We start from the raw sequence: 57,671 nt of genomic DNA, 5'->3' as shown, positions 1-57,671 counted from the left end.
TCGATTATGACGGGAAAGAACATCATCGAACCGTGGGGTTTCTTAAAGCGGATGAATTTATGGCCTCCATGCTGCTGGGGATTGCCAAAATAGATTTTGACCACGATCAATTCAATGGGGCCCTTGAAAATCTGAAAAATCTTCTATCAGATTTCCCGTCCACCCGGTCAGCCCCTGAAGGCATATACCTTCAGGGAGTAACCCTGTATAAACAATCCAATGACGCTGGGTTTCTCAAAAAAGCCTACGAGCAGTTAACGGATGAATTTCCTAACGATGAATGGACCCAACGCGCATATCCCTATCGACTTTTGTAACCCAGAAAACTTTATCAGCTCATACAATCTCTTATGACTTAAACCCTAAAACTGGCGACGCATGACTCTCAAAAGAAAGGTATGCTATGACAACAACTCGTAAATTCAAACCCATTATTTTTTGTGTCATAATGATCTTTGCTGTTCACTTATCCCCGGCGTACGGCGGGGTGGGCAGCTTTTTTGACAGCATCAAAAAGCAGGTCATCGGAACCCGGGCGCTTCCGGAAAGTGATATCATTAACGGTTTGAAGGAAGCACTCAGCCTTGGCACCTCCAACGCGGTCAGCACAGTTTCGCAGGCTGATGGTTTTTTTAAAAATCCCGACATCAAAATTCCCCTGCCGGATACGATCAATAGCATATCGCCTCTCATCAAAAGCGCCGGCTTCGGTTCATATATTGACGAGTTTGAACTGAGTATGAACCGTGCGGCCGAAGAAGCGGCTCCTGAAGCGGGTGCATTATTTATGGACGCCATACAGAAAATGACATTTACAGATGCAAAAAAGATTTTGGACGGCCCGGATACAGCCGCTACCGATTATTTTAAGGACAAAACCTCTGAACCGCTGGCCAAAATCTTCAAACCCATCATAAACAAGTCCATGTCGGCGACAGGAGCCACACGCGCCTATCAGGATCTGAATTCCAAAATACAAACCATACCCTTTGCCGAATCCCAGGTCCTCGATATTGACCAGTATGCCACGGACCGGGCCATCGACGGTCTCTTTCACATGATATCTTTAGAAGAGCAGAAAATTCGTCTCGATCCGGCCGCCCGAACGACCGACCTGCTAAAAAAAGTATTTAATAAATAGTGAGTGATACCGGATGTATGCTGATTTTTAAAACATTTCAATGGGTTGCAAGAGCAGCTGTATCTCGTGGCAGATACCATCAGAAACAATTTACTTTTCTTGAATATCAATCACTTTTTTCTACTTGTCTTTATTTAAAATCCAACTTATGATATTTTTTTGAAATTAATCACGCCGATACATAATAAAGACTTGCTCAGGCAAACAAAGCCGTCAACCCGTCCGTTTGAATATATTTGCATAACCTGTTGTTTTATAAACACAAAGGAATGTTGATGAAATCTCATTTAACAAAAGAACAACTGGAACAGCAAATCAGTGAATTAACCAGCTCCATAGAAACAATACGCAGAAGTGAATACAGATACCAGAAACTGGTTCAGGATACCACCAGTATCATCATAGAATCTGATCCGGATAGAACCATCACCCTGGTCAATCATTCGGCCCAGGAGGTTCTGGGATATTCGGAAGATAAAATCCTCGGGAAAAAGCTGTCTGAGATCATCCCCCGGTTACCGGATTATACGGAATTAACCGGTATGGACATTGACCATTCTGACAGATTCATCACGAATGAAAACAAATTTATACGAAAAGATGGAAAAACTTACTGGATCGAATTAAAGCATAAGGCGGTTCGAAACGATGAGGGAACCATTACCGGTTTTCTCACAGTCGGCAATGATATCACCCAGCGCAGACAGGCGCAGGATCGGCTTAACGTATCTGAAAAATGGCTCTCCGACATCATCAATTTTTTGCCGGACGCCACGTTTGTCATCGACAATACGGGCAAAGTGGTCATCTGGAACAATGCCATGAAAAAAATGACCGGGGTTAATGCCGAAGATATTCTGGGTAAGGGAAATTACGAGTACAGCCTGCCCTTTTACGGTAAAAGAAGACCGATTCTGATCGATCAGATTTTTAAATCCGATCCGAATCTGAAAATGGCCTATCCCATCAACCAAAAAAAAGATCATACGATCATAGCCGAAACCCCGGTGTCGTTATCAAACGGCAGGTCCCTGTATTTATGGGGAATGGCAGGTCCAATATACGATGATCAGGGCAATATTGTCGGTGCCATCGAATCGCTTCGCGATATGACCAGCCAGCGCGAGACGGAATTCGCCATACGCGACAGCGAACAAAGATACCGCAGTCTGGTGGATACCATGACCGACGGTTTGATCGTGCGGGATAAAACCGGGTTAATTACCTTTGTCAATGACCGATTGTGTCAAATATGGGGAGCGTCCCGAGATGACATCATCAATAATTTAATGTCCAACTTTCTGGATGATGAAAACCGCCCCATTTTTATGGATCAAATGGCCAAACGGGAACAGGGAATTTATGAGCCTTACGAAATTACCTGGACCCGGCCGGATGGTCAAAAAGTAGCCACCATTTTATCACCGACATCGCTATTTGATCACGAGGGGAACTTTACAGGCAGTTTTGCCATTGTCACCGATATCTCGAAGCGCAAACTGGCTGAACAGGCGCTGGCAAAACAGGCTTTGGAACTGGCACGGTCCAATGCCGAACTGGAACAGTTCGCCTATGTTGCCTCTCACGATCTGCAGGAACCGCTTCGTAAAATCCAGGCGTTTGGTGAACGTCTCAAGACTAAATGCGGTGACAACCTCAGTGACCAGGGGCTGGATTATCTGATCCGTATTCAGAACGCCTCCAAACGGATGCAGAATTTAATTATTGATCTGCTGAATTTTTCCAGAGTTTCAACTCGTGCCCTTCCCTATACCCCGGTCAATTTAAATCAAACACTGACCCAAACGTTAACCAATCTGGCAATCCTGATAGAAGAGACCCACGGACGAGTTGAAGCAGGCGATCTGCCTGAAATTGAAGCCGATCGGACGCAGATGGGCCAACTACTGCAGAACCTGATCGGAAACGGGTTGAAGTTTCACAGGGAGGGGGTTCCACCGGTGGTTAAGATCAGCGGACAGATCATATCCGATCGGGAGGAGAAAATTTCCGAAAAATTTTTCGCAGGAAAAGTCTGTCAACTTTGTATCGAAGATAATGGCATCGGATTTGATGAAAAATATGCCGATCGGATTTTCGGGGTGTTTCAGCGACTCCACAGTCGTGATATGTTCAAGGGAACCGGCATCGGACTGTCCATCTGTAAAAAAATAGTGGACCGCCACAGCGGGAGCATAAAAGCAAAAAGCGTGCCCGGGAAAGGTTCGACGTTTATCGTCACATTGCCGGTCAAACAGGTTACCACGCAGTTTTGAGTACTACGACAGTCGGCGGTCATATGTCCTCTGGCCCCTGATTATTTTATTCTCACACAAAGTCGCAAAAAAAATTGGCTGCCTCCACCAGATGAGACCTGTCGCTAAGGATGAGGCAGTCAACTTTTTTGTGATGGAGGGCTTTTAAACGGAAAATGGGGCTACACGGGGACACGATAAAGGCACTGCATCATGACGGACTTTTTCATTATTCTTCCCAATGAATACAACCTACCGGACATGAAAAAATGGCATCTTCGATACATTCCTCCGCCCCTCCCTCAGGAAGAATCACTTCTGCTTTTTCCTCACTTTCATCAAATGCAAAAATATCAGGGCACATATCAATGCAAGTGCCACATCCAATACATTTTTCCGTTTCGATGATGACTTTTTCCCTCATCTGGATGATCTCCTTTCTTTAGTGAGTACAAGTACATACACTATTCAGAATTTAAAAAAAGGTCTTTACGGGTACCGATGTCCGGTAACGGTAAAAATCGTTTTACAGTCATGCGGACGAAATGTATAAAAGGTTACGATGAATAAGGGATTGGGCTCGATCATAACTTCGGCCATATTTCCGTACATATCGCTTCGGAGTCCCGCCCGTTCCCGGCATCTTTTCCCCGGATCACGCTGAAGAAGCCGGGAATGGGCGGGACGGAGGCCTCGACCACGTGGCCGAAGATATGATCGAGCCCCAGGGATTTTAAAAAATCCCTGGGACCGGCGAAAAAGTCAGGCGTTTGGGACCGGGGTGTTCCGGACAAACTATTCAGGCGACCCTCATCAAATTATTTGACGGCTTCCATCAGGTATGATAGTAGATTTATTTATTGTCTATATGGGGATGTAGCTCAGCTGGGAGAGCGCGGCGTTCGCAACGCCGAGGTCAGGGGTTCGAGCCCCCTCATCTCCACCAGATAAAATAAATGACGCTGTGGCCTTTTGAACAAATCATAGTGGGTCGATTCAGCGCAGGATCTGAATAAACTTTCCTCGCATTCGAAAGCCGATGTCTCTTTAGTTTCACTCAATGCGGCGCATTTACTTTTCCCGTACCTTGATTCGAATGGCCTTCACCTCTCAGACAGAATTTCAGAATTTTGGGATTTCGGATTGTTCGACTTCCGGTTACTGACGGATCGGATTTTTGAAACAGCCTTTTCATCTGAAACCATCGCACTCCAGAGACCTTCAAAAAACGCCCTTGCATTGGATCCGATCGACCGGGTTTTGTATCCACCTTCCTGAACCACCAGCGTCGGCAGATGCATCCGGCCGATTTTCCCGCCAATTTCCTTAAAATCAGAAGCCATAAGGCTCCAGGAGCCGGTGGGATCTCCTTTGGCGGTGTCGAGTCCGAGACACACGATCAGAAACCTGGGGGCAAACTGACGGATGCGGATCAAAGCCCTGTCCAGCACCCGGATATACTTTATTCCGTCCATCTTTTCAGGCATTGGATAGTTTACATTGTATCCGGTTCCGTTGCCCTCGCCCCGTTCATCGGCAAATCCGCTGAAATAAGGGTAAGCGATAGCCGGTCGGCCATGTATGGAGACCGTCAGCACATCGCTTCTTGCGTAAAAAATCATCTGCTGCCCGTTCCCATGGTGGTAATCGATGTCGAGCATGGCCACATTTCCGTATTCACTCAGATACTGGGCGGCAATAGCCGAGTTATTGAAATAGCAGAATCCTCCAAAGGAGCGTATTTCCGCGTGGTGACCAGGCGGCCTGACCAGGGCATATGCCAGGCGAATGCCCTCCAGAATTTTGGTGGCACCCGTCAGCGCGCAATCGACCGCCCGCCGGGCCGCCAGAAATGCGTTCCGGTTCAGCGGAGTAAAGGTGTCTATGCAGTAGTAACCTGCGCGGACAGCCAGCTCCATAGGAGGACGGGCCTTGTTTCTGATGGGAAATACGTAAGGATAAACCGATGATCCCACTGCCATTTTCTCAGTGACCCGCTTGAAATAGCGGACATAAGCCGGATCATGGACAGTTACGATATGACGATCGGGAAATTCCATGGGAGGGATAGCGGCAAAAAGCCGGGTACGCTGCAGCGCCTCGAGAATGGAACGGATGCGAACCGGAGCCTCGACGTATCCGCGCTCCTTTACATGATGGATATCATGACGGTCGTTGACCACCAGCGCAATGGTAGTCAGCCGGTTTAAAACCGGGTGGGGTTCCTGATCAGAGGCTTTGACATATCTGGGCATACGGATATGAACCGGGTCATCTCTGAAGGATTTAACCACCGCCTGAACATATTCTGGGCTGCAGACCGATTTATATTTTCTCTGAAGAATGGCCTTGACGACCTTTCGGGCGAAGTCCACGTTGAGAGGTTTCTGCTGTCCGAGATCGTCAAATACCAGATACGGTGGATTATCCCCGCCCGGGTTCACCGGAGTCTCATAGCCCGTGTTATCGATCGGGCGTGCGCCAAACATTTCATAAAATCGAAGCCTCGCCTTATTTTCCTTGAGCATCCCGGGATTCCGGCAAAGTTTCGGATCATCCGGCAGACATTCAAAAAACAGCCCCCTAGCATGCATCAGGGAAGCCTCTTCACGAACCCGTTCATAAAGCGCGGCCCCGATGCCCCGGCCGGGAGCGTTTTTGTTTGTCGCCAGAAAATCCAGGTAGCTGAACTGCATCTGCGGCTCGTTGGATAAAAGGGCAAACCCCAGCACCGTTGACACCCCTTCCGCAATATATAAAATAGACTGGAAATCATATTTGAAGGGGTTACGAAAAATATCCGGAATTCTGTCGATCTTGGCCTGACTGAGCCCGATGAACTGCGTTGACAGTATCGTACGAACCTGTTCCAGGGCATTTTGGTTTCTGTCGTGGACATCATCAAAAATTCGTCTGATGCAAAACATATATGATCACTCCTGAAGGATTTAACGCATTGGCGATTGCATAGCGGTTGCCCACTATATTTGCAAAGAGTTTTTCCAAAAAAACGGCTGATTCGCCATTATTTTTTTTATTGTATCTGATTCGGCAGAATACTTCCATGTCCATTTTACAGACAATGAAACGGCATCGAAATAAAATTCATCTGGCGTGCGCAACCTGTCAAAAAAATTAAACATTTTTTTGTGCACTTGCGCCTGGTGTGAAAAATCTATAATATTTTGTATTTTTAAAATACGTGGGGCCTGACGCCCCTGTTTTTTCCGGTCGTGACTGACCCTCACCACCCGGCTATTCTCGCCGCCGGTGAGCTTGTCGATTCGCTTTCCCGCATCGTCGCCCCGGAACAGGATCTGATCCCCGTGTTGTTTGGTGATGTTGTTCAGACAGATCATTATGCGCAGACTCCGGGGAAAAGGTTATGAACTGACACAGAAGCGGAATTACGGCAAGCGGAATGTCAGAAAAAAGGGCTTGATCATAACTGCGGCCACAATGTCACGGGGTCCGCCCCGCCCATTGTCGGCTTCTCCAGCACGATCCGGGGGATACCGTGGCCATGTCGTACGCCGGCAATGGGCGGGACTTCGAGGCTACGCACAGCAAAATATGGCCGCAGTAATGATCAAGCCCGAAAATTAAAACGTTTTTTGTAACGGCAATTCCATGTAAATTGGGTTGCGGGCACGGCCCGCGTTAGTTTTCAAACGCAGTCATATAATGTCAATCTGTTCTGTTGACAAGCTCTCAGGCATACGTCGCCAAAGGCCTCAACCGTTCATGGAGCCGTATCCAGTGATACAGATTCATACGGGCATTCAGGCACGCTGTCTGCCGGCGCTTTCTATACCGACTTTGCAGAAACCCGACGATTACAGTGCGGTTGAAGCATATAAGGCGCTACCAGGCTGTTGGCGGTGGTGGTATTCATCGAAGGAGGCACCACCTCAACAAGAGAGCCCCGAATACCCGGAAATGCAGCCGGGACAGGTTCTCCTGAGGGCGCATCCGTCTTTTTGATCTGACGTGTCAGCCAGCCGGATTTATGCGGCGTCAACAGGGCAAACGGCGTTATCCAGGTCAGACCGATCATCCAGAAGATTCCATACAGGTAGGCCAGCAGACAGTCACTGCTTCGGCGTTTTAATGCGTAGAGCACGGCTGGAAACGATGAGCCGATCACAACCCCGACCAGGATATTGACCCCAAACACCGTCGGCTGCCATACAAAACAGATCAGGGTCACCGCCAGAAGGGCCTGGGATTTTGTCAAGGAAAGCAGCTGCAAAATCAGATTGATCCGGGCACCCAGCATGGATTCTGTACGAAACCGCCGGAATATAAAACAACTCATGACAATCGATTCCCGGATATTGCTTCGGGCCCACCGCAAAAACATCCTGCACAGGTTATTGTAGCCAACCGGCACATTGGTATAGACGATCGCATTCTGCTGGAAGCGGACAAAATGCCCTTCCCGAAGAATCAGATTGGTCATCGCGCGGTCTTCACCGATGTTTGCCGGTTTTCCGAAAAACGTCTGCCCGAGCCATTCTTCCAGAACATTCATGACAATCGAACGACGATATGCGGACAGAGCCCCCGGCGTGCACATCACCGTGTCAACCATGCTCTGGCTGGCTCGCATGAAGTCAAAGCTGAATACAAAGATTATATCGAGCATTCGCGGAATGATACCCTTGTGCCGGTTAAGCACCCGGACATTTCCGGCTACCGCTCCAACGCGTTGATTTTGCACAAAGGGGCTGACCAGTTGCCTGAGCGTCTGCCTGTCGACCACCGAATCACTGTCCACCGTCACGAGAACTTCGCCGATGCTTTTCTGAAATCCCGCATAGAGCGCGTGTCGCTTGCCACGGTTTACCGGCAGTTTTATGGTGAGAATCCGGCCGGTGAGTTCCCTTTTAGCCGATTGTATCCAATGCCAGGTATCATCTGCGCTTCCATCATCAACCGCGATAATTTTCAGCTTTTCCGGAGGATAGTCGTTGGCTGCAAGACTCTTCAAGGTCGCCAGTACCTGCTGCCCCTCATTGTAAGCGGGAACCACCACCGTACATACCGGAAGCTGCGCATCCAGACAAGCCGGCGCAGGCCGGTAACGGCACACAAGGTATAATCGCCACAGAAAGGCCGCCAGGCTGACCCCCAGGAAAATCTTACCCCACAGCAGAAACCAGCTTCCCCAGGCATTCTGGTTCATGAACTCATGGGTAGATTCAATCCGATCAAAACTCATGATGGCAGAAAGGATGACCACTCCGATTGATACAAAAATTATAAATTTGATTAAAAATTCCGGTTTCGTATGAACCGGATCAGGAATTTTTTCAAAACGCCTTACCGCTGTTTTTTCCCCCTGAGCACAGCCGGTTCCGGAGAACCTGGTTACCGGCAATCGGCACTGGGGTTTAGTTATATGAGTTGTCATATGATTATCCTCGATTTAACAAAATTTAATGTTATTTCCATGTTCGATAAAGGTTTTCTCTTCCGACCTGATCATGGGACGGATTGTTTTACTGCCGCCTCAGAATAAAGTCAACAAGGAAAAATTATACCTCCTTAATTGTTTATTAAAAAAGATTTCAGTATGTTACAAGCTTATAAAAAATATCCAGACAGGTAGGGTCGCCCTTCCATGAAAAATATTCATACCGCCCGTTTCGCTCGAGGCATTGAGAACGCAAGGTAAAAAACAGTTCCGGGTTGCATGAAATTTTTTTAAAGGTCGCTTTTGAATATTGAAACGTACGCTCTGAGCTGTATCCAGAGAGTTGCTTTGAAGCGAATCAATTGAATTTCAATATGATAGTTTAGTTCAGCCCTTGAGACCGGCTCATTCAGGTTAAATGGATTTGGCTGGCTACATTTTCAACAGTGTATTTTGAAATTTATAAAGTCGCAAGGAAAAAACTCTCATTTTTTAAATTTTTCTCAATTTTCGCCACAATTCCCGATGATTTTTCAGATGAGATTTTATAAACGATTTTAATATGGAGGGGGGGGGGGCAGCACCTCATCGATACGGTTAATGGCCATGGCGCTCATATTCCCCGGCATACGAGCGTTGAGCCGCCCCTGCCACTGGTCACTGCTGCAGGTAATCATCAAATTTCCGGAGGCATTTCACCATATTCGCCCGGCCGAATCCGATGCGAAAATTCGGGCATGAGGCATCATACAATGTTCCCGGAAGCAGCAGCACCCCGGCACGGGTAACCAGATCATGACAAAATTGATCGACGGCCCCTTTCCTGAGGGATGGGAAGGCGATCGGACCGGCCTTTGGCGCTGTCCATTGAAACATATCCGGATACTTCTGAAAAAACCGGTTCAGGGCAGCCAGATTATTTTTGAGCCTGTTCAGATTCCGGCTCAAAATCCGATTTTTGTGTTTTAACGCAATCATCGAAAGAAACTCGGCAGGCGCGCTGTTGCAGATCGTGGTGTAGTCCTTGAAAGAGGCGATTTTTTCATATGCCTGCCGATTGCGCGTTGCAATCCAGCCGATCCGAAGCCCGGCAAGTCCGAAAGCCTTAGACATGACCCCTAACGCGACACCCCGGTCATCCACCTCACAGATTGACGGCAGCCGGTCCTGCGCATCATATTCAAGAAAACGGTATACCTCGTCAGAAAAGATCATGAAGCCATGTTTTTGAGACAATTCCACCAATTCGGCAAAGGCATCAGACGCCATGACATATCCGGTCGGATTGTGAGGGCAGTTGATCACCACCAGCCGGGTATTGGGCCGGATGTTTTTTTTCAGGACAGCCAGATCCAGTGCCCAGTCGCTGTGCTCGTAAGTTTTCCATAACGTCGTTTCACAGCCCAGAGACGCTGCCACCTCCATCAGGGACTGGTAGCACGGATAATGCACGATCACGTGATCGCCTTTTTGTAAAACGGCGTTCATGGTATTGAATATCGCCTCCTCGGCACCGGTGTGGACCAGTATCTGATCCGGGCTGATCCCCGGATACAGCGCGGCGATCTGTTCCCGCAGCAAAGGAGCGCCTTTGCTCTGCGTATAGCCGAGCCATAATTTTTTAAGCTCGTCTTCAGCCCCCGGCTCCATATCGAGAACATCACCTATAGACAGGGATTCACAATCCGAGCAGCATAACAGATGCGGTGCATTGAATTCATATTCCGCAAAATATCTTTCCAGTTTAAATGGCTCAATCTGCATAAATAGTCCCCCCCTGAAGAAAATCCGATATTACCGCCCTTGCGGGCGGGCTGAAGCGCATGAGGAGCACCTCGTTTGAGGCAAAAGCCAGGAAGCAAAAAGCAGGCTTGGTCATAACGTCGTGAGAACCGTTTCGGCCGTTCCCGGCTTCTCCAGCACGATACGGGGCAACGGCCGGGACTTCGAAACTACACGTAAGAGAGAATATGGCCGCAGGTATGATCAAGCCCCAAAAAACTTTTATCTGCTAACCCCCTCAAAGGAACAAAGCTTCCGCCCCTCAAACGCAACGGCCCTCCGTCTGTAACCTGCTGATAAAATATTCTTCACCTTTACGCAGGTAACGCCTGTATTTCAAAAATGAAGTTCCATGGCAGTTGCCCTGCCGGGTTTTACTCACCCCGGGATGCACACGATATCATATTGCTCTCCGGTCAGGGATTTACCCCCTTCCGGGGTTACTTCAAAGGTATTTTCAACCCCTGCCATGCCAATTCCCCGGATTCCGATCTTGGGTTCAAGTGCCAACACCATCCCTTCTTTCAGCGGGTGATCAAACCCCTTTGCCAGTACCGGAAATTCATCAATTGCCAGACCGATGCCGTGACCGACAAAATCGACCTTGTTTCCTCCCAGCGCCATGTATCCTTCGGACCAGCCGGCTTTTTTTGCCCAGGCAGAACAATGTTCCCACAGCTCTGCCGGAATGGCCCCGGGTTTCAGATTCCGGGCAAGCCAGTCCTGCACATCGATACAGAAGTCCTGTGCTTTTCTGACCATTGAAGGAATGCTGTCCTCCCGCCCCAGCCAGTATACCTGGGTTTTATCTGTCTGATACCCGTCGAGCATGAATCCGACATCGCAGACCAGCGGGGCACCCTGCTCCCAGCTTATCTGCTGTGAACCCATATGGGGGACGGCAGGGCTTACCCCCCGCAACCCGACCGGTCCATTATAGACACTGGGGTAATTCGCGCTTTCACCAACTGAGATATGGCCCAGAAAAACCTCTTCCCCGTATTTTTCCATTCTTAAAAGTCCCTGATGCTGCTCTGAGAAAAAAACTTTCCAGACGGCATGCGCTACCTGGGTTTCAGTCATGCCCTCAGACAAAAGCTCAGGAAGCAATTGCCGCAGGCACTTGTCATGTTTTGCCCCGGCCTGTCTTATTTTATCCAGTTCCCATGCGGACTTGACACTCCGGGTCATGGACAGCACCATATCGGCCCTGACAAAATGCCGGTCAGGAAGATCCTCCTTGAGTTTCATTCCCAACGTCCATGACAGAGCGTTCATTTCCACCCCAACGGTTTCTGCCAACGGGGATCCGGCATTTTTAAGGATTTCGATAATTTCCCTGTAGCTTCGAAACGGCACGATGGTTTCGACGGGTGATTCCAGACGGGCCCGTTCCAGTCCCCGCCTGCAAAGCAGCACCGGACTGCCTTCCATCGGAAGCCAGAACAGGCCATTTCCAAACGTGCCGGTCAGGTAGTAAATGTTCAATCGGGAAAATACCAGTATGCCACCGGCATCACTGAATTGCTCATGAAGCAGCGCACGGCAGCTTTGCCACCGGCATTGAAGCTCTGAAAAAGGGACCATTGTCATGAATCTTATCTCCTGTCAAACCCTTTCCGGGATATCATCTCATTCCATTATTCTAACGGGTTACTCGTTCTGTGATTGACTGGATACCACATATTGAGATGAAATTCCCCAGAATTTTTTGACAAATTCATAGTCCACGACCATTTTATCGATATGCGTATTGTGCTGCTTTTACCGTTCGATGAAGCCTTCCATCCGTTGGTGGATGTTCTCCGTTTTTTTCATTCATCAGACTGCTGTCTTTTTTTCCTGCCACGGCCAACATAATTTGCCTGCCACCTTTCCTGCGCCCCACTGCCTGCGCAATCGACAGGGTATTAAACTGAAAAAGGGCGTTCCCTCACAATTTAAAGGAACGCCCTTTTTTAATACGGTAACCGAAAGCCGGCCCGTCCCGTGCTACTCTACCTTGACATTGACTGCCGTAGGCCCCTTTTGGCCCTGCTCGACATCAAAAGTAACCCTGTCACCCTCCTTGAGAGACTTAAACCCGGTCCCTATGATTGCAGAATGGTGTACGAATACATCCGGTCCGTCTTCCTGCTCGATAAAACCAAAACCCTTGCTGTCGTTAAACCATTTCACAGTACCCTTAGCCATGAAGTGATGTTCTCCTTTCCATTAATTCTTCATGAATTCTTCATGAATTCAATTTATTAATCGCAGTTTAAGTAATTTTTCGTTCTGTTGTCTATAGGAAAAAGACCTCATTTCCATAGGAAAATCTCCTGATACCCGGTATTGCAGGAAGCCGTCAAACTGATTCCGGTTATACCGTGTTAAGAAATTGAGATTGTGGCGGTAAGAGCTACACTTCCTGCAGAAAATAGCTATATGTGTGACAATACATGCGTCTAATCTTTATCCGGTTTTATGCGAACGGCCATACCGAGCTTCTCTATTTCATAAGGTGTCTTTACGTATTCATCCGCTCCGCTTATCGACTCCGCAGCATTCTATATCGCCATTTTCCGGACCTGAATCCGGCGGTTTTCGACCCAACGGCCGCTTTTCACCAGCCAGATACCCGGTACTCCACGCGACTTGCAGATTATATCCACCCGTCGGGCCATCAATATCTAAAATTTCTCCGGCAAAATATAGATTGTCTATTATTTTTGACTTCATTGTTTTTGGATCGACTTCTTTCAAGTCAACTCCGCCTGAAGTTACAATCGCTTTTCCAAAACCGACAAGCCCTTTAACGCTAAGCTCAAATTCGGTTAAAAGTTTAATTATTTTTTTTCTTTCAATTTTTGTCACTTCATTTACTTTTTTATTTTCGTCAATTCCGGACAATTCAATAATAACAGGGATAAGTTTTTTAGGCAGCAGTTTATTTAAACTGTTTTTAAATTGTTTGTTTTTTTGTTCTTCGAAATCCTTCAGGATTCTTTTGTCTAAAATCGGGTAATCAAGGGCAGGTTTGAAATTTATTTTTATTTTTAAATCTTTTGTTTTGTTTTCACTTACTTTTTTACTCAGATCCAATACTACCGGGCCGCTTAAACCATTACCCGTAAAAGATGCTTCACCAAAACGAGAATCAAGTTTGCGTTTTTCCCATAAACTTACTTCTACATTTTTCAAACTTAAGCCTTCAAGTTTTTTGACTATTTCTTCTTTAACAATAATAGGGGTAAGGGCTGGCTTTGGCGCTACAACCGTATGCCCTATATTTTTAAGCCATTTGTATGCATCACCGGTAGAACCCGTCCCGGGGTAAGATTTCCCTCCTGTTGCAAACACAAAATTATCAGCGAAAACTTCTTCTCCATTTTTTAAAATAATTTTTTCAATTTTTTTTGCATTACAATTTTCGCTACTGATAATTATTTTTTCTACTGAACTATTGAATTTAATTTCAACATCGTTATCTTTTAAAAATTTTTTTAAACATTCTGCAACATCTTTGGCATTATCTGAGACAGGAAAGACTCTCCCGCCTCTTTCCACTTTTGTTTTAAGTCCGTGACTTTCGAAAAAAGCCACTGCATCTTTGTTTGAAAATTGATTTAAAGCAGAATATAAAAATTTTCCATTTTTCCCATAACTATCTATTATTTTTTTCAAATTCTCTTCCGCATTTGTAATATTACATCTGCCCTTCCCGGTAATTGAAAGCTTTAATCCCAGACGTTCGTTTTTATCAAGTAAAATAACACGGAAGCCGAATTCTGCTGCATGTCCTGCCGCGATCATTCCAGCTGGTCCGCCGCCAATTACTGCTAAGTTGTATTTATTGTTTTTCATAAATTAAATTCTCTTATCAAAGGCAGGTGGCCCCGGGTGGAATCGGGCTACACACAGCAAAATATGGCCGCAGTTATGATCAAGCCCCAAATTTCAGCCGTCCCGCGGTAGTGCGGGGTTAATGGCAGAGGTTTCAAACGACAAGACCAAACCGCAGCCTGGCTCAAACGAGGCATTGAATATTGTCTTTCCTGGTATGGCGTTTTGAGACTCGGTCTTTGTCATGTAGCAGGTCAACTCACGCTTGTCCAGCAGCATAATTTACCGGTCCCCGTTCTGCTGGTATGACAAATTCGCCATTAAGGAATGGGCGCCCATAAAAAAACAAAAGGCTGTAATCAATTCTGATTACAGCCTTTATTTTTTTATGGTGCCGAAGGGGAGACTCGAACTCCCACCGGAATACTCCGACTAGACCCTGAACCTAGCGCGTCTACCAGTTCCGCCACTTCGGCACAAAAAACAATTAATTGCTCAATTAACCAGAAATCTATACTTTCTTTAGCCGGAGATGTCAAGAATGAAAATTTTAAAAAATAGAAGCGTATGATCTGGAATTTCCGGATAAAACATGTTACCTCATCTGGTCCGCCGCGTCAGGCGGTGTAACGTCTGGAAAAACGGACCGGACCCAACAATCGAACCCAGTGAACTGCCGGGGAAAAATGGAACATCGCTTATTAATTGTATCGGTTTTTATCATCACCTATATCCTGATTACCGTTCAACGAATTCCGGGGCTGCGAATTGACCGGCCATCCGGAGTAACCATCGGCAGCACCCTGCTGCTGCTCACCGGGCTGGTGACTGTCCGTGAGGCCTATTCCTTTGTCGATTGGGACGTTATCACCTTTTTACTGGGGATGATGGTCATCATTGCCTATCTTGAATTTTCCGGTTTTTTTGAACATACGGCATTGTGGCTGGTCAGGATTTCCCGTTCAACGAACCAGCTGCTGGCCGCCACCATCGCCGTCTGTGCCCTGCTGTCCGCTTTTTTTGTCAATGACACGGTCTGTCTGCTTTTCACCCCGATTCTGCTCAAAGCCACATCCTATCTCAGGCTCAATCCCCTGCCCTATCTGATTGCCATTGCCACGGCCTCAAATATCGGCTCTGCACTGACCATAACGGGAAATCCGCAGAACATGTATATCGGGGTCCAGTCAGGCATGGCCTTTCTCAAATTCATCGGGGTCATGACCGTTCCGGTTGTCGTCGGACTGGTGGCCGATTATGCCGTCATCCGGTGGCTGTTCCGAAAAGATATTCATAACCGGCCGCTGACTCCGGTTGCCATCGACGAGATTCCGCCCCTGAAAAAACGCCTCATGATAAAAACGCTCATTGTACTGGGAGGCGTCCTGATACTTTTCATCTCCAGGACCGGCTATCCCCTGGCCGTACTGGCCGGTATGTCGGTTATCTTCCTGATCGGACGCGTTCCCCCGCGGGAGGTTCTCGTCAACGTGAACTGGACGATTCTTCTTTTTTTTGCCGGGCTGTTTGTGGTGATGGGCGCCTTTGAAAAAGCCGGTTACATGACATCCATCTTATCATTTACCTCGAAATATTTTATGGACAACAGTCTGGCAAGTCATCTTGGTCTGGCGTGTATCACGGCATTTCTCTCCAATATCGTCAGCAATGTACCGGCCGTCATTCTGATCCAGCCCGTGGGAAGTCATTTCGGCTACAGCGACAGCTTCTGGCTCCTGCTGGCAATGGCCTCCACCTTTGCCGGAAACCTGACCCTGATCGGTTCGGTCGCCAACCTGATTGTGGCGGAAAAAGCCAGTTCGATGCATATCGATATGGGATTTATGGATTACCTGAAAGCCGGGCTGCCCGTAACTTTGATAACACTGATATTCGGAACCTGGTGGCTGTATGTTATTCTGTAAAAGAATGCTGGCAGATATACAGGAAAAATGATTGGCTGAGCAGACACGGGGGCTGCCCCCTGCATTCGGATGTTGGAAAATTACGCATCGGTACGCCATGCTGCGTTTGACGAATCATAAAACGCATTGTCTGACGACCCGATTGTTGTTTTTCAACAATCCGTCAGGTTAAAAATGTAATATTGCAATCATTCCGGGGCGGAACCCGCTTGAAATGGTATACCGGATACCCGATCATCAGGGCACCGCAGACCCGGTGATTTTCGGGCAGCTTTATTTCCCGTGCGATCGGCGCCCAGGCATCTGCGGCATTCATGAAAAACCCTGCCCAGCAAGTGCCGAGTCCGGATGCGATTGCGGCCAGATCGAGGAGGGTCATGGCAATGGCGCAGTCGGTTTTTGGCATAAAGGCATCGCCCGGCGCGTGTGCGATGACAAGGTGCGGCGCATTGCGAAGGATAATATCCTTTCCGGCCTCCCATGCCTTGACGATCCCTGTAACCCCGATCTCCCTGAACCAGTCAACAACCATACCGGCCAGTTTATGAACCCGCTCCGGGCTCTGTATCACGGTCCAGCAGACCGCCTGGGAATTTTTGGCCGTAGGCGCCCACCGGGTCACATCGATCAGTCGCTGAAGTTCTCCGGCGGGTACGGTATCCGGTTTATAGGCGCGGATGGAGCGGCGACGGCGAACCAGCTGTTCGAAGATCTGTCTTTCGTTCGGATCAACAACTGCCGGTTTCATCTGTTCGCCCGCGACACCATCCACCGAAATGGCGGCCTCCGGACAAACAGCTGCGCAATGGCCGCAGCCCAGACAAAGCAGTTCGTATCCGTCCACCGTATGAATTTTACCCGCTTCGTCCATTCTCAGTACCCTCATGGGACAAACTTGAGAGCAGATCCCGCAGCGCCGGCATTTTTCATTATCGATGATAATCGTAGACATGGCATGTATTCCTAATACATTTCATATTTTACCAGTCTGCCGTCAAGCCCCCCTGCCTCGATCGGCTTTTTCCATAAGGGTTTCAGGCCGAGTTTTTTGATATAGTCGCGGTCTCCGAAATAAATAAAGGCGGTTGAGCCGATGCATTTGTTTTTGAGGAAATCACCGAGATTTTTGTACAGGGCATCCAGATCCTGATCTGCCCCCATCCGTATGCCGTAGGGGGGATTGATGACAATGATCTGCCCTTCAATACCGGATAAACTGTTAAAATCAGCCTGTTCGATTATTACATTCTTTCCGTAATGAAGGCCCATCAGGTTGGTCTTTGCAGCCTCTACCGCCTGTTCGGACAGGTCGCTTCCGGCAACCAGTCCTTTGGGCAGTTCCCGGATGTTTCCATTTCCTTCAGCTTTGACCTGTCTCCAGGCCAAACGGCTGAAATCCGGCAGGCATTCAAACCCGAATTTTTCCCTGAAAATCCCCGCAGGAATTCTGCTGTAGCGCATCAGCGCTTCACACAGGAGCGTCCCTGAGCCGCACATGGGATCATACAGCGGGACAGACCCGTCCCATTCTGAAAGCCGGATAATCGCCGCGGCAATGGTTTCCTGCATCGGGGCAGATACCGTCTCCTCCCGGTAGCCACGTTTGTGAAGCGGGCCGCCAGAGGTATCAAGGCTCAAATCTGCCTTGTCCTCACTGATATGAAGGTTCAGCAGAATATCCGGATCGTCCACGGATACATTCGGCCGGCTGCCGGTTTTTTCCCGGAAATAATCCGCAACCGCATCCTTGAGACGCAAAGAGGCATATTGTGAATGCGTAATGGCACTGTTGGCGACATTGGCCGATATGGCAAATGTGCTGCCATCTGAAAAAAAATCTTCCCACCGGATCTGCTTTGCCACCGAATACAAGGTTTCGGTATCCGGACAGCTGAATGAGATCAGCGGCGCAAGACACCGTGAAATCAGTCTGGACTGATAATTGATCCGGTACATCACGGATCTGTCGGCTTTAAAATACAATCCGCGATATGCAGGAAGGATACTTTCTGCCCCGAGTTCGGACAGCTCCTCTGCACCGGCCTCCTTGATGTCATCCGCAATCTGGGCAAAATACCGGCCATCTTTCTCGTACTGGTATACGGGTACCCTCGGCTTGCCTTTTCTTAGTTTTATTTCCATACGTTCCTATAGCATTATAAAGAAGATTTGAGCCAGAGCCCTTATTTGTCATTTTGTTTCTGTTCGATTTTGGCCCAGCTGTCGCGCAGGGTCACGGTCCTGTTGAACACCGGGGCATCGGGTCGGGAATCTTTCAAATCCACACAGAAATAACCCATTCGCTCAAACTGATACGGTATGCCCGGCTGCGCCTCTTTTAATCCGGGTTCCAGCTTGCAGTTCTTGAGAATTTCCAGAGAATTTGGATTCAGACTGGATGTAAAATCCATTCCCTCCTGCACATCATCCGGGTTTTCACTGGTAAACAGGCGGTCATACAGACGCACTTCAGCATCGAGCGCATGGGCCGCTGACACCCAGTGGATGGTTCCCTTGACCTTTCGACCGTCCGGAGAATACCCGCCGCGGGTTTCCGGATCATACGTACAGTGAAGCGCGATCACTTCTCCGCTGGTCTCATCCTTGATCACTTCCTCACACTTTATATAGTAGGCATATCTCAGTCTGACCTCTCTGCCGGGCGCCAGGCGGAAATACTTTCTGGGGGCATCTTCACGGAAATCATCCTGTTCGATATAGATGACCCGTGAAAAGGGAACCTTTCGGGTCCCCATGGATTCATCTTCCGGATTATTGATGGCATCGAGCTCTTCCACCTGATCTTCGGGGTAATTGACGATCACCACCTTCAGGGGCCTGAGAACCCCCATGGCACGGGCAGCGCGTTTATTCAGATCCTCCCGCAGAGTGAATTCCAGAAGGGCCATATCCACAATGCTGTCGCGTTTGGCCACGCCAATACGGCTGCAGAAATTACGGATGGCCTCGGGGGTATATCCCCGTCTCCGGATTCCGGATATAGTGGGCAGTCGGGGATCATCCCATCCGCTGACATGACCGGACTGGACGAGCTTGAGCAGTTTACGTTTACTCATGATCGTGAAGCTGAGATTCAGCCGGGCAAACTCGATCTGCTGCGGGTGGCAGAGCACGTCAAGCTGATCCAGTACCCAGTCATACAGGGGCCGGTTGATCTCAAATTCCAGAGTACAGATGGAATGGGTAATTCCCTCGATGGAATCCGACAGGCAGTGGGTAAAATCATACATGGGATAAATACACCACCGGTCACCGGTCCGGTGATGGGACACCTTCCGGATACGGTACAGGACCGGGTCTCTCATGACGAAGTTGGGAGAGGCCATATCGATCTTTGCCCTGAGCACCTGACTGCCGTCTTCGAATTCACCGTTTTTCATCCGTTCGAACAGATCCAGATTTTCCACGACCGACCGGTTCCGGTACGGGCTGTCCTTACCCGGTTCGGTGAGTGTACCCCGGTTTTCGCGGATTTCATCAGCACTTGAACTGTCGATGTACGCCTTGCCTTTTTTGATGAGTTCAATGGCAAAAGCATAGATACGGTCAAAATAATCGGATGCGAAGTACTCGTGGCCTCCCCAGTCAAACCCGAGCCATTTGACATCTTCCTTGATGGAGTCAATGTATTCGACATCTTCTCTGGCAGGATTGGTGTCATCGAATCTCAGATGGCAGATACCGCCAAATTCACTTGAAATGCCAAAATTAAGACAGATGGATTTGGCATGTCCGATATGCAGATATCCGTTTGGTTCCGGAGGAAAACGGGTGACGACCCTGCCGTCATTTTTCCCGGCTTTAACGTCTTCAGTCACGATGGTCCGAATAAAATCACTTGAGGGCTTCGCTTCGATGTCAGTCATATGAATATATTCCTTGCAGTCAAATTATTTGAAACGATATTATCAACGCAGTTGTTCACCCTGCCATTGGATCAGAGTTTAACTTCCGGGCTTTTAGCCCCTTATTCTTCCTATAGCATATTGCTGCCGAATATGCCAAGTTTGGAAACATACTTTGGTGCCCATCCGGTGAATACCGAATTTATGGATGGACATTGATATGTCATTGGGCTTGACCTTCCTTTTTTCCCCCCTGACCCATGGCCCTCAACAATACGGCCCTGGAAATATGAACGTCATATAACGCATTGTAATAACTGGTCAGGGTTCCTGACAGCAGCGTCTGGGCATCCAGAACATCGGTGGAAGTGGCGATCTGCTGCTGATATCGCTCCTGATTGATTCTGAAATTTTCCTTTGCCTGCTCGATCGCCTGTTCGGCCGTTTTGATATTCTTTTCAGATTCCCTGACCTTCAGATATGCCCTTTTAACTTCAAATGCAATATCATCCTGGAATTGCTGTTTTTGCAATCGTGCCTGTGCCAGACGGTTTGATTTTTCCCTGACACGGCTCCGGGTTCTGTTCCAGTCCCAGAAATTCCACGTGGCGGCAGCAGACACCTCCCAGGAGCCGGAATCAGTTATCCCGGATTCCCCGGTGGTATCCGGCCGGTCGCCGACCTGCCGGTAGATTCCCTGCAGATTGACCGACGGATAATAGTCTTTTTTTGCCACCTGGACCTCTTTTTGAGCGATCTGAATCTGAAGATCGGCAATTTTAAACTCAACCCGATGGGTGACCGCGCTGTCCAGACAATAATCGATGTCATGTTCAAACGACGGATACTGCAACCGATCGGATCGGATATCGGATACCTGCATCACAGAATTGAGCGGGCGTCTGAGCAGTGTATTCAGCGCCGCTGCGGCTTCTTCCAGCGCATTGGATGCCCGGGTCAACGCCTGCCCGGCATTGGCCAGCTCAACCCGGGCCTGCAGCAAATCATTCAACGGTATCATACCCACATCATAAAACTCCCGGGCAACTTGCTCATGAGCGCTGATCTGGTGAACGGTTTCCCGCGATACTGCTTCCAGCTGCCGGGACTTGAGAAAGTTGAAACAGGCTTGCCGGGCTGCGAGCACAATATTTTGCAGAAGCAGTGTTTCCCTCATTTTTGACACATCAATACCCAACGCCGATATCTCATACTGATTAATCAACGAAAATCCGGAAAACAGCGGCTGGGTCATGGACAGTGAAAATGTATATTCATCCCGGAGTGAAAGCTGGCCGAACGCAGGAATCGTTACCTCATCATCATTTCTCCGGTATCTGTAACCGGCAGAAAAAGTCGGCAGCAGTCTGGATCGCTCAATATTCTTGACATCAAATGCCGCACGGGTATCTTCCCGGGACTGTTTCAAGCCGATATTAGCCTCAATCGCCTGTTCGATGATCTGCTCAAGCGTAAACACCCCGTCTTCAACCGTTCGTGACTGCACCGGAAACACGGAACCGGTAAACATCCATACGACAATCCAGAGCAGCAGATGCGCTTTTCGCATTTTTCCGTCCCCGTTTCATCTTTCAAAGCGATGAGTCTTCCGCAAAATTAAAAGGCATTGCACGGAGGCATATTGCTTTTTGCCTCAAACGAAGTGCTCCTGCCAGCGGCAGTGCTCCTCAGTCCGGCCGCAGAGCGCTATTTTAGCCCCGAAGAAAGCGGCGTTGCCTTCCACAGGGCACAAGCACAGAGATTGTGGGAAAAAAGACCATTTACGAATGGAAACGAACTTGACCCCCGTACAGGCTTTGTGTAACGATAAATATAATCAGCGTACCTGAAACCCGATGGCTGTATGGACCGCGGTTCCCCGTTATCCGGAACGGCTGCCGCGTTTGGTGCCGCAATTTTACTCATTTTTACGCTTTTACGGGGGAATACATACTTCAACAGGGCTCCAGAAGGATTCATGACAGATTAAGTTTTAACTTTAACATAAATAATACAACACACTCAATTCATGGATAAATAATTATGCATGGCACAGGCCATTTCAAAGCAAAAAAAACGATCCTCGTTGTCGATGACGATCAGATGGTAAGACATATTGCCCGGGCAATCATCGAAAAAATCGGCTACCATGTGATCGAAGCCGAATCCGGTGAACAGGCCATAGATATCGCCAGATATTATGACGGACCGATTGCCCTGGCCATTCTCGATATCGTATTACCGGATATCGCATGCAAAGAGTTGTTTGATATACTCAGGCAGTCTCGTCCGGATATAAAAACGCTGCTCAGCAGTGGGTACAATTTTAACGAGATCATCCGGGATCTCCTGCTTGCCGGTGCAGACGGATTTATCCAAAAGCCGTATTCCTTTAAAAGCATCCAATCCAAACTGAAGGACATCCTTCAGGAATAGCCACCTGATCCGGCCACCGATATCAGGATATTACCGGCTCAATGTGATCAGTGCCACCTCCGGCGGACAGTTGAAGCGAACCGGCACCCCGGAAGCACCGGCTCCGGATGAGGTGTATCCGATCGTAGCGTCATAGGACCACATTCCCCCGGCAAACCGCCGCGGCATTTGAATATGGGTAAATACCGGACCGATAACCGGCAATCGAATCTGCCCCCCATGGGTATGGCCGCAGAGGCACAGATCAATCTTATAGCCGGCTGAGCTCTTCATTATTTCCGGCGAATGTGACATCAGGATCGAAAAGGCCCCCTGCGGCACATCCCGAAATGCCATTTTTAAATCATGGCATTTATAATAATGGGGATCATCCACCCCGACCAGCCATAGTTGCTCTCCGTTTTTCTCCAGTTTAAATGCATCATTGACCAGCATGCAGATACCACAGTCTTCAAGATCGGGTATGGTGCTGATGCAGTCATGATTGCCCAGAATACCGAATATCCCCTCCGAGGCCTGTATGTGTCTGATGATCCGGCGGAGCCTGTGCATCACTTTAAAGAACGGTCCATACATCTCCATGCGGTAATCTCCGCCCAGAAGACAGACATCCACCTGCAGCGACGAAACCAGACTGATCAGACGGTCATCGAGACCATCGAGTCCGTCTATATGCAGATCAGCGATAAACAGGATTTGAAACGGATCAAATACCGCAGGAAGCCCCGGACATGAAAAATGAAGATGTTGCAACCGGACATCCAGTGCGTTATGACGGCCCCGTTCATATATCCCGACGATTTTAAACGTATTTTTCATGAACCAGTGATAATAGATAACATTTTCAAAATTCAGGTATCTTGCCAGTGTTGAAGAGGTTGCATGGCAGGCGCGCCATACCCGCAATCTGGCTGAAGACCTTACCAGCCGGGTCAATTCCCCGGCAGGGGGAGGAATCAGCATTTTCTGTAAAAAAATGGATGCGGTTTGATCAATGGCGAAAAAAAACAAACCGCATTCAACCATCCTGACCCAGGGCATGGCATATGCCCAATGGAAAAACAGCAGCGGGAAACCGGTTTCAAAACACTGATCCAGCAGCGGTGCATGGCTCCCTTCAGAGAGGACCATGCGGCGCTTAATAAAACTGGACAGAACATCACCGATCATGCTCAACAGACCGGCCGTCAGACCGGCCAACGCAGAAACCCCTATCAGATGCGCCGCAACTCCGCCCGTAAAGATCCCCCCTGCAACCCCCCGGATCGTTTTATGGCTACCGAACAGAGCAAACCCATCCCTGAACCGTGCATTGCCATCCAGCGGCTGAGCGCCTATTTCCGGAATGACAAAACCCAGCAACGCCGGGACGGCATTGACACATAAGAGGAATATGGTGATTTCTACGGTACCTGGCATGAAGGGATGGGTTATCTGTTATGGGTTATCAGTCGTGAGTCTTGAGTCTTGAGTCTTGAGTCGTGAGTCCGTAAGTCCGTAAGTCGTGAGTAAATCGTAAGGCACCAGTTTTCCTTGCCGGCCCGCTACATAACGACCCACGCAGCCATCCGTTCTCTCTGATCTCTGACTTCTGATTGACATTGCAAGCAAATTCACCTTATAACACTCGGCACATAAAAAACACCGGTTTGCCGGGGCCCTGAGATCAGAACGAACAGACATATTAACTACAGGAATCGTATCCATGGTACTGAACAGCCTTTTTCCGATTTTTGCATTACTGGCGCTGGGGGCATTGCTGAAAGCCTTTAAAATGACTTCCAGTGAATTTCTGAACACCTCCGACAAACTGATTTATTACATCTTTTTCCCTGTCATGCTGTTCTGGAAAATCGGCAGCTCAAAAACTGGGGCGGCCGTTGACTGGGCATTCTGTGCGGCCTCCATTTGCGCGCTTCTGATACTGTACATTCTCAGCACGTGGTATATCGTCAAATACAAGATTCCGGACTTTAAAGCCGGCTCTTTTTCCCAGAGCTGCTACCGGTTCAACACCTATATCGGAATGGCTGTCATACTCAACGCAACCGGTGAGGAAGGTATCATGTATTTTGGAATCCTGATCGGGATAATCATTCCGCTGATCAACGTGCTGGCGGTATCCACCCTGATCTGGTTTTCCGGGTTTCAGTTCAGTCTCGGGCATCGAATGCAGGTGACGATCAAAGCGCTGATTTCAAATCCACTGATCATCGCCTGCATCGGCGGACTGGTGTATGCCCGGACAGTGAACCATTTTCCCGTTTATATCGATAACACCTTTCACCTGGCATCTCTGGTAACTTTGCCCCTGGCCCTGCTGTCCATCGGCGGCAGTCTGACGCTCGGCTCAATCAAAGGGTATTTTAACCTCTCGCTTATAGGATCTTTTTTCAAGCTGATCGCATTTCCGGTGTTGGGATTCTTATGCATGACGCTGTTTCGGGTTGATCCCATCCCCTTTAAAACCGGGATGATTTTTTTCGCCCTTCCCACTTCACCGGCGATTTATGTCCTGTCATCCCAGCTCAACAGCGATACACAGCTGGCCGCCGCCACGGTGGTATTGTCCACCGTATTGTCGTTTGCCTCGTTATCGGTCGTTCTGATGATGGCGTAGAAACGTAGGGCTCGCTATTCTTTCGCCGGTTCATGCAATTTTCTGAGCACGACCGCCTTTTCCTTTATGGCGGTCAGTTTTTCGGTCATCATGGCCCAGCCATACCAGTATGCATAATCGGGATTGACATGGAAAAAGGCCTGATACGTCCGCATCCGGTCTTTCAGATACATTTCCAGCAGCATCTGATCGATATGGGATGCCTGATTCAGGTTCCCGCCCCCGGTTCGCATGAAATACAGAAGATCCGGATAGGCAAAGGCATACGCATCCGGTTTTTTGAGAATGCCGTCACGATAAAGCGCTGCCACGGTTTCAATGGCTTCGGCCATGAGCCGGTCGGCTTTTTGCATGATGGCATCCCCCATTTCAAGCTGCTTTCTGGCGTATTGTTCGGAATGACAGTTGCGGCAGGTTTTTATCATTTTCGCCCGCTCTTTTTCCCAGGACTCTGCGGTCAGCCGAGCCAGGTCAAGGGTTTTAACCGCATCAAGCCGGGCAGTGGGTTCTCCGGTTTGCGGATTCAAAACGCCCAGGGCCTTAAGGATGGTCACCCGATCCGCAGCCCACTGGGGATCTTCAGGCAACGGAAGGCGTACGCCCAGAAAGCCCCAGGCGGTGTGGTTTTCATGAGACCCACCCGGCATATGGCAATCCTGGCATTTTGGCGCATTCGCAGTTTCTGGCAACATACCCGAGATCTTGGCTTTCCATCGTGTCCCGTGCTTGGAGCTGCTCCACATTTCCCATTGGGGATGATCAAATCCCATGTGGCATTGCTGACAGGCCGCCGGGTGAAGCGCTTCCTTTCTGGAAAAACTGTGGCGGGTATGACATTCATCACAGGAATTATTCTGATACCGGTAGCCGCTGTCATGAAGTTTTTTTCTCTCTTCATCGCTCTTAATTCCCATGTTATGACATCCGCCGCAACCTTTGCCGCCTTCCATCAATTCATCCGGTTCCACATGGGTAACGGGCATCGCGTTCAACGTGTCCCATCCCAGATTATGTTTTCCTTTTACAAACTGGTTAAACTTATCTTCATGGCACTCGGCACAAACCTGTTCATCCGGCAGCACCGCTTTTTCCACACTCGCCGGCCCCTTATGTGCATCCCCATGGCAGGCTGAGCAGGTAATGCCCTCTGCCGCATGTTTACTGGATTTCCAGTCCGCAACCTGCCCCGGGCTCATTCGGTTATGACAGGTAATACAGACTTCGACCTTTTCAGCCGTTTCAGCTGCAACCACCGGGCTGAAACTTCCCGTCATCATCAACAAGCCCATCATTAACGCGACACACATGGATCTTTTCATAAGGCCTCCTTCTTGGAAATATGAGTAAAAAAACACGCGGTTAATATTTTCGACCGCCTATAAACTGGAAATGCTATGAAGATTCGGGGGATTTCTATCGGACAGGAACATTTACTGAAGTATAATAAATGTCGTTCAACGTGTCAAAACCATAAAAACAAGAAGGGTCTTCAACGCCTCTGAAGGGGGGGCGTTGAAGACCTGATTTATTTCTGAAAAAATATTAATAACAATCTGCGTAATCTGTCAAAAAAAATATTTTCCGCAGATTAAAGAAAAGACAGATTGTGGTGTGTTGAATATATTTTCAGCTTAAAGCCTTCCTGTACCCATCCCATTTCGTCTGTATCTGCTGACGAAGCTGTGAAATCTGCTCTGCGGATAAAATCCGAAAACGGCGCTGTGACTTGAGATAATCTTCGACATCAGCCATTTTGCCGGTTGTCATCAGTTTTGCAGACGGGCCGGTCAGGCGGAACTGCCCGTTTTCAATTTCATACAGATCAAACAGGCCGCTTTGCACGGCCATCTGTCCCATTTTTACCGTATATTTCGGATCAAATCCCCATCCGGACGGACAAGGTGTATGGATGTGGATATACCTGGTTCCGGTAATGGTTCTGGCCTTCCGGATTTTATCATACAGATCCAGGGGATAGGCCGCCGAACACGATGCCACATAGGGTATGCCGTGAGCGGACATGATCGAAGGGACATCTTTTTTCTGCTGAAGTTTGCCTAACAACGGGGTGTTTGACGTCAGCGCCCCGTGCGGTGTGGTACCGGACCGCTGTACCCCCGTATTCATGTAGGCTTCATTGTCATAGCAGATATAAATAAAGTTTTCCTGCCGTTCTGAAGCGCCGGACAGCGCCTGGATGCCGATATCGCCGGTTCCGCCGTCACCTGCCCAGGCAGCTACGGTTGTTTTTGTTCTTCCCAGCGCCTTCAGGGCACCGAGGACACCAGTGGCGCCCGCTGCCGTGGAGGCAAACGTCACGTTGAGACACGGCAGTTTCGTGGAGGCTATGGGATAAAGTCCCTGAAGAACTGTCAGACAGCTGGGGGGAACCACCAGAATCGTATCTTTCCCAAGAGCCTTGAGCCCGATTCTATAGGCAATGCCCAGTCCGCAGCCAGAGCAGGCCCGATTACCGGGATGAATGAATTCCTCTTCAGGAAGGCTTAATATACTGGTTTTCGCTTGCATATGTTTTTACTCCTGTATCTTCAGGCCAAGGGTTCGCACAAAAATCCGTTTATAATTGTTTTTGCGCGAGCCCTAACCACTTTGTTTTGCCTGACGCACGGTCATCTTTGCACGATTGTCGAAACACATCGACCAGATCATCGGTTTTAATCTCTCTGCCGCCAAGTCCCAGGATGACCCCCTGCACATCGGGCCGCTCCGGCAAACTCGATAGATGGGCATACAGCGCCGATTTTATATCCGCGCAAAGCGGCCCTTCATAGCCGTAACTCAGCGCCTTTTCAAACACGATCACCTTTTTGGCTCCGGCCAGCAACCGGAAAACCGCCTCATCCGGAAACGGTCGATAAATGCGAATCGCCGCGACACCGGCCCTGATCCCCTCCTCGCGAAGCACATCCACCACATCCCTGAGCTGGTAGGCCAGAGACCCCAGCGCCACCGCGATACAGTCGGCATCCTCACATCGCCAGGCCTCGATGAACGGATCACCGCCGCGGCCAAACGCCTCTGAAAACGCCTGTTCAATGTCAGCTGCCGTATTCAGGGCATTTCGCATATCCTTGTGCAGCAGGGTCCTGAATTCCATATATCCGGGCGCCGGTTCACCCTGCAGGTCCGGCCGGGACTCCGGCAGTGTGACCGTATTGAAGTTGGCCGGCATATTCGGGTCCAGAAACCGTTCGGGCCGATACGATGGCAGGAATCTATCCACCTGCGTTTCATCGGGTACATCAAAGGGCATATAGGTATGAGACAGCAGATAGCCGTCATAACAGACCATTACGGGAATACTGACCGTTTCTGCCAGCCGGAAGGCTTTGATCACCGTGTCGATAATCTGCTGATGATCACAGGCATATATCTGAATCCATCCGGTATCCCTCTGTGACATGGAATCCTGATGATCATTCCAGATCGTCCACGGCGCCCCGACGCCCCGGTTTACGACACACATCACCAGCGGCAGCCGTGCGCCTGCTGCCCAGTGAATCTGCTCATTCATATACAACAGTCCATTTGCGCTCGTGGCCGTAAAGGCCCTGGCACCGGTGGTGGATGCGGCGATACACACGGCCAGCGCGCTGTGTTCACTTTCAACCGGAATATACTGGGCTTTCATTTCACCGGATTCGATCAGTTCCGAGAGCTTTTCGGTCAGCGGCGTCTGGGGAGTAATGGGGTAGGCCGCCACCACCTGTGCTTTTGACAGCTTTACGCCCCACGCCGCTGCCACATTGCCTGATTCAATGATATGCATGGTCTCAGTCCTCCTCCTTTGCAGTCAATCCGCTTTCCTCAACCATCTTAATGGCATGAACCGGGCATTGTTCGGCGCATATTCCGCACCCTTTACAGTACTGGTAATCGATCGTTGGGGGAATAGTGCGGGATACGACCCCTTCGGGGCAATACAGCCAGCACATGAAACAGGCCGGTGCCTTTTTTCTGGCAGGCGTACATTTATCCATGTCAATAACCGGCCGCAGCACCCGCCATGAACCGGTATGGCCCCCATCGCCCGGACCGGGACGACTATATGAGAACTTACAGTTAGAATCCGGGTTTGTCATCTGCACACCTCCACACGTGTCCGTTCGTAAGCAAGCCTTGCCGCCAGGGCATTTTCTTCCGGCCTGATCTTCCGAAACTCATCCTCTATAATCGGGACCAATACATTCATATCCAAAAATCCGGCGGCTTTGGCAAATGCGCCGATGATTCCGGTATTTACAATGGCTTTTGGCAGCCCGGCCTCTGCGGCAATGGAATTGATATCCGCAACCGCAATCGTAATCCACGGAAAATCCAGGGTAGCCGGTTCAACGGAGGAGTTCAGGATCATACACCCGCCCGGCTTCAACCCCGCGGTCACATCCACTTCTTCAAGAAGCATATGATCCAGCACAACGACCATGCCCGGAGTCAGGCTCGGAGAAAGGTCATATATTTTCTGCCTGGATATTTTCAAAGAGGTCATTACCGGTGCCCCCCTGCGTTCGGTACCGAATGACGGCACCATCACGACGCCCGGGTAGCCGGATTCAAAGGCGGCTTTCGCAACGATTTTGGCTGCGGTAATCGCCCCCTGCCCTCCCCTTCCGTGCCATCTGATTTCTATCATGTCTTTTTTCATGTGTATCTCGCTCGCTGTCTTTTAAGGGCCTCGGAAGGCATTAATTCCACAAAAATTGGGCAGGATTTTTATTCGTCTTCAAGGCGCATTCAAAAAGTGCATGCTTGCTGCATGTGCTCTTTGATGCAACGCAGAAGACGGACAAAAAAACAAGCAAGGCTGTGGCAATTAATTCCTTCCGAGGCCCAAAGTAAAATAATAAATCAGCAATGGCCGTGCGCTATTTCAAAATTGAATTTACAAAATCACGGCCTATGGTTATAAATAAATATATTAACCGAATTTCATACATTAATCCGTCACGGATTGGCAAGGATTAAATTTTCATGCAATCCACTCATATTATTAAATAACTATCTGTTTTATCAGTATATAATAAGAACTGCGACACGGATCAGCTGTTCCCCAATTCCCCCTTGGTAAACGAACGAGGAAATCCTGATGAACGATCAACGGACTTACGATAATCTGGTCCGGCGGATCAGACAATTCGAGTCAAAGACAACCCGCCTCTGTCATCAAAACAAAAAACTGATGGAGCACCGGGATCAGCTTGAACAGTTAGCCGAAAAACGATCCGCCCAGTTAAACAGAGCCACCACGCTCCTTCTCAAAAAAAAATCTGACTTCCGGATGATGAAACAGCAGTTACAGGAAAATGAAAAAAAGCTGAACACCATATTCAATCAGACATTTCAATTTATCGGCCTTCTGACACCCGACGGTACGATCATAACCGCCAACCAGACGGCTCTGGATGCCATCGGCGTCCGCGAATCCGATATAAAAGGAAAACTTTTATGGGAAACCCCATGGTGGAGCCATTCTCCGGATCTTCAGATCCGGCTTCAGGATGCCATAACAAAAGCGGCCGCTGGTGAATTTATCCGTTTTGAATCGATTCATCCCACCGCGGACGGGCAATGGCATCATTTTGACTTTTCACTCAAACCCGTAAAAAACCCTGCCGGCGATATTGAATATCTGATACCGGAAGGCAGGGACATTACCGACCGGGTTCAGATGGAGATAGAGCTTCAACAGGCAAAAAAGGAGGCCGAGGTCGCAACCCGGGCAAAAAGCGCTTTTATAACCAATATGAGCCATGAAATCCGAACCCCCATGAATGGGGTCATTGCAGCTGCTGAACTGGCACAGAGCGAGGCCATTTCGCCGAAAGTAAAACATTATCTGAAAATCATTCATGCCTCGGCCAGCTCCCTGCTCGGAATTATCAATGACATTCTCGATTTTTCAAAAATCGAAGCCGGCAGACTGGCTCTGAGCATCAAACCGTTCCGGCTCGATGACATACTTGACCGGGTTACCAATACGTTTGTCAGCAAAGCGGCGGTAAAACAAATCGAATTTCTCACCGATATTGATCCGGAAATGCCAAAAGCTTTGATTGGAGATGCTCTCCGGCTTCAGCAGATTTTATACAATCTGGTCGGAAACGCCTTAAAATTTACTCCGAACAACGGTATGATCCTGATCAGTGTAACCGCATCGGAGCTGTCCGCCAACCGGATCCAATTATCATTTATTGTGAAAGATACCGGAATCGGTATATCTGAAAAGCATCAGCAAATGCTGTTTAAACCATTCACACAGGAGGATATTTCCACCACACGCAAATATGAGGGGGCCGGTCTCGGCCTGAGTATCAGCAGTCAAGTGGCCAGGCTGATGAATGGAGATATTCAGGTTCAAAGCCAGCCGGGAAAAGGCAGTACATTTTCATTTACCGCAGAATTTGATTTGCAGCCGGAGGTCGAATATCCGGTGATAACGGTACCTGATGAGATGGATGGCTTTAAGGTAATGGTCGTTGATGACTGCCCGGACAGCCGGGATATCATCCGAAAGTACCTCGAATTTTTCAGATTCCATGTGACAGCCGTGTCATCCGGAATTGACGCACTGGACATGCTCAAAGGCACCCAAAGTACGGAAGTCCCCTTTTCGCTGATCATGATAGATTTCAACATGCCGGATATGAACGGAATAGAGACATCGAAAAAAATCAGACAGGATTTACAGCTGGACATTCCAATTATACTCATGTCCGTATACGGTATTGAAAATGAAAAAATGGATACCGTAAAAACGGGGATCAACGGTTTTCTGATGAAACCGATGTCACCCGCCGCCGTGTTTAACGCAATCATGGATGCATTCGGAAAACAGGTATTCCGATATCCGGTCCGACAGACATCCGTTAAGAGCCGCTCCGCTCTGAATCAACACAGACTGAAAGGATTGCGTGTATTACTTGTTGAAGACGACGAAACCAGTCGGGAAATTGCAAAGGTCCTGCTTGAAACCGCTCGTGTTACGGTACACATTGCGAAAAACGGTACTGAAGCCTTAAATGCCTTGAAACAACATGATTTCGATGCCGTATTTATGGACATTCAGCTGCCGGATATGGACGGGTACGAGGCTACCCTCACGATTCGTAACAATCCGGAATTAAAAAATCTTCCGATCATCGCCATGACGGCTGACACCACAAAAGACATTGAAAAACAATGCCTTGAAGCGGGAATGGACGCATACATTTCCAAACCCATCCGTCAGGACAGGCTGTATCAGATTCTCTGGAAAGCCATCGAACGATATAAGGCCGTTGAGCCTCCCGCAGAGGCGGACAAGCCTGCCCTTGAATTTGAGCACCCGGATGAAAAGAAACAGCGCTCTGTAGATATTTTACCCGCAACACTGCCCGGAATTGATATCCAAAGCGCTTTGTCCGCCTTGAATATTGCCCCGGATATATTCAGACGAATCCTGACCGGATTTCATCAGAGCAATCTGCAAACCGGAGAAAGAATAAAAGACTGTGTTGAAAAAAACGACTGGAAGCAGCTTCATCTGATCGCCCACAGTCTCAAAGGAAGTGCCGCCAATATTTGCGCCGAACCCCTGCGCGCTGCCGCATACGATCTTGAGAGCGCCACCGTAAACGACACTGAAGCACCGGATGCCAGCCTGATTGACCCGCTGATACAGAAGCTGAATCAGGTTCTGTCGTCTTTGCAGACACTGACCGAGAGCCCGGTTGAAAAGATTGAACCGGACGAGAGCAACGATGTCAAGCCCGAACTGCAATTGTTGACCGACGCCCTGATTCATTATGATCCAATCGGTGTCTACCGCCATTTAAAATCGGTCAGCCCGTTTTTTGACCCACCGAACCGGCAGGCTCTCGAAAGACATATTCATGATTATGAGTACGATGAAGCGCTCGAATTGCTTAAAAAAATAAGTTAAGGGGGACGGAGGGCAGAGGGCAGAGTAAGCAGTAGGGAGTAGGCAGAAATACAGACCACTTTCCCCTTTATCCCTGTACCCTAAACCTTATACTCTTTTACCCGCCCCCTATCTTTCTCTCCCTACTCCCTACTCCCTACTCCCTACTCCCTACTATCCCTTCCCCTCATACAGTCCCTTAACATATTGCCCAATCGAGTCATCCCACAGAAATCGGCAATCCGATGCCTGGCGGCATATTTTCTTCCATTTATCCGGGGCATTCAGTTTTATTTCAGCTGCTTCCCTGCCTGTCCTGATAAAATCATCCACCATCTCGATGACAGTGTTCCCATTGAAAACAAACCCATTGTATCCGTGTTGAACCGTATCTTTTAACCCCCCCACATTATGGACGAGGCAGGGCTGGCCGTCACGCATGGCCAGCATCTGGCTGATTCCGCAGGGTTCAAAACTGCTGGGCATAACAAAAAGATCCCCGTTTGCGTATAACGCCTGTGCGCAATCCTCCGAATACCCGTTTAAAAACACAAAATGACGGTACCGGGAACTCATCTGTGTCAAAAACCATTCATATTCCGGGTCACCGGCGCCAAGAAACAGATAGACGCCATGGCCTTCGATATCTCTCAGGAGTTGGTCCAGACCGGACATCTGACCCGTCATCTGAACAGATCCGGGCGCTTTCATCAAATACAGTTTCTGTTCAACGACCCGGCTGACCGTTGTCATCACCATATCCGGCTTTTGGGATAATCGCTCAAGCTGTTTGAGCCGTTCACAGGCAATAAAATGGGCTGCCGGAACCGTATGGCTTTTCCCGCACCATTGAATAACAGCGTTGGACAGCAATTTCAGCAGCGCCTGCCACTTCATCCTGGCAGGCTGGTGCGATTCCGGATAAGCACAGCCATTGAGAATACCAGACAGGCGGTGCTTGTCCCTGGCTTGCACCAGATCGGCTTCAAGTCCTTCCCCACCGTAAAACATGGGCTGCCTGCTGGGATGAAGAATTTCATCGGCATAGGCAGGAGAAACCGTGTGCACTGCATCCGCTAATCGAATAGCCGACGCCATTGGATTCACGCAATTCCGCCACCGGGGGTCGGAAAGAAGATCCGGATTGTAACCGAGCCCTGGATACCATGCTTCCAGCGATGAATCACTGTTGCGAAACGGGCGAATTCCCTGGAGAGCCAGGTTATGAATGCTGAAAACACTTCGAATCTGTTGAAGCCCTTTCATCTCCGGATGAAATGCCCTCAGGATAAGGAAAAAACCCATGTGCCAGTCATGCAGATGAATGCAGTCCAAACGGCCAAACACGCCATCTGTAACCGCTTTTGCGATTGCCATGCAGAAAAGCGCAAATTTCGTCGCATCCGATGCAAAGGGACGATCCGGCGGGTCAAAAGAATAAAACGAATGATCCCCCCGATTGTCTTGGGAAGCAAAAACGGGATGTTCAATAACCGAAAGGCGAATGTGGGAATGGTGGTTTTTCCCTTGAACCTCATACAGATCCGCTTCATGAAACCGACCGGAGAACATGAACCCGACGGTCCCGGTTTGCCTGGAATCGTTGATCCGATGCAAAAAGCCATATGAAGGCGTCACCACATGCACCATATGGCCACGTGCTGCAAGGGCCGGCGGAACATCCCTGATCACATCGCCCAGGCCACCGACCTTGCCGCCTTTGATACCGTCATTTTCCGATGCCATTATCAAAATATTCATGAAAGGTTCCTTTTAAAATAATCGTTGCCCTGGTCAGGAGAAAGGTTTTTCTTGAAAAGATATCGCAGGCTTTATATGATGATTATGTAAAATTACCTGACAACTGAACGTTTCTCGTCTCGGCATAATATCACGGCAACAGCAAGTCTTCACGTATCTTAGTAACATTCTTCATCAATCGTAATCATGAAAGGAGAGGACCATGGCCAATCCGTTTGGTGTGCTGGATTGTGCTCTGCTCGCCATCGCAACAGGTGAAAAAGCCCACACCCTGAGAGAATTACAGGACCGTTTGACAGCCAATGACGATTTCGGAATCATGTATTATCATTTCTGGGACACACTGCTGCGTCCGCGTTTTGTCGATCGGGAGTATCAGAATGATTTTGCTGCCTGGGCCTGGAATGATCTCCATGACCATCGCCTGGCCGAAAGGCTGGCCATACTGAACCCGACGGACTTTAGCCGCATGGATGATCTGCGCCGGAAAGTCATAGATGTCATCGAGGATCGAATGGATGAGGAAGACTTCAATCCCTGGATTCATGTGGATCATCCGTTTTTTCTGCTCCGTTCTCAAATCATCGTATTTGATACGTGTATTCGTATCAGCAATCCGGAAAAATTGCCCGAAACCGTCAGCAAAATGTCTTCCAGCAGTATTTTCTACCATTTTATTGACTCCCGCCGGAGAACCGTTTCAGGAGAAAATGATTTTTCAGAATGGTTGAGAGGAATCGATGGCCAATTTACAACCCTTGCCGATGATATCGCTGCTATTGATCCATATTTTAACAGCCTGACGGAATTACGCAACCAGCTTGTCACTATTTTATATGCCTATTTTAACAAAAGGGAGGCATGATGGCCAGTAAACTTGACAACTATGCAATGGTCGCCGGCACTGACGTTATCAATCATCTGAGGCAGGTGGCTGAATCGCTCAAAGGCATCAAGGTGGTCCATGTCAATTCCACCAAAGAAGGCGGGGGCGTGGCTGAGATACTGCATAATCTGATTCCCCTGAAGCAGGAACTCGGCTTGAATGCGATCTGGCACGTCATCACCGGTGAATCGGATTTTTACCAGTGCACCAAAAAAATGCACAATGGACTTCAGGGAACCCGTGAGGACATATCGCAATCGCTGCTAACCGCCTACGAGCATACGAATCAAACCAATTTTGAAAAACTCCGAAATGATCTGGAGGATGCCGATATCGTAGTTATCCATGATCCGCAACCCGCACCGCTGCTCAACCTGTGCAGCAACCGGAAAGGCAAATGGATATGGCGGTGTCATATCGATGCCAGCCGCCCTCACCGCCCCGTCTGGAAATATTTAAGACAGTACATATTAGGATATGACGCGAGCATCTGGTCCCTGCCCGATTTTGCCCGTCCCATGCCCCATCCGTTATACATCATACCGCCGAGCATCGATCCGTTAAGTGATAAAAACGCCGAGTTATGTCCCGAAGAAATCGATACAGTCTGCACCACATACGGATTGGACAGAGAACGGCCCATACTCGTTCAGGTCTCCAGATTTGATCGTTTCAAGGACCCGGTCGGCGTCATCCGTTCCTATCGGCTGGCCAAAGAGTTCAATCCGCGTCTGCAGCTGGTGCTGGCCGGCGGAGGCGCTTCGGATGACCCCGAAGGCGAAGAAGTCCTGTCCGAGGTCAAAAGCATTGCTCAGGATGATCCGGATATTCACGTGCTGCTGCTTCCGTCCGATGCCCATCGCACCATCAACGCCCTCCAGCGCATCGCCGATATATCGCTTCAAAAATCGCTCAAAGAAGGATTCGGACTGACCGTTACCGAAGCCATGTGGAAAGGCAAACCGGTTATCGGAGGGAATACCGGCGGTATTCGCCGGCAGGTGATCGACAATCATACCGGATTTCTGGTCAATACGCCGGAAGGGGCTGCACTTCGCATCCGTTATCTGCTCAACAACCGGGAGAAACTGGATGAAATGGGCGCCAAAGCCAGAACCTACGTCAGAGAAAATTTTCTCCTGACACGTCATCTTCGCGAATACCTGTCTTTAATGCTGGCAGTCATTCGTGGTACCCGGGATCGGATTGAATTGTTTTGTAAAATGGACCGGTAAAAAAACAGGATGAAAGGTATAGGGTATAGGGTATAAGGTGCAGGGTATAAGGTGCAGGGAATCGACTCTGGTCGATGGGGTTTATGGATGAATACAAAACTGGGCGCCACCTTTCTGGGACTGAACCGATGCCGGTTTATCGTGTGGGCACCTTTTGCCCGGCAGGTGAATGTCCATATCGTGTATCCTGAAAACCGGAGCGAGGCGTTAAAAAAAAATGCCGATGGCTACCATTCTGGTATTATCGATGGCACAGGTCCCGGAACCCGGTACTTTTATCAACTGGATGACGGGGGGCCGTGGCCCGATCCTGCATCTCGATACCAGCCCGAAGGCGTGCATGGCCCTTCGGAAATCATACCCTCCGTATTTTCATGGAATGACAGCCACTGGTCCGGCATCTGTCTGAGCCGGTACATTTTGTATGAGCTGCATGTCGGCACCTTTACCCCGGAAGGGACATTCGGAGCCGTTATCCCCTGGCTGGACACACTCAAAGATCTGGGAATTACCGCCATCGAACTGATGCCGGTTGCCCAGTTTCCGGGGGATCGAAACTGGGGGTATGATCCGGCCTATCCGTTTGCGATTCAGCATTCCTACGGGGGTCCGACCGGATTAAAAAATCTGGTCAACGCCTGTCATCGCAAAGGACTGGCCGTTGTTCTGGATGTCGTCTACAATCATCTCGGGCCCGAGGGGAATTATTTCAGCAAGTTTGGCCCTTATTTCACCGATGTATATTCAACCCCGTGGGGACCGGCCATGAACTTCGATGACCGGGGAAATGACCATGTCCGCCGGTTTTTTATTGAAAATGCGATCTACTGGATTCACGACTGTCATATTGACGCACTGAGAATCGATGCGGTTCATGCCATCATGGATTTTTCCGCCCGTCCGTTTCTCCTGGAGCTGTCGGAAACCGTCCACCGCCTGTCAGAAAGCCTGAACCGGCGCGTCTACACGATTGCGGAAAGCGATCTCAACGATACAAAAATAGTACGCCCGGAATATCTTGGAGGCTATGATCTGGATGCCCAGTGGAATGAAGATTTCCACCACAGCGTCCACAGCCTGGTAACCGGAGAAAAAACCGGCTACTTTCAGGATTTCGGAACATTGGATCACCTGGCCAAAGCCTGTCGGGAAGGATTTGTTTATTCCGGACAATATTCGTTCTATCGAAATCGCAGACACGGAAATTCCTCACGGCAACTGACCGCTGACCGCCTGATCGTATTTATACAGAATCATGATCAGGTGGGTAACCGGATGATGGGTGAGCGCTTATCCGCTCAGGTTTCATTTGAAGTCCTGAAACTGTCAGCGGCCCTGGCCCTGCTGTCCCCGTTTATTCCCCTGCTGTTCATGGGTGAGGAATACGGGGAGCCGGCTCCCTTTCAGTACTTTATCAGCCATTCTGATCCCGCATTGATTGAAGCTGTCCGCAAGGGACGCGAAAAGGAGTTTGCCGCTTTTCAATGGCAGGGGGTTCCTCCGGACCCTCAGGATATCTCCACCTTTTTACAGTGCAAACTCAATCATGGCCTTCGACACCAAGGCCATCACCGGGTATTGTTTGAGTTTTACCGCTATCTGATACACCTGCGGAAAACAATCCCTGCTCTGGCCTGTCTGAATAAAGATCAGATGACGGTAACCGCAAATGAAAACCGGCACACACTGACGGTTCATCGCTGGAATGGTTCCAGCCATGCCCTGCTGCTGTATCATTTTAACAGTGAACCGGCCGAATTCGAAATAAGAGGGATTCCGGGCCAATGGGATAAACGGCTGGATTCGACAGAGCTGCAATGGAATGGTCCCGGAAGCACAATTCCACCTCAAATCCTGTCAGAAGGACTGATAACGCTAACTTCAGCACCGCATGCGGTGCTTCTGTTTACCCTGGATAACGAACTGGCCAATCAGATTCACACGGGGGAAATTCAAACGGGCGAGACTCAAACAGAGGAGAGATAGACAGATGAACAAATATATCTGTATTCACGGACATTTTTACCAGCCGCCCCGTGAAAATCCATGGCTGGAAGCCGTAGAACTCCAGGACTCGGCATATCCATACCATGACTGGAATCACCGGATTACGGCTGAATGTTATGCAACCAACGCCACCTCCCGGATTTTAAACCAGAAAAATCAGATTCTGAAAATCGTGAATAACTATTCCAGAATCAGCTTTAATTTCGGACCCACATTGCTGACCTGGCTGGAACATGAAGCACCGGACGTCTATAATGCCATTTTAACAGCGGATGTTGAAAGCCGGCAATTTTTTTCAGGGCACGGTTCCGCGCTGGCTCAACCGTATAACCATATGATTCTTCCTCTGGCCAATCCCGCGGATAAATATACCCAGATATACTGGGGAATCCAGGATTTCACCCACCGGTTCAACCGGAAACCCGAGGGAATGTGGCTGCCGGAGACAGCGGTTGATCTCGAATCCCTGGATATGATGGTCGAACTGGGTATCCGGTTTACGATCCTCGCCCCGCATCAGGCTGCCCGGATAAAACCCTCGGATAAAGGCATCTGGTCAGATGCAGCACCTGACACGATCGATACCACCATGGCCTATAACGCCCGGCTGCCATCCGGCAAAACCATATCCATCTTTTTTTACGACGCGGAAATATCGCATGCCGTCGCATACAAGGGACTGATGCAGAATGGGAAAAAGTTTGCCGAAATGCTCCTGAACGGCTTTTCGGACGAGACCAGCTCCGGGCTGGTCCATATCGCCACAGACGGAGAAACCTATGGCCATCATTATCAGGGTGGCGACAAAGGACTTGCCTTTGCGCTGAACTTCATCGAATCCCAGACATCGGTATCGTTAACCAATTATGGCGAATTTCTGGAAAAGCACCCACCGGCTTATGACGTTCAACTGGTGGAAAATTCCTCCTGGAGCTGTCCTCACGGAATTGAGCGATGGAAAAGCAACTGCGGATGCTGTACCGGAGGACATCCGGACTGGAACCAGTCATGGCGTGCGCCGCTTCGGGCATCCCTGAACTGGCTCCGGGATCAACTGTCACCCCCATATATGGAAAAGGCGCAACAACTTCTGAAAAATCCGGTTACCGCACGCAATGATTATATCCAGATCCTGCTGAACCGGTCCCTGAACCGGTCCCCCCGGTCCAATGATACGATCGAAGCGTTTCTTTCCAGTCATGCGGTAAGAAAACTGGAGCCTCCCGAAATAAACACGGTGTTGAAGCTCATGGAACTTCAGAGAAATGCCATGCTGATGTTCACCAGCTGCGGCTGGTTCTTCGATGAAATCTCCGGTATCGAAACCGTACAAATCATTCAATACGCCGGACGGGCCATCCAGATTTACAAAGAGTTGTTTGGAAATTCCATAGAAACAAACTTTCTGACAAAATTGGAAGAAGCAATGAGCAATTTTCCTGAACATGGAAATGGTCGACTCATATACGAAAAATTTATCATACCGTCTATGGTGGATTTAAAAAAAGTGGGAGCCCATTATGCCATGAGTTCGATATTCGAGCAATATGCCGATCAGGCATCCATCTTTTGCTACACCGCAGACAGGGAAGATTACCAGATCCATACGATTGGCAGATCAAAGCTGCTGACAGGACGAATTCGTATCACATCGGAAATTATAAACGAATCTGTCCGGCTGTGTTTTGCCGTGCTTCATCTGGGCAAACATACCCTTACCTGCGGTTCCCATGAATTTCAATCCGATGAAAATTACGAGTCAATGAAGGAAACCATCTCTCAGGCCTTTTCCGAAGCGGATTTTCCAAAAACGCTTCAGTTAATGAATAACTATTTCGGCACATCCATCTATTCGCTTCAAACTATATTCCACGATGAACAACGTAAAATTCTGGATCAAATCATGCAGCCGGCCTTAGATGAAGCACAAAATGCCTTCCAGCAGATATACGAAAGCAATGCCGCCATGCTGCGATTTCTGAAAAATATAAATATACCTATTCCGGACAGTCTGTACAAATCAGCAGAATTTTATCTGAATTTTCACCTTCTAAAAGCATTTCAAAATGAAAATTTTGAGGAATATCAGATAAAAAGTCACCTGGATGAAGCCGGAATGATCGGCGTTCCCCTGGATTCGCTGACACTTGAATATGCATTGCGGCAATCGCTTGAACTGATTGCCGATTCATTTTCTAAGCAGCCCTTAGATTTTTCGGCCCTTGAAAAACAGGAATCCGCAGTCAATCTCCTGAAGATACTTCCATTTAACGTGAATCTGAGAAAAATTCAAAACATGTTCAATACCATCATGACCGATACCTATCCGGAAATGAAGAACAAGGCTCAACAAAAAGATGAAGCCGCTGGCCGGTGGGTTGAGCATTTTATCGCCGTGGGCAGGAATCTGTCATTTTATATCGAAGAATGAGGACGGAGGGCAGAGGTCAGATGGCAGACGACTGCGGACTCACGACTCATGACTGCGGATTAATACGATGAGAATTCCGATTGCCACTTACAGGCTTCAGTTCAACGAGCAGTTTGATTTTAATTCGGCGGCCGGTGTCATTTCCTATTTGTCGGATCTGAATATGACAGATATTTACGCGTCTCCCATTTTCAAGTCCAGAAAGGGATCGCAGCATGGCTACGATATCATTGATCCAAATCAGATCAATCCTGAACTGGGTTCTGCTGAAACATTCGAACGACTGGCAGATGAAATCAACCTCAATCAAATGGGATGGGTTCAGGATATCGTTCCGAACCATACCGCCTTTGATCCGGATAACGCCCTGCTCATGGATGTTCTGGAAAACGGCATGGCTTCAGACTATGCCGGTTTTTTTGATATCCTGTGGAACCATCCCTGCCGGGATCTGAATCAGAAAGTGCTGGCGCCATTTGCCGGCGGGCATTTTGGTGATGAACTTGAAAAAGGGCTGATTCGGCTGATTTATGGTCCAAACGGATTTTCAGTCCATTATCATAAATTCATATTCCCTGTATCCATAGAATCTTATGGAATGATACTTAAACCGATACGTGAAGCATGCAAAAGCCGGATCCCTGCGGACCATCCGGACATGATCCGGCTGCGAAACGCTTCGGTTCATATCGCATCCTTATCGTTGTCCCCGTTTATAAAACTGCGCAGACGACAGTGCCACTATATAAAAAAAACGTTATGGAATATATACAACCGCAATCCGGTTATCCGCAGCATCATTGACACCGGTGTCGATCGCTTTAACGGCAGTCAGGATTCACCGGAAAGTTATTCCGGGCTTGATGAGCTTCTGGGATCTCAGCGGTTTCGTCTGTCTTACTGGAAAACAGCTGCGGATGAAATCAACTATCGCCGATTTTTCAGCATCAATGAATTGATCTGCTGGAGAACAGAGAAGGAGGAAGTATTCAACCATGTTCACAAACTGGTTCTTCAGCTGATCGAATCCGGGAGGATATCCGGATTAAGAATTGACCATATTGACGGGCTTTATGATCCGGAGGCATACCTGAAGCACCTTGCTGAACGTGTCGGGGACAGGTTCATCGTGGTCGAAAAAATTCTCGGCGCCACCGAGAAGCTTCCTTTGTCATGGCCTGTCCAGGGCACTACCGGCTATGACTTTTTGGGCCACGTGAATTCGATCTTCTGCCGGACCGATACCGCTCCGGAATTTACCCGTATATATCAGGAATTTACAGGAAACATCACCCCATGGCCGGACCTCGTCCATCAATCAAAAAAACGGTTCATGGAAGAAGAAATGGCGGGTGATCTGAATAATATATCCTTCCTGCTCAAAAATATCGCGGCTGGTTACCGCCACGGCAAAGATTTCACGTTCCACCGGTTAAGATCCGCTCTGAGAGAATTGCTGACCTGCTTTCCGGTATACAGAACCTTCATATCCGCCCGGGGCTGCAGCCCGATCGATCGTGACCATCTTCAATCTGCTGCTGCCACAGCCATTGAAAACCGGCCGGGACTCAGGCGTGAACTTGAATTTATCTTGGCCATGATGGTATCGGGGTTAAAAGGGTTTCATGACCCAACGGAAAAATGCCTTACATTTGTCATGAAATTCCAGCAGATGATGGCTCCCGTGATGGCCAAAGGGCTTGAAGATACGGCCTTTTATCAGTACAACCGCCTGCTGTCGCTCAACGATGTGGGTACCGCCCCTGCCCGGTTCGGCAGCAATCCGGATTTATTTCATGATGCTATGCGGCATCGGGCGGATCAATGGCCCCATTGCCTGAACGCCACCGCTACACATGATACCAAACGGGGTGAAGATGTCCGGTCCCGGCTCAACGTCCTGTCGGAAATCCCGCACGAGTGGGAAAGTACGCTCAAAATCTGGTCCGGACTGAACAGGGATAAAAAAATCATAAAAAACGGGGTTCCGGCACCGGACCCCAATGAGGAATACTACCTTTATCAGACCCTGATCGGCTCCTTTCCGTTTGACGGAAGCCACCCGTCCACCTTCGCTCATCGGATCAAAGCGCATATGGTGAAATCGCTCAGAGAGGCGAAGGTGCACTCTTCATGGTTTGATCCGGATTTATCTTATGAATCAGCCTGCACGGAGTTTATCGACAGGCTTCTGACGGATAGGCCCGGCAACGGATTTATGAAACATTTTCATCCGTTTTTCAGGAAGGTGGCCGGTTACGGCATATGGAATTCACTTTCACAGGTATTGATCAAAATTACAGCGCCGGGCATCCCGGATTTTTATCAGGGTACGGAACTGTGGGACCTGAACCTGACCGATCCGGACAACCGAAAACCCGTTGATTTTAAGGCTCGGAAAGCCTGCCTGCGGGCGATCCGGGAAAAAGAACGCACCGATATCGCCTCTTTGCTGACCGACCTGCTGACATCCAGAGAAAACGGAGAGATCAAATGCTTTCTGACAGTAAAAGCCCTTGAGGCCCGCAGAAAGCACCATACCACATTTCAGAGCCGCAGTTACATGCCGTTGTATGCATCCGGCACACTGAAAGATCATATCATCGCCTACATCCGTGTCTGGGAAGATCAGTGGTGCATGACCATCGCCCCCAGATTTTTCACTTCCCTGATAAAAGAGGCCCAGCATCCGCTTGGCCGAAAGGTCTGGCACGATACGCAGATCATGCTGCCCCCGGAAGCGCCATCCCGGTGGATCAATGTATTGACTGGCGAGCCGGTTCGCCTCCATGAGCGGTTTTTTATCGGCGATATTCTGGACCGGTTTCCGGTGGCGATGATGGCAGGGGAAAGGGAATAGGACTGAGTGCTGAGTTAAAAGCGTAGAAAAGCTCGGAGGGTTAAGGGCACAGAAGTCAGAGGGCAGAAGACTCTCAACTCTCAACTCACGACTGTTGAGACTCACGACTTTAGTGACTCACGACTTTATCTTTTGACTCACGACTGTTGAGACTCACGACGCATCTGACTGACAAGGACAGTGAATGACAAAAAGATCCAGCGGCATTCTTCTGCATATTACGTCTCTGCCTTCTGACTTTGGAATCGGGGATCTGGGGCCGGGAGCCTATGGGTTTGCCGATTTTCTGGCTCAAACGCGCCAGAGCGTCTGGCAGCTCCTGCCGCTGAATCCCGTTGAGGTTGTTCATGGCTGCTCGCCGTATTACAGCACGTCAGCCTTCGCGGGCAATGAGCTGCTCATCAGCCCGGAGTTTCTGGTCAGAGACGGACTGCTCAAACAATCAGAGCTTGATTCCCGTCCGCAATTTCCAAAGGACCGGGTTGATTTCAAAAAGACGGTCTCGTTTAAGAAACACCTTCTTGAACTGGCTTACGAACGGTTTAAAACCCTGGAAAGCCATGCGGATTTTGACCGCTTCTGCCGATATCATGCCGGCTGGCTGGATGATTTTTCGCTGTTTACTGTTCTGCGATCTCATTTCCGGGGTAAAATATGGGCTGAGTGGCCGGCTCCGCTTCGTGACCGACTTCCCGGCTCTCTTGAGGTAGCCGCAATCAAACTGGCGGACGCTTTAAACAGGGAAAAATTTTTCCAGTATATGTTTCATCTGCAATGGACCCGTCTGAAACGATACTGCAACCTCAAACGCATTCAACTGCTGGGAGATATCCCCATTTACATGCCATATGACAGTGCGGATCTGTGGATTCATCCGGACATATTCAAGCTGGACGAACACAAAAAGCCGATAGCCGTATCCGGCGTGCCGCCGGATTATTTCAGCCGGACCGGTCAGCTGTGGGGCCATCCGGTTTATAACTGGACGGCACTGATACAACTCGGGTACAGCTGGTGGATTCACCGGATACGTCACAATCTGGCATTATATGATCGGATCAGGATTGATCATTTCCGCGGATTCTGCGCCTGCTGGGAAGTCCCCGCCAGTGAATTAACGGCCCAAAACGGGAAATGGGTTGACACGCCGGGAATTGATTTTTTCAATCAGCTGATCCGAATCTTTCCCTGTCTGCCCGTGATTGCCGAAGATCTGGGGACCATCACCGCTGATGTCCGGGAACTCATGCATCAGTTTGGATTCCCGGGCATGAAAATTCTCGAATTTGCATTTGGAGATGATTTTCCTGCCAGTGCTTATATGCCGCACAACCTTCCGAAGCACTGCGTAGTCTATACAGGAACCCATGACAACGATACCGTCAGGGGCTGGTTTGAAGATCCGGAAAACAGCCTCCAGCGGCTGAACCTGTATCGCTACCTCGGAAGAAAAGTGCCTGTAGAGGAAATTCACCGTGAAATGATCCGGATGGCCATGATGTCGACTGCTGACCTGTCAATTATCCCCATGCAGGATATTCTGGGAATGGGAACCCATGCCCGAATGAATCAACCCGCACGGAAAACCGGCAACTGGCAATGGCGCCTTTGCTCCGATCAGATTACCCCGGAGACCATCGATATGCTGCTTGAAATGACTCATATCTATGAACGGGTGTAGATCAGTTGTGGGTTGTGAGTCGTGAGTCAACATGCATGATACGTATCATCTGTCTTCTGTCATCTGAAAGCACCTTTAAATAAGGAATAATCATATGAATCCGGCAAATGATCATTCTCTGCTGAAAGATACCATAGAGCTGGCCGAATCCTGGCAGAAACGGGCCAATGAATTGATTACGCCTTTTGAAAAAAGATACCAGAAACAGCTCAGCAGGCTCCTGTCACATCCGGCAGACAAGGTCACATTAACCCGTCTCATCGATCAGAGCTTTCGCAGCAAAAACGCGAAACGAACGGCCCGCAATCTTCATCACCTGTTTAGCCGCTATGGAATCCCCGATTTTTTCTATCCGGTTGAAAAAATTCTTCTGTATCTGTTTCTGGCCTTTGGCAGACATCTTCCGAAAATTGTGATTCCCGTAATAATCGACAAAATGAGGCAATACAGCAGCCGGATGATTGTTCCCGGAGAAAGTGACTTTTTTCATGCACATCTCAGGAAGCGAAAACGCCAGGGACTTAAGATGAACATCAATCATCTGGGTGAGGCGGTATTGGGAGAAGACGAAGCGTTCCGAAGGATTCAAGACTATATCCACGATCTGAAGGACCCTGATATTGAAACCGTATCCGTTAAAATTTCTACCATATACTCTCAGATTCATTCCCTGGCGTTTAACCATGCCGTCGAGATTCTCTGCCGCCGGTTATCCCTCCTGTATCAGACCGCATCCGAGCATGTGTTTACGCCCAAAGACGGCAATCCAGTTTCCAAATTTGTCTATCTGGATATGGAGGAATTCCGGGATCTGAGCATTACCACCGCCGCGTTTATGCGAACCCTGGACCAGAAAGAGTTTTTAACCTGCAACGCCGGCATCGTGCTCCAGGCCTACCTGCCGGATTCTTTCAATTTTATGAAACAGCTGACCCAATGGGCCATGAAGCGTAGCGAACGGGGCGGATCACCCATTCGAATCCGGATCGTCAAGGGAGCCAATCTGGCAATGGAACAGGTTGAATCCTCATTGCATAACTGGCCCCTGGCTACTTACGACAACAAACAGGATGTGGATGCCAATTACAAACGGATGGTTCAATTTGGTATGCAGCCGGACCATATCCAGAGCGTTCATTTGGGTATTGCCTCCCACAACCTGTTTGATCTGGCCTATGCCTGGCAACTGGCCCGCCGGTATGACGTAACGCCCTATATGAATTTCGAAATGCTCGAAGGCATGGCCGACCATGTCAGAAGAGCCATTTCGGAACAAACCGGCGAGGTGCTTTTATATGCACCGGTTGCCGGCCGGGAGGAATTTATCAACGCCATTGCATATCTGATCCGACGTCTGGATGAAAATACCGGGCCGGAGAACTTTCTCCGGTATTCACCGGATTTACAACCGGACTCGTGCCAATGGCGGCTTCTTAAAGACCAGTTTTTAACTGCCTGCGCCCATACGGTAAACGTTTCGGAGCAGTCCCATCGGATTCAGGACCGGAACAGCGAAATTTTTCCGGAGCGTTTAACGTCATTTCACTCAGGAGAATTTACCAATGAACCTGACACGGACTGGTCCCTGGCAAACAACCGGAACTGGGCGGAACAAATCCGTAAAAAATGGAAAAAATCCGATAAGGATGATCCCGTCCAGATCCCGCTGGTCATCGGGGAAAAAGAGATTTACCAAAACCGGACAACCCGGGACTGCATAGACCCGTCCCAGCTTCCGGAGCAAATCTGTATCGCTACCTGGCGTCTGGCAACTGAGGAAGATATCGATCAGGCGGTTGACATCGCAAAAACCGACCTGGACGGCTGGAGAAAGCTGCCCCTGAAACTACGGCACCAGATATTGTCCGATGTGGCCATGACGCTTCGAAAATCCCGGGCGGATCTGATCGGAGCCGCGGCCGCCAATACGGCAAAACTCCTGACCGAGTCTGATCCGGAAGTCTCTGAAGCAATTGATTTCACGGAATACTATCCGCTTTCCGCAAGGGAGTTTACAAAAATCCCCACAATCACATCCTCCGGCAGGGGCGTATGCGTTGTTATTTCCCCATGGAATTTTCCGATTGCCATCCCCTGCGGCGGGATTGTTGCCGCTCTGAGCGCGGGAAATACCGTCATTTTCAAACCTTCATCCGATGCGGTCCTGGTCGGCTGGATTCTGTGTCAGGCCTTCTGGAAAGCAGGGATATCCCGCAACGTTCTTCAGTTTCTGCCATGCAGCGGTTCACAAACCGGCAATCATCTCACTGGCCATCCGGGTGTGGATGCGGTGATTTTGACCGGTGGAACCGAAACGGCCATGCGCATGCTTGAACACCATCCCGGCATGGTTCTGTCCGCCGAAACCGGAGGGAAAAATGCTACGATTGTCACGGCATGTTCAGACCGGGACCAGGCGATCCGCCATGTGATCAATTCCGCTTTTGGCAACACCGGTCAGAAATGCTCAGCCACATCGCTTCTGATTCTCGAAAAGGAGGTGTATGAAGACGAGCATTTCAAAGCCCAGCTCATCGATGCTGCCAAAAGCGTTCCAGCCGGCTCTGCCTGGGAATTTGAAAGCCGGATGGGGCCGTTGATCCGGCCCCCGGCAGGTGCTCTGGAACGCGCATTGACGAGACTGGAACCGCAGGAAACCTGGGCGCTGAAACCGGAAATGGCGGAAGACAACCCCCACCTGTGGACACCCGGGATAAAATGGGATGTGCAGCCGGGTTCGTATACCCATATGACCGAATTTTTCGGTCCCCTTCTGGGTGTCATGCGGGCGGATGATCTGGAACACGCCATCCGGCTGGTCAATATGACCGGATACGGACTGACCTCCGGCCTCGAAAGTCTGGATTTTCGGGAACAGGATGTGTGGAAAGCATCGATTAAAGCCGGCAATCTGTATATCAACCGGGGAACAACCGGCGCCATAACCTTGCGGCAGCCATTTGGCGGAATGGGAAAATCGGCCATCGGTCCGGCCATCAAAACCGGTTCTCCCAATTATGTATCCGCGTTCATGACATTTGAAGACACTGCAATGCCGCAAACCCATGCCATCTTAAAGGATCATCCGCTGCTGCAGATAGCGCTCCGGTGGCAGCAGAAACTGAACTGGGGTCAACTCGAAAAATTCGAAACAGATCTTCGAAAAACCATCCGTGCCATCAAAAGCTATCTGTATCATGCCGGGCAGGAATTTGATCGGGAGAAAGACTATTTTCATCTGAGAGGTCAGGACAACCTTTTCCGGTATCTTCCTTTGGGCACCATCGTGATCAGAGTCCATGGTCAGGATACCGTATTTGACACCCTGGCCAGAATCGCCGCAGTCAGGATTGCCGGGAGCATCCCCATTCTCAGCATACCGAAAGATCTGAACGCAGGGATAACCGAATTTCTCGATACCGTTGAAGGACGCCATTTTTCAGAGAATATGCCGGTTCGGCGTCAATCGGATCAGCAGCTCATCGCCACGATGTCCATTGCCGACCGTTTCCGATATGCAGCTCCCGACCGCGTGCCGGAGCCGGTTCTTAAAGCCGCCGCCCTGGCGGGATTTTACATTGCCAGCGCGCCGGTTCTGATGGAAGGCCGGATCGAACTGCTTCATTATTATCTGAATCAGAGCGTGTGCGTCGATTATCACCGATACGGCAACCTGGGTGAACGGGCACAGTAGAAGAGGCTTCCAGCCTTTTTAAAAAGAGCCGGAAAATGGCGCTTCTACTCCATACTGCGGGCCTCAAATAAATCAAACAGTCTTACTTGTCTATCCGCATCCCCACATTTGTCATCATCAAAACAGCCGATTCTCAACAAGAAAGAATCGGCTGTTTTTTTAAGACCGAAGCGTCAAATTTGATTTGATTCCCGTTTTAACAGGGGTTAATCGATCATATTTACCGGCGTGCCGTTCAGCCATTGCGTCACATTATTAACCGCCAGCGTCGCCCGTCTGTCAAAGGCCTCCCATGTCGCAAACGCCACATGAGGCGCAAACACCGCTTTTTTCTGTTTCAGCAGAGGATCTTGCGGATTCAATGGCGGCTCGATATCAAAAACATCGATCCCGGCACCGGCGATCTCACCCTTTTCCAATGCATCCGCCAGTGCAATATTATCGACTACCGGACCGCGTGAGGTATTGATCAAAATGGCGGAGGATTTCATCAACGCTATTTTCTCCCGGCTGATCATCCCGCCGGTTTCATCTGTCAGCGGCACATGAAGGGTAACGATATCACTTGCTTCCAGGAGTTCATCGAAAAAAACATACCGAACGCCCAGATTTACCGCCTCGATCCTTTGGCTTCGACTGCAGGCAAGCAGTCTGCAGCCAAAGGCCTTTCCGATTTGAGCCACCCGAAGTCCGATAGCGCCGGTCCCTATAATTCCCAGTGTTTTCCCGCTGAGATCATGCCCGATCAAACCCGCCCGTGTTTTTCCTTCACGGGTGGCCCGATCACACTGCACCAGATTGCGCAGGACAGCGATCATCAGACCAAAGGATAGCTCGGCAACCGAGTCCGTCGAATATCCTGCGCAGTTGCATACCGTAATGCCCCGTGCCCTGCACGCATCCAGCGCCACATGATCCACCCCGGTAAATGCGACGGAAATCATTTTCAATTTTCGTAACCCGCAAATCACCTGGCCCGACAGTGGCAGATTGCCGATCATGACAATATCCGCATCCGCTGCCCGGCTCAGGATGATTTCATCATCCTCTTCGCGGGTAGCATACGAAACGAATTTGTGGCCATCTGCCCGGAATGAATCAGATAGCCGTTCAAGCGCCGGATCAGGCACAAACAGGGGCTCGAGCAATACGATTTTCATTAATTTTTCCTTTTAATTTATGACAAAAAAATGAAATCAGGTTATATCTACTGACAATGCGGGTAATCAATGATTTATAAAATGTGTACCGGATATCTTTATACTGAGTCAACAGGAAAGGCCTGATTTATGGGTTTAAACGATTATTCCAAAACCATCAAAGAAATTGAACATCTTGCTCAGCAGCAACAATACAAACAGGCTGTGCGGCTGCTAAGTTTCACACTGCAACACGCGCTGACACGACTGTACGATCATATCAAACGCAATGCATCCGCAGATGATCTGAAGCGGCTTCTGGCAGCGGAAGAAAGCATATCGAACGGAAAAGAACCCTTCGGGCAGTTTTCTCTTGATCAGATCATCTCTTTTTTTAACCGGATTGAAATCCCGGGTCTGGCCGAACCATTAACGGACCGGCCACTCATGGTTTCTCAGCACCTGCCGCTGAAACGGTTCCGGGATTTCATCAACCTGTACGCCCGTTCGAATCTGGTGCCGGACAAAGAGGAACTGCCCGGGCTGATCGAAAGTCTTAAAAAATTCGTTTCAGAAACCGGTCTGGCAACCCGCCGGATCGATTCCGGGGCAGATGCAGCGATTCAAGGCGAATCAGCCTCTGTTGATATCCCCTCACTGATCTGCCCGTCATGCGGAGAATCTGTTGAAAAAGGCTGGAGCATTTGCCCGTGCTGCGAAACATCCCTCATCAGACAGCTTATCTGCCCCGAATGCAAAAAAACCGTCAAAGAGCATTGGAAACGCTGCCCCGTATGCTTAACACGGCTGGTATGCCAATCTTGCGGCCAGCGGCTTGTTCAAACCGGAAAAAATTGTCCCGGATGCGGCGCACAGCTTACGGACTCCCCCGCAGTTGCTTCACAACTCATCGAACCGGTTACCGGAATGGAATTTATCTTCGTAACCGGCGGTTCATTTATGATGGGAGATGCGTTCGAAGAAGGGCTGGCTGATGAAATACCGCTTCATCATGTGCAGCTTGACGGCTTTTATATGGGCAGGTATCCGGTTACCCAGGGGCAATGGAAAAACGTAATGAAACACAACCCGTCCTTTTTCGACAGGGGAGATGCCTATCCGGTGGAACAGGTGTCCCTGCCGGAGGTTAATACGTTTCTGGACAAACTGGCGGAACTGAACCACGGCAGGTATCCATTCAGTCTGCCCACCGAAGCTCAGTGGGAATATGCGGCCCGAAGCGGGGGAAAAAAAGAAAAATATGCCGGCGGGGATAACATCGACGGGCTGGCATGGTATACGGAAAACAGTAAGGGATCCACCCATCCGGTCGGAAAGAAAAATCCCAACGGACGGGGACTCTACGATATGAGCGGCAATGTGTGGGAGTGGTGCCGGGATATATTTTCGAATAATGCCTATACCGATCATGCACCCGTTAATCCCGTATACACGGAAAACGGATCAGACCACCTGGAGCATGTGATCCGGGGCGGAAGCTGGAATCTGGATGCCTGGAGCTGCAGATGCTCCCGCCGCTTTGGCTACTCACCGGAGTTCATGGGTCCGGGACTCGGGTTCCGGCTGGTGACCAGATGAGTCTGTCCTTATGCGGCTTTTTTCAACTCTGCCAGTTCCATTTTATTGACCTGAATCATAAACCGGATAAATTCAGCGCATTCGGATGCATCTGAGCTGTCTTTCCAGGACTGCATGAGTTTCACCGGATCTTCGCCTATTCCCTGCAGCTTGATCAACACGCTGAACAGATCTTTATATTCATCCGGATCAAGGGCAAACAAGGATTTGGCGAACGTCAGGTAATGGCGGTATGTTTTAAAATGATGAAGGGTTTTGGGAATATCAAAAAAAATCTGCATAAAATATATCTATATTTTCCTTTTTGATGGCCTGATAAAAAATTATAGCCCTTATTTGTCATTTCCATGAAGCTTGTCCCCGGCCGGATCAGGGAATGGGAATGACGGATGGGGGTATTTTTTACGAGACCATTTTTTTTAATTTAAAAGCAGCAATGTTCAGTCAGATGCCAGACGCTTTTTCAAATTCTTCAGCATCATTTTCACGGATTCTCCATTCGGAGCCATTGCCATCGGATTGATGTCAACCAGACTCTGCCAGACATCGATGGCTCCGGGTATGTCATTCAGATCGTGCATCAGCACAATCCCTTTATCAAATCTTGCGATTTCATGCCTCGGATCCACGGCAACGGCTTTATCAAAGGATTCGATCGCCTTATCCGGTTTGCCGATTTTTCGGTACATGACGCCCAGATCAGTCAACACATCGGCATTATCCGGCTCATAACCCAGAGATCGGGTATACGCATCGATCGCCTTCTGATACTGCAAGGTGTCAAAATACATGTGCCCTAAACCGGTCCACAACCGGGGATCATCCGGATGATTTACGGTTTCATCCTCAAGACTGCGTATCTGCTCGGCCATATCAACGGACACCCGGCTTTGCGGCAGCACCGGTTGCAGCACCGCCTGTTGCGGTATTTCGGAAACGGCCCCCGGCATATATGGATCCGTATTGAATGCGGAATACACAATTCCTCCCAAAAAACCGGCAATACATGCGGCAGCGGCTATAAAAAATGCGGTTTGCTTCTTTATATGGTCAGATTTCATATTCCCCATACGTTTTTAATTCGTCTGATATTGCTCCCGGCAATCCATAGCAAACGATGTACATCACCCGGTGATGTCCGGCCGGATTTTAGCTATTTTATCCCATATGCTTCCATAATCAAAGTTTTTTTTTGCGTTTTCATTTAACCTTTACAGGCCGGGGTTCACCATATCTTCCCTGTATAACCGAAAACAAACACCTCCTCTTCAACCGGTGTATTTTTAAAAATACGGTCTGATTTTTCGGGCTTGATCATAACTGTGGCCATATTTTGCTATGCGTAGCCTCGAAGTCCAGCCCGTTGCCGGCGTACGACATGGCGCGATCCGGAAAAAAGATGTCGGGGCCATGAAGCGTTAAGAAGCGCAAACTGTTTGAGGCGTGCCGAGTTTTTGCGCTTTAGATTCATGGGCCCGGAATCCCCCGTATCGTGCTGGAGAAGCCGGCAATGGGCGGGACGGGCCCCGTGACATGGTGGCCGCAGTTATGATCAAGCCCTATGATTGCATCAAAGGGCTTCGTTCCTTTATTTTGTACTGCGTACTTTTATTGCTTACACGCATATGCCAACAGGTATCGATATATCGAGCCGCCTGCCCCCCCTGCCTTAGCCCTAAATGCAAAAGCTGTCTGTGCAATCAACCACTGAAAATATCTAATTTCAGGATAATTTATCAAAAAAGCGAGCCATACGGATCATGCAATCAATAATTCTTATATTTACTTATAAATTAATTGATTAATCTGAATTTCAAAACTATAATGCTCATTATTAATGATAAAACTTATTAGTAATCATTCAAAATAGCAACGTATTCAATTTCAAGGAATACAACCCGTATCAAGCGGAATACATAACGGAGTTCTGTCATAAAGCCTTGACACAAGCTTAAAAATAAATTGCACAGATACAGTCCTTTCATAAACACCAATAGTTACATCCCGTCATTACTGAAACAGCTTCATATTTTTTAAACAGGCAATTAATTTGTTCGTTCTGCATTTGCCGTCAGCAGGTAATGCTTTTTAGCCTTAAAATGGGATTACCCGTCACTTTACGCGAACGACATGCCAAATCATAAAAACGGAATCAATCAGACATCAGATACGAACTGACTGTAATTACAATAAATTGGTTCAGGACATCGTCCATATATTTTTTTTCGTTCATTTTAACCAAAATCTAACAAAGGAGAAAAAGATGAACAGAAAGTTTATGGGATTAATTGTATTTTTAGTTATTATGCTGCAATTTTCTTTAACATTCGGAGCAGATGGACCGTACGTAAGTGTTAATTTAGGCGTAAATGTTTTGAGCGAATCTGATTTAACGACTAACTTCGGTCCGGCACAATTAGATTATGATTTAGGTTTTACGCCGGGGCTCTCCCTGGGTCAGGATTATGGAAATATTCGGATTGAAGCGGAAATAAGCTATCTGAAAAACGGCTATGACAAAATAAAACCTGCAGGAAACTTGCTGAATTCTGACGGTGATGTTGAGACCTGGGTTTTTATGTTGAATGGTTTTTATGACTTTGAAAACAGCTCCCCATTCACCCCATATGCAGGTGGCGGAATAGGCTTTGCACAAATTGATATTAATGACTTTTCTGTTTACAATCACACTGTCGGCAATGACGAAGATACGGTATTTGCCTACCAGCTCGGCGCTGGAATAAATTATGAAATTTCCGAATCCATATCCCTGGACTTGAGTTATAAATATTTAGTAACCGATGACCCTGAGCTCATGATACGTGGTAATGACCCTACCTTCACTGTAACCGAATCGGAATATAAAACGCATAGAATTTGTGCCGGAATCCGGGTCAGTTATTAACGTATCTGATTTTTTCTGTTTTACATATAACAGCCGGATTCAATTCTGAATCCGGCTGTTATTTTAATATATTGAAAAAAAATCGAACCTTTTCATCGCCTTTTTTACCCACGATTCAAGACCTGCTGTCATCATCAGCCCCTGAACCTGCGAATTTTCATTCACTGCGGCTTGTAATCTCAACCAGGTGAAACCCGAACTGGGTCTTGATGGGGCCATGAACCTTCCCGACTTCCTCATTGAATACTACCTGATCAAATTCTTTGACCATCTGCCCCGGATAAAACTCACCCAGGTCACCGCCACACTGCCCTGAAGGGCATTTTGAAAATTCCTTGGCCATATCGGCAAAAGCGGATCCGTTTTCAATTTTCATTTTAATTTCTTCACATGCTGCCTGAGTATCCACCAAAATATGACGAGCCGCCGCTTTAGTCATGCATCCTCCATTCCTGTCAATAAATTCATATAAATTTGAGTATAACAACGTTGCCACACCCGTAAAATCTTAATCGCCCTTAGCTACCATTACCCGACTTTAATTGCAAAATCATTTTTCAGCCTTCGCAGCGGTCAGAAATATGCCTGCAATCCGGATTCAATGATCTCAAAGCCCAGAACTTCAGGCCACCTTAAACTATCCACGCCATCCATGTCTGTCTGCGCTTGGCGCCGGATAATCTGCCTTTCAAAGGCAAGTTGCTCTTCACGGGAAAGTTCCAATTCCCGGCTCACCCGCATCTTTTCAACCACGATTTTCATCTCGCTGTTCAGGGGGACCGCAACAAAAAAGTTCCGATAGGTCATGGAAGGCAGAATTTTGGCTTCAAAATAACTGACCCGCAACGAAAGACCATCAAAATTCACCCATGGCCACAGATGCCCGCTGAAATACAGTTTGTCAGTGGAAATCGACCAAAGCGTCTTTGCGAAACCGCCTTCCTGAAAACGCACCGCCTGGGTTTTGAGCATATCCGGGTTACCCGTCAGGCAAAGGGCCCGGATATAACCGTTTTCCGTGATGTCTTCATGGCTTTTCTTCGTCCATTGAGCGCTTCGCTTTCGCATCGCTGCCTTCTGGAACCGGTTCTGGTAAACAAACGAGCAATAATTGATCGGAAGATCAATGCCGCTATCCTTTGCGAAGCGAATCATATCCAGGGCAACAAGTTCGGATTCAAGCACCGTGACCTTTTCTCCGTGCAAAAACGTGTAGCCTCTCCGTGCAAGCTGCTTGAAATTATGGGGAGTGAGCCGAAGCTGATGCAAATTCAGAAAGTTGATTCCGGCATCCTTCATTTCCAGAATTTTAAGCTTCATTTGCTCGAAGGCTTCAGGCACCGCCGGAATCTCTACGGTAACATGCGGAATGACACCCACGGCGGATGCTGCTTTTTCCAGACTGTAATGGGCGGCACCGATATCAAACCGGATTTCGTCCAGGCCCGCGTCCCTGAGCTTTAAAAACATATCCGGCGTTGCCAGGGTTCCGTTGGTGTAAAGCCAGGTATATATATCGCCTCCGAATTTTTTCTTGACCGCGGCCAGATAACTCAGGCTCCGGTCAAAAGTCAGCAGCGGCTCACCGCCGCTGATGCTCACGCCCTTGAATTGAAATTTTTCGATGTAATCCACATAATCCGAAGGGGTGAGAAATTGAACGGAATTGGTGGTCGGCACATCGATCTCGTTTTGCTCGGCCGGGCAGTAAAAACAGTGGCAGTTGCATTTACCGTTGATAAACAGGCAGGACCATACGCCCTGGCCGCAGATCTCGCACCCCGGTGACATCCGGGTACAATCGAGTTTGGCTTCCTTGAAGCCGAATTTCACCCTGTCTCGAAGATCGGAAAGAATCCCGCTGCGGCGTTCTTCAGCCGCCCGGTCCTCGTCAACAGAGAGCCATTTCAGCCCATTATAATTCTGGCCGTATTCCTGCCGGTTGGCTTCAATGAGCCGGTTTTTAAAATAATCCGATGGGTTCATATATATGTCTCAAATAAGGTGTTGGTTCAAATACTCGAACAGATTGCGTTTAAAATTCACTTTCTAACCGGGCCGTCGCTTTTTTTCTGTAGACATAAAGCAAGGTATCTGATCCATGGATATTCGGAAAGACGCTCTATGATTTCTGTCCGCGGAGGGTTGTGATGAGTATATCACGATAACCGGAAAAGTTAATCATCATTTTCAACTCCTCCGGCAAGCAAGATGCCGGTCATTGTCGGGAAAAAATATTCTGACGTCCATTACCCCGGGATTATTCACGCCCCCCCCCCCCCC

40 protein-coding genes and 2 tRNA genes (1 of these 42 running past the window's edge) are annotated in these 57,671 nt (G+C 48.9%); 17 read left to right on the top strand and 25 right to left on the bottom strand.

Features of this window, described 5'->3' with window-relative positions; genetic code table 11:
- From PHQ97_04405 to PHQ97_04395, 3 genes are all read left to right on the top strand, one after another.
- A protein-coding gene (locus tag PHQ97_04405; protein ID MDD4391977.1) for a hypothetical protein crosses the window boundary here: on the top strand, positions 1-317 show its 3' portion. Its footprint begins 136 nt before the window's first position; 317 of the gene's 453 nt are visible here — the last part of the coding sequence; its start codon lies off the left edge, out of view; it ends in the stop codon at positions 315-317.
- 86 nt (positions 318-403) lie between these two features.
- Positions 404-1,141, top strand: a complete 738-nt coding sequence (locus PHQ97_04400) for a DUF4197 domain-containing protein (GenBank protein MDD4391976.1) — start codon at positions 404-406, stop codon at positions 1,139-1,141.
- Positions 1,142-1,416: 275 nt separating this feature from the next.
- Positions 1,417-3,417, top strand: a complete 2,001-nt coding sequence (locus tag PHQ97_04395) for a PAS domain S-box protein (protein ID MDD4391975.1) — start codon at positions 1,417-1,419, stop codon at positions 3,415-3,417.
- 208 nt (positions 3,418-3,625) lie between these two features.
- On the opposite strand, the gene PHQ97_04390 is transcribed toward PHQ97_04395, so the two are convergent.
- Positions 3,626-3,820 carry a ferredoxin gene (locus PHQ97_04390; protein ID MDD4391974.1) on the bottom strand — a complete coding sequence of 65 codons (195 nt, stop codon included), beginning with the start codon at positions 3,818-3,820 and terminating at the stop codon, positions 3,626-3,628.
- Between the two features lie 446 nt (positions 3,821-4,266).
- Here PHQ97_04390 and PHQ97_04385 point away from each other — a divergent pair.
- A tRNA-Ala gene (locus PHQ97_04385) sits at positions 4,267-4,342 on the top strand.
- A gap of 157 nt (positions 4,343-4,499) precedes the next feature.
- On the opposite strand, the gene PHQ97_04380 is transcribed toward PHQ97_04385, so the two are convergent.
- From PHQ97_04380 to PHQ97_04345, 8 genes are all read right to left on the bottom strand, one after another.
- Positions 4,500-6,323 (bottom strand): histone deacetylase family protein, encoded by a 1,824-nt coding sequence (locus tag PHQ97_04380; GenBank protein MDD4391973.1) that lies wholly within the window; start codon positions 6,321-6,323, stop codon positions 4,500-4,502.
- 54 nt (positions 6,324-6,377) lie between these two features.
- Positions 6,378-6,755: a hypothetical protein gene (locus PHQ97_04375; GenBank protein ID MDD4391972.1), complete on the bottom strand. Its 378-nt coding sequence runs from the start codon at positions 6,753-6,755 to the stop codon at positions 6,378-6,380.
- Positions 6,756-7,204: 449 nt separating this feature from the next.
- The gene (locus PHQ97_04370) at positions 7,205-8,812 is read right to left on the bottom strand and encodes a glycosyltransferase (protein ID MDD4391971.1); all 1,608 of its coding nucleotides are present in this window, start codon (positions 8,810-8,812) and stop codon (positions 7,205-7,207) included.
- Between the two features lie 660 nt (positions 8,813-9,472).
- A complete protein-coding gene (locus tag PHQ97_04365) occupies positions 9,473-10,579 on the bottom strand; it encodes an aminotransferase class I/II-fold pyridoxal phosphate-dependent enzyme (protein ID MDD4391970.1) in 1,107 nt (368 codons plus the stop codon).
- A gap of 396 nt (positions 10,580-10,975) precedes the next feature.
- Entirely contained in the window at positions 10,976-12,190 is a 1,215-nt protein-coding gene (locus tag PHQ97_04360; protein ID MDD4391969.1) for a Xaa-Pro peptidase family protein, read from the bottom strand.
- 399 nt (positions 12,191-12,589) lie between these two features.
- Positions 12,590-12,790 (bottom strand): cold-shock protein, encoded by a 201-nt coding sequence (locus PHQ97_04355; protein ID MDD4391968.1) that lies wholly within the window; start codon positions 12,788-12,790, stop codon positions 12,590-12,592.
- Positions 12,791-13,114: 324 nt separating this feature from the next.
- Positions 13,115-14,443, bottom strand: a complete 1,329-nt coding sequence (locus PHQ97_04350) for an NAD(P)/FAD-dependent oxidoreductase (protein ID MDD4391967.1) — start codon at positions 14,441-14,443, stop codon at positions 13,115-13,117.
- A gap of 368 nt (positions 14,444-14,811) precedes the next feature.
- Positions 14,812-14,898 (bottom strand) — tRNA-Leu (locus PHQ97_04345).
- Between the two features lie 210 nt (positions 14,899-15,108).
- Between PHQ97_04345 and PHQ97_04340 the strand changes: the two genes are divergently transcribed.
- Positions 15,109-16,347 (top strand): anion transporter, encoded by a 1,239-nt coding sequence (locus PHQ97_04340; protein MDD4391966.1) that lies wholly within the window; start codon positions 15,109-15,111, stop codon positions 16,345-16,347.
- Positions 16,348-16,510: 163 nt separating this feature from the next.
- Here the strand turns inward: PHQ97_04340 and PHQ97_04335 are convergent, their stop codons facing one another.
- From PHQ97_04335 to PHQ97_04320, 4 genes are all read right to left on the bottom strand, one after another.
- Positions 16,511-17,299: a nitroreductase family protein gene (locus tag PHQ97_04335; GenBank protein MDD4391965.1), complete on the bottom strand. Its 789-nt coding sequence runs from the start codon at positions 17,297-17,299 to the stop codon at positions 16,511-16,513.
- Between the two features lie 11 nt (positions 17,300-17,310).
- Positions 17,311-18,489 (bottom strand): class I SAM-dependent RNA methyltransferase, encoded by a 1,179-nt coding sequence (locus PHQ97_04330; protein MDD4391964.1) that lies wholly within the window; start codon positions 18,487-18,489, stop codon positions 17,311-17,313.
- A 41-nt stretch (positions 18,490-18,530) separates the two neighbouring features.
- Positions 18,531-20,234, bottom strand: coding sequence for a glutamine--tRNA ligase/YqeY domain fusion protein (locus PHQ97_04325; GenBank protein ID MDD4391963.1), 1,704 nt, complete (start codon positions 20,232-20,234; stop codon positions 18,531-18,533).
- A gap of 202 nt (positions 20,235-20,436) precedes the next feature.
- On the bottom strand, positions 20,437-21,783 hold the full coding sequence (locus tag PHQ97_04320) for a TolC family protein (protein ID MDD4391962.1): 1,347 nt from the start codon (positions 21,781-21,783) through the stop codon (positions 20,437-20,439).
- A gap of 473 nt (positions 21,784-22,256) precedes the next feature.
- Between PHQ97_04320 and PHQ97_04315 the strand changes: the two genes are divergently transcribed.
- On the top strand, positions 22,257-22,649 hold the full coding sequence (locus PHQ97_04315) for a response regulator (protein ID MDD4391961.1): 393 nt from the start codon (positions 22,257-22,259) through the stop codon (positions 22,647-22,649).
- Between the two features lie 30 nt (positions 22,650-22,679).
- On the opposite strand, the gene PHQ97_04310 is transcribed toward PHQ97_04315, so the two are convergent.
- Positions 22,680-24,068, bottom strand: coding sequence for a CDP-archaeol synthase (locus PHQ97_04310; GenBank protein MDD4391960.1), 1,389 nt, complete (start codon positions 24,066-24,068; stop codon positions 22,680-22,682).
- A gap of 286 nt (positions 24,069-24,354) precedes the next feature.
- Between PHQ97_04310 and PHQ97_04305 the strand changes: the two genes are divergently transcribed.
- On the top strand, positions 24,355-25,269 hold the full coding sequence (locus tag PHQ97_04305; protein ID MDD4391959.1) for an AEC family transporter: 915 nt from the start codon (positions 24,355-24,357) through the stop codon (positions 25,267-25,269).
- A gap of 14 nt (positions 25,270-25,283) precedes the next feature.
- Here PHQ97_04305 and PHQ97_04300 read toward each other — a convergent pair whose 3' ends face one another.
- The 5 genes from PHQ97_04300 to PHQ97_04280 all read right to left on the bottom strand — a co-directional run bounded on the left by PHQ97_04300 (position 25,284) and on the right by PHQ97_04280 (position 29,923).
- A complete protein-coding gene (locus PHQ97_04300; protein MDD4391958.1) occupies positions 25,284-26,588 on the bottom strand; it encodes a multiheme c-type cytochrome in 1,305 nt (434 codons plus the stop codon).
- 307 nt (positions 26,589-26,895) lie between these two features.
- A complete protein-coding gene (locus PHQ97_04295) occupies positions 26,896-27,798 on the bottom strand; it encodes a thiamine pyrophosphate-dependent enzyme (GenBank protein MDD4391957.1) in 903 nt (300 codons plus the stop codon).
- 49 nt (positions 27,799-27,847) lie between these two features.
- A complete protein-coding gene (locus PHQ97_04290; GenBank protein MDD4391956.1) occupies positions 27,848-29,059 on the bottom strand; it encodes a pyruvate ferredoxin oxidoreductase in 1,212 nt (403 codons plus the stop codon).
- Positions 29,060-29,063: 4 nt separating this feature from the next.
- Positions 29,064-29,372: a 4Fe-4S binding protein gene (locus PHQ97_04285; GenBank protein MDD4391955.1), complete on the bottom strand. Its 309-nt coding sequence runs from the start codon at positions 29,370-29,372 to the stop codon at positions 29,064-29,066.
- Complete coding sequence (locus tag PHQ97_04280; GenBank protein MDD4391954.1) at positions 29,369-29,923, bottom strand: 2-oxoacid:acceptor oxidoreductase family protein; 555 nt, start codon at positions 29,921-29,923, stop codon at positions 29,369-29,371. Before PHQ97_04280 ends, PHQ97_04285 begins: the two co-directional genes overlap by 4 nt.
- Before the next feature lie 453 nt (positions 29,924-30,376).
- Between PHQ97_04280 and PHQ97_04275 the strand changes: the two genes are divergently transcribed.
- The gene (locus PHQ97_04275) at positions 30,377-33,211 is read left to right on the top strand and encodes a response regulator (protein ID MDD4391953.1); all 2,835 of its coding nucleotides are present in this window, start codon (positions 30,377-30,379) and stop codon (positions 33,209-33,211) included.
- Between the two features lie 153 nt (positions 33,212-33,364).
- Here PHQ97_04275 and PHQ97_04270 read toward each other — a convergent pair whose 3' ends face one another.
- Positions 33,365-34,951 (bottom strand): glycogen/starch synthase, encoded by a 1,587-nt coding sequence (locus PHQ97_04270; protein MDD4391952.1) that lies wholly within the window; start codon positions 34,949-34,951, stop codon positions 33,365-33,367.
- 202 nt (positions 34,952-35,153) lie between these two features.
- On the opposite strand from PHQ97_04270, the gene PHQ97_04265 reads away from it, so the two are divergent.
- The 7 genes from PHQ97_04265 to PHQ97_04235 all read left to right on the top strand — a co-directional run bounded on the left by PHQ97_04265 (position 35,154) and on the right by PHQ97_04235 (position 49,745).
- A complete protein-coding gene (locus tag PHQ97_04265) occupies positions 35,154-35,816 on the top strand; it encodes a DUF5752 family protein (protein MDD4391951.1) in 663 nt (220 codons plus the stop codon).
- A complete protein-coding gene (locus tag PHQ97_04260; GenBank protein ID MDD4391950.1) occupies positions 35,813-37,072 on the top strand; it encodes a glycosyltransferase in 1,260 nt (419 codons plus the stop codon). Before PHQ97_04265 ends, PHQ97_04260 begins: the two co-directional genes overlap by 4 nt.
- Before the next feature lie 87 nt (positions 37,073-37,159).
- Entirely contained in the window at positions 37,160-39,058 is a 1,899-nt protein-coding gene (gene treZ, locus PHQ97_04255; GenBank protein ID MDD4391949.1) for a malto-oligosyltrehalose trehalohydrolase, read from the top strand.
- Positions 39,059-39,062: 4 nt separating this feature from the next.
- Positions 39,063-41,510 (top strand): DUF3536 domain-containing protein, encoded by a 2,448-nt coding sequence (locus PHQ97_04250; protein MDD4391948.1) that lies wholly within the window; start codon positions 39,063-39,065, stop codon positions 41,508-41,510.
- A gap of 67 nt (positions 41,511-41,577) precedes the next feature.
- The gene (treY, locus tag PHQ97_04245) at positions 41,578-44,370 is read left to right on the top strand and encodes a malto-oligosyltrehalose synthase (GenBank protein ID MDD4391947.1); all 2,793 of its coding nucleotides are present in this window, start codon (positions 41,578-41,580) and stop codon (positions 44,368-44,370) included.
- Between the two features lie 184 nt (positions 44,371-44,554).
- The gene (gene malQ / locus PHQ97_04240; protein ID MDD4391946.1) at positions 44,555-46,051 is read left to right on the top strand and encodes a 4-alpha-glucanotransferase; all 1,497 of its coding nucleotides are present in this window, start codon (positions 44,555-44,557) and stop codon (positions 46,049-46,051) included.
- Positions 46,052-46,145: 94 nt separating this feature from the next.
- Positions 46,146-49,745: a bifunctional proline dehydrogenase/L-glutamate gamma-semialdehyde dehydrogenase gene (locus PHQ97_04235; protein MDD4391945.1), complete on the top strand. Its 3,600-nt coding sequence runs from the start codon at positions 46,146-46,148 to the stop codon at positions 49,743-49,745.
- Positions 49,746-49,951: 206 nt separating this feature from the next.
- Here PHQ97_04235 and PHQ97_04230 read toward each other — a convergent pair whose 3' ends face one another.
- Positions 49,952-50,905, bottom strand: coding sequence for an NAD(P)-dependent oxidoreductase (locus tag PHQ97_04230; protein MDD4391944.1), 954 nt, complete (start codon positions 50,903-50,905; stop codon positions 49,952-49,954).
- 129 nt (positions 50,906-51,034) lie between these two features.
- Between PHQ97_04230 and PHQ97_04225 the strand changes: the two genes are divergently transcribed.
- On the top strand, positions 51,035-52,483 hold the full coding sequence (locus PHQ97_04225; protein ID MDD4391943.1) for an SUMF1/EgtB/PvdO family nonheme iron enzyme: 1,449 nt from the start codon (positions 51,035-51,037) through the stop codon (positions 52,481-52,483).
- Positions 52,484-52,491: 8 nt separating this feature from the next.
- Here PHQ97_04225 and PHQ97_04220 read toward each other — a convergent pair whose 3' ends face one another.
- Both PHQ97_04220 and PHQ97_04215 read right to left on the bottom strand, forming a co-directional pair.
- Positions 52,492-52,764: a hypothetical protein gene (locus PHQ97_04220; GenBank protein ID MDD4391942.1), complete on the bottom strand. Its 273-nt coding sequence runs from the start codon at positions 52,762-52,764 to the stop codon at positions 52,492-52,494.
- A 159-nt stretch (positions 52,765-52,923) separates the two neighbouring features.
- Positions 52,924-53,544: a tetratricopeptide repeat protein gene (locus tag PHQ97_04215; protein MDD4391941.1), complete on the bottom strand. Its 621-nt coding sequence runs from the start codon at positions 53,542-53,544 to the stop codon at positions 52,924-52,926.
- A gap of 1,202 nt (positions 53,545-54,746) precedes the next feature.
- Here PHQ97_04215 and PHQ97_04210 point away from each other — a divergent pair.
- On the top strand, positions 54,747-55,388 hold the full coding sequence (locus tag PHQ97_04210) for an outer membrane beta-barrel protein (GenBank protein MDD4391940.1): 642 nt from the start codon (positions 54,747-54,749) through the stop codon (positions 55,386-55,388).
- A 157-nt stretch (positions 55,389-55,545) separates the two neighbouring features.
- On the opposite strand, the gene PHQ97_04205 is transcribed toward PHQ97_04210, so the two are convergent.
- Positions 55,546-55,884, bottom strand: coding sequence for a peptidylprolyl isomerase (locus PHQ97_04205; GenBank protein ID MDD4391939.1), 339 nt, complete (start codon positions 55,882-55,884; stop codon positions 55,546-55,548).
- Between the two features lie 77 nt (positions 55,885-55,961).
- Positions 55,962-57,374: a radical SAM protein gene (locus PHQ97_04200; protein MDD4391938.1), complete on the bottom strand. Its 1,413-nt coding sequence runs from the start codon at positions 57,372-57,374 to the stop codon at positions 55,962-55,964.
- Between the last annotated feature and the right edge of the window lie 297 nt (positions 57,375-57,671).

Source organism: Desulfobacterales bacterium (assembly GCA_028704555.1).
Classification (GTDB): Bacteria; Desulfobacterota; Desulfobacteria; order Desulfobacterales; family JAQWFD01; genus JAQWFD01.
The sequence above is the reverse complement of the archived record's forward strand: the minus strand, read 5'-3'. Positions and strand labels throughout refer to the sequence as shown.

Coding starts and splice junctions, on each gene's coding strand:
- PHQ97_04400 (MDD4391976.1), top strand. CDS start 404: ATGACAACAACTCGTAAATTCAAACCCATTATTTTTTGTGTCATAATG.
- PHQ97_04395 (MDD4391975.1), top strand. CDS start 1,417: ATGAAATCTCATTTAACAAAAGAACAACTGGAACAGCAAATCAGTGAA.
- PHQ97_04390 (MDD4391974.1), bottom strand. CDS start 3,820: ATGAGGGAAAAAGTCATCATCGAAACGGAAAAATGTATTGGATGTGGC.
- PHQ97_04380 (MDD4391973.1), bottom strand. CDS start 6,323: ATGTTTTGCATCAGACGAATTTTTGATGATGTCCACGACAGAAACCAA.
- PHQ97_04375 (MDD4391972.1), bottom strand. CDS start 6,755: ATGATCTGTCTGAACAACATCACCAAACAACACGGGGATCAGATCCTG.
- PHQ97_04370 (MDD4391971.1), bottom strand. CDS start 8,812: ATGACAACTCATATAACTAAACCCCAGTGCCGATTGCCGGTAACCAGG.
- PHQ97_04365 (MDD4391970.1), bottom strand. CDS start 10,579: ATGCAGATTGAGCCATTTAAACTGGAAAGATATTTTGCGGAATATGAA.
- PHQ97_04360 (MDD4391969.1), bottom strand. CDS start 12,190: ATGACAATGGTCCCTTTTTCAGAGCTTCAATGCCGGTGGCAAAGCTGC.
- PHQ97_04355 (MDD4391968.1), bottom strand. CDS start 12,790: ATGGCTAAGGGTACTGTGAAATGGTTTAACGACAGCAAGGGTTTTGGT.
- PHQ97_04350 (MDD4391967.1), bottom strand. CDS start 14,443: ATGAAAAACAATAAATACAACTTAGCAGTAATTGGCGGCGGACCAGCT.
- PHQ97_04340 (MDD4391966.1), top strand. CDS start 15,109: ATGGAACATCGCTTATTAATTGTATCGGTTTTTATCATCACCTATATC.
- PHQ97_04335 (MDD4391965.1), bottom strand. CDS start 17,299: ATGTCTACGATTATCATCGATAATGAAAAATGCCGGCGCTGCGGGATC.
- PHQ97_04330 (MDD4391964.1), bottom strand. CDS start 18,489: ATGGAAATAAAACTAAGAAAAGGCAAGCCGAGGGTACCCGTATACCAG.
- PHQ97_04325 (MDD4391963.1), bottom strand. CDS start 20,234: ATGACTGACATCGAAGCGAAGCCCTCAAGTGATTTTATTCGGACCATC.
- PHQ97_04320 (MDD4391962.1), bottom strand. CDS start 21,783: ATGCGAAAAGCGCATCTGCTGCTCTGGATTGTCGTATGGATGTTTACC.
- PHQ97_04315 (MDD4391961.1), top strand. CDS start 22,257: ATGCATGGCACAGGCCATTTCAAAGCAAAAAAAACGATCCTCGTTGTC.
- PHQ97_04310 (MDD4391960.1), bottom strand. CDS start 24,068: ATGCCAGGTACCGTAGAAATCACCATATTCCTCTTATGTGTCAATGCC.
- PHQ97_04305 (MDD4391959.1), top strand. CDS start 24,355: ATGGTACTGAACAGCCTTTTTCCGATTTTTGCATTACTGGCGCTGGGG.
- PHQ97_04300 (MDD4391958.1), bottom strand. CDS start 26,588: ATGAAAAGATCCATGTGTGTCGCGTTAATGATGGGCTTGTTGATGATG.
- PHQ97_04295 (MDD4391957.1), bottom strand. CDS start 27,798: ATGCAAGCGAAAACCAGTATATTAAGCCTTCCTGAAGAGGAATTCATT.
- PHQ97_04290 (MDD4391956.1), bottom strand. CDS start 29,059: ATGCATATCATTGAATCAGGCAATGTGGCAGCGGCGTGGGGCGTAAAG.
- PHQ97_04285 (MDD4391955.1), bottom strand. CDS start 29,372: ATGACAAACCCGGATTCTAACTGTAAGTTCTCATATAGTCGTCCCGGT.
- PHQ97_04280 (MDD4391954.1), bottom strand. CDS start 29,923: ATGATAGAAATCAGATGGCACGGAAGGGGAGGGCAGGGGGCGATTACC.
- PHQ97_04275 (MDD4391953.1), top strand. CDS start 30,377: ATGAACGATCAACGGACTTACGATAATCTGGTCCGGCGGATCAGACAA.
- PHQ97_04270 (MDD4391952.1), bottom strand. CDS start 34,951: ATGAATATTTTGATAATGGCATCGGAAAATGACGGTATCAAAGGCGGC.
- PHQ97_04265 (MDD4391951.1), top strand. CDS start 35,154: ATGGCCAATCCGTTTGGTGTGCTGGATTGTGCTCTGCTCGCCATCGCA.
- PHQ97_04260 (MDD4391950.1), top strand. CDS start 35,813: ATGATGGCCAGTAAACTTGACAACTATGCAATGGTCGCCGGCACTGAC.
- treZ (MDD4391949.1), top strand. CDS start 37,160: ATGAATACAAAACTGGGCGCCACCTTTCTGGGACTGAACCGATGCCGG.
- PHQ97_04250 (MDD4391948.1), top strand. CDS start 39,063: ATGAACAAATATATCTGTATTCACGGACATTTTTACCAGCCGCCCCGT.
- treY (MDD4391947.1), top strand. CDS start 41,578: ATGAGAATTCCGATTGCCACTTACAGGCTTCAGTTCAACGAGCAGTTT.
- malQ (MDD4391946.1), top strand. CDS start 44,555: ATGACAAAAAGATCCAGCGGCATTCTTCTGCATATTACGTCTCTGCCT.
- PHQ97_04235 (MDD4391945.1), top strand. CDS start 46,146: ATGAATCCGGCAAATGATCATTCTCTGCTGAAAGATACCATAGAGCTG.
- PHQ97_04230 (MDD4391944.1), bottom strand. CDS start 50,905: ATGAAAATCGTATTGCTCGAGCCCCTGTTTGTGCCTGATCCGGCGCTT.
- PHQ97_04225 (MDD4391943.1), top strand. CDS start 51,035: ATGGGTTTAAACGATTATTCCAAAACCATCAAAGAAATTGAACATCTT.
- PHQ97_04220 (MDD4391942.1), bottom strand. CDS start 52,764: ATGCAGATTTTTTTTGATATTCCCAAAACCCTTCATCATTTTAAAACA.
- PHQ97_04215 (MDD4391941.1), bottom strand. CDS start 53,544: ATGAAATCTGACCATATAAAGAAGCAAACCGCATTTTTTATAGCCGCT.
- PHQ97_04210 (MDD4391940.1), top strand. CDS start 54,747: ATGAACAGAAAGTTTATGGGATTAATTGTATTTTTAGTTATTATGCTG.
- PHQ97_04200 (MDD4391938.1), bottom strand. CDS start 57,374: ATGAACCCATCGGATTATTTTAAAAACCGGCTCATTGAAGCCAACCGG.